This is a genomic window from Escherichia sp. MOD1-EC6475, from assembly GCF_003046645.1.
Lineage (GTDB): Bacteria > Pseudomonadota > Gammaproteobacteria > Enterobacterales > Enterobacteriaceae > Escherichia > Escherichia ruysiae.
Window position 1 is genome coordinate 1 of the sequence record NZ_PZKQ01000046.1, and the last position, 45,021, is coordinate 45,021.

The 45,021-nt window shown below is 51.3% G+C and carries 43 protein-coding genes and 3 pseudogenes; 24 read left to right on the forward strand and 22 right to left on the reverse strand.

Annotated features, from left to right (window positions below; all coding sequences use genetic code 11):
• Nucleotides 1-59: 59 nt before the first annotated feature.
• The 12 genes and pseudogenes from A7589_RS15030 to acuI form a co-directional block, all read right to left on the reverse strand.
• Nucleotides 60-239: a DUF2556 family protein gene (locus tag A7589_RS15030; protein WP_000620010.1), complete on the reverse strand. Its 180-nt coding sequence runs from the start codon at nucleotides 237-239 to the stop codon at nucleotides 60-62.
• Between the two features lie 83 nt (nucleotides 240-322).
• Entirely contained in the window at nucleotides 323-1,207 is an 885-nt protein-coding gene (gene yhdJ, locus A7589_RS15035; protein ID WP_001258932.1) for an adenine-specific DNA-methyltransferase, read from the reverse strand.
• Nucleotides 1,208-1,292: 85 nt separating this feature from the next.
• Nucleotides 1,293-1,589, reverse strand: coding sequence for a DNA-binding transcriptional regulator Fis (gene fis, locus A7589_RS15040; RefSeq protein ID WP_000462905.1), 297 nt, complete (start codon nucleotides 1,587-1,589; stop codon nucleotides 1,293-1,295).
• 25 nt (nucleotides 1,590-1,614) lie between these two features.
• The gene (gene dusB, locus A7589_RS15045; RefSeq protein WP_001219652.1) at nucleotides 1,615-2,580 is read right to left on the reverse strand and encodes a tRNA dihydrouridine synthase DusB; all 966 of its coding nucleotides are present in this window, start codon (nucleotides 2,578-2,580) and stop codon (nucleotides 1,615-1,617) included.
• A 328-nt stretch (nucleotides 2,581-2,908) separates the two neighbouring features.
• Entirely contained in the window at nucleotides 2,909-3,790 is an 882-nt protein-coding gene (prmA, locus tag A7589_RS15050) for a 50S ribosomal protein L11 methyltransferase (protein ID WP_001145841.1), read from the reverse strand.
• Between the two features lie 11 nt (nucleotides 3,791-3,801).
• A pseudogene (gene panF / locus A7589_RS15055) lies at nucleotides 3,802-5,252 on the reverse strand (sodium/pantothenate symporter).
• Entirely contained in the window at nucleotides 5,242-5,484 is a 243-nt protein-coding gene (locus tag A7589_RS15060; RefSeq protein WP_000381170.1) for a YhdT family protein, read from the reverse strand. Before A7589_RS15060 ends, panF begins: the two are co-directional and overlap by 11 nt.
• Nucleotides 5,485-5,592: 108 nt before the next feature.
• Entirely contained in the window at nucleotides 5,593-6,942 is a 1,350-nt protein-coding gene (gene accC / locus A7589_RS15065) for an acetyl-CoA carboxylase biotin carboxylase subunit (protein WP_000884623.1), read from the reverse strand.
• Nucleotides 6,943-6,952: 10 nt separating this feature from the next.
• Complete coding sequence (accB, locus tag A7589_RS15070; RefSeq protein WP_000354618.1) at nucleotides 6,953-7,423, reverse strand: acetyl-CoA carboxylase biotin carboxyl carrier protein; 471 nt, start codon at nucleotides 7,421-7,423, stop codon at nucleotides 6,953-6,955.
• A gap of 395 nt (nucleotides 7,424-7,818) precedes the next feature.
• Nucleotides 7,819-8,418, reverse strand: a complete 600-nt coding sequence (gene msrQ, locus A7589_RS15075; protein ID WP_001240071.1) for a protein-methionine-sulfoxide reductase heme-binding subunit MsrQ — start codon at nucleotides 8,416-8,418, stop codon at nucleotides 7,819-7,821.
• Nucleotides 8,419-9,423 carry a protein-methionine-sulfoxide reductase catalytic subunit MsrP gene (msrP, locus tag A7589_RS15080; RefSeq protein WP_000723881.1) on the reverse strand — a complete coding sequence of 335 codons (1,005 nt, stop codon included), beginning with the start codon at nucleotides 9,421-9,423 and terminating at the stop codon, nucleotides 8,419-8,421. It abuts the gene before it with no gap.
• Nucleotides 9,424-9,520: 97 nt separating this feature from the next.
• Nucleotides 9,521-10,495 carry an acrylyl-CoA reductase (NADPH) gene (acuI, locus tag A7589_RS15085; RefSeq protein WP_016159496.1) on the reverse strand — a complete coding sequence of 325 codons (975 nt, stop codon included), beginning with the start codon at nucleotides 10,493-10,495 and terminating at the stop codon, nucleotides 9,521-9,523.
• A gap of 151 nt (nucleotides 10,496-10,646) precedes the next feature.
• Here acuI and csrD point away from each other — a divergent pair, with 151 nt between their 5' ends.
• Nucleotides 10,647-12,587: an RNase E specificity factor CsrD gene (gene csrD, locus A7589_RS15090; protein ID WP_001241426.1), complete on the forward strand. Its 1,941-nt coding sequence runs from the start codon at nucleotides 10,647-10,649 to the stop codon at nucleotides 12,585-12,587.
• Here the strand turns inward: csrD and A7589_RS15095 are convergent.
• Nucleotides 12,584-12,733, reverse strand: a complete 150-nt coding sequence (locus tag A7589_RS15095) for a hypothetical protein (protein ID WP_016159494.1) — start codon at nucleotides 12,731-12,733, stop codon at nucleotides 12,584-12,586. The genes csrD and A7589_RS15095 overlap by 4 nt on opposite strands.
• Before the next feature lie 159 nt (nucleotides 12,734-12,892).
• Here A7589_RS15095 and mreB point away from each other — a divergent pair, with 159 nt between their 5' ends.
• The 7 genes from mreB (at nucleotide 12,893) to tldD (ending at nucleotide 23,274) form a co-directional block, all read left to right on the forward strand.
• Nucleotides 12,893-13,936, forward strand: a complete 1,044-nt coding sequence (gene mreB, locus A7589_RS15105) for a rod shape-determining protein MreB (protein WP_000913396.1) — start codon at nucleotides 12,893-12,895, stop codon at nucleotides 13,934-13,936.
• 65 nt (nucleotides 13,937-14,001) lie between these two features.
• Nucleotides 14,002-15,072 (forward strand): rod shape-determining protein MreC, encoded by a 1,071-nt coding sequence (gene mreC, locus A7589_RS15110; protein ID WP_000802527.1) that lies wholly within the window; start codon nucleotides 14,002-14,004, stop codon nucleotides 15,070-15,072.
• On the forward strand, nucleotides 15,072-15,560 hold the full coding sequence (gene mreD / locus A7589_RS15115; protein ID WP_000135265.1) for a rod shape-determining protein MreD: 489 nt from the start codon (nucleotides 15,072-15,074) through the stop codon (nucleotides 15,558-15,560). The genes mreC and mreD overlap by 1 nt, the downstream gene beginning before the upstream one ends.
• An 8-nt stretch (nucleotides 15,561-15,568) precedes the next feature.
• Entirely contained in the window at nucleotides 15,569-16,162 is a 594-nt protein-coding gene (gene yhdE, locus A7589_RS15120; RefSeq protein WP_000203083.1) for a nucleoside triphosphate pyrophosphatase YhdE, read from the forward strand.
• Nucleotides 16,152-17,621 (forward strand): ribonuclease G, encoded by a 1,470-nt coding sequence (gene rng / locus A7589_RS15125; protein ID WP_000123197.1) that lies wholly within the window; start codon nucleotides 16,152-16,154, stop codon nucleotides 17,619-17,621. Before yhdE ends, rng begins: the two co-directional genes overlap by 11 nt.
• A gap of 67 nt (nucleotides 17,622-17,688) precedes the next feature.
• On the forward strand, nucleotides 17,689-21,489 hold the full coding sequence (gene yhdP / locus A7589_RS15130; protein ID WP_108188906.1) for an AsmA2 domain-containing protein YhdP: 3,801 nt from the start codon (nucleotides 17,689-17,691) through the stop codon (nucleotides 21,487-21,489).
• Between the two features lie 339 nt (nucleotides 21,490-21,828).
• A complete protein-coding gene (gene tldD, locus A7589_RS15135) occupies nucleotides 21,829-23,274 on the forward strand; it encodes a metalloprotease TldD (RefSeq protein WP_000055925.1) in 1,446 nt (481 codons plus the stop codon).
• 133 nt (nucleotides 23,275-23,407) lie between these two features.
• On the opposite strand, the gene aaeR is transcribed toward tldD, so the two are convergent.
• A complete protein-coding gene (gene aaeR / locus A7589_RS15140) occupies nucleotides 23,408-24,337 on the reverse strand; it encodes an HTH-type transcriptional activator AaeR (RefSeq protein WP_000440317.1) in 930 nt (309 codons plus the stop codon).
• A 182-nt stretch (nucleotides 24,338-24,519) separates the two neighbouring features.
• On the opposite strand from aaeR, the gene aaeX reads away from it, so the two are divergent.
• The 4 genes from aaeX (at nucleotide 24,520) to A7589_RS15160 (ending at nucleotide 28,000) form a co-directional block, all read left to right on the forward strand.
• Nucleotides 24,520-24,723 carry a p-hydroxybenzoic acid efflux pump operon protein AaeX gene (aaeX, locus tag A7589_RS15145; protein ID WP_000051841.1) on the forward strand — a complete coding sequence of 68 codons (204 nt, stop codon included), beginning with the start codon at nucleotides 24,520-24,522 and terminating at the stop codon, nucleotides 24,721-24,723.
• Nucleotides 24,724-24,730: 7 nt separating this feature from the next.
• Nucleotides 24,731-25,663, forward strand: a complete 933-nt coding sequence (gene aaeA, locus A7589_RS15150; RefSeq protein ID WP_000854026.1) for a p-hydroxybenzoic acid efflux pump subunit AaeA — start codon at nucleotides 24,731-24,733, stop codon at nucleotides 25,661-25,663.
• 5 nt (nucleotides 25,664-25,668) lie between these two features.
• Nucleotides 25,669-27,636, forward strand: a complete 1,968-nt coding sequence (aaeB, locus tag A7589_RS15155) for a p-hydroxybenzoic acid efflux pump subunit AaeB (protein ID WP_000510936.1) — start codon at nucleotides 25,669-25,671, stop codon at nucleotides 27,634-27,636.
• Nucleotides 27,637-27,727: 91 nt separating this feature from the next.
• Nucleotides 27,728-28,000, forward strand: coding sequence for a barstar family protein (locus A7589_RS15160; RefSeq protein WP_001029013.1), 273 nt, complete (start codon nucleotides 27,728-27,730; stop codon nucleotides 27,998-28,000).
• Nucleotides 28,001-28,055: 55 nt separating this feature from the next.
• On the opposite strand, the gene yhcN is transcribed toward A7589_RS15160, so the two are convergent.
• Together yhcN and argR are read right to left on the reverse strand one after the other, a co-directional pair.
• Nucleotides 28,056-28,319: a peroxide/acid stress response protein YhcN gene (gene yhcN, locus A7589_RS15165; protein WP_016159490.1), complete on the reverse strand. Its 264-nt coding sequence runs from the start codon at nucleotides 28,317-28,319 to the stop codon at nucleotides 28,056-28,058.
• 365 nt (nucleotides 28,320-28,684) lie between these two features.
• A complete protein-coding gene (argR, locus tag A7589_RS15170; RefSeq protein WP_001257843.1) occupies nucleotides 28,685-29,155 on the reverse strand; it encodes a transcriptional regulator ArgR in 471 nt (156 codons plus the stop codon).
• Nucleotides 29,156-29,589: 434 nt separating this feature from the next.
• On the opposite strand from argR, the gene mdh reads away from it, so the two are divergent.
• Complete coding sequence (gene mdh, locus A7589_RS15175; RefSeq protein ID WP_001295272.1) at nucleotides 29,590-30,528, forward strand: malate dehydrogenase; 939 nt, start codon at nucleotides 29,590-29,592, stop codon at nucleotides 30,526-30,528.
• Between the two features lie 64 nt (nucleotides 30,529-30,592).
• Here mdh and degS read toward each other — a convergent pair whose 3' ends face one another.
• The 3 genes from degS to zapG form a co-directional block, all read right to left on the reverse strand.
• Nucleotides 30,593-31,660, reverse strand: a complete 1,068-nt coding sequence (gene degS, locus A7589_RS15180; RefSeq protein ID WP_000497717.1) for an outer membrane-stress sensor serine endopeptidase DegS — start codon at nucleotides 31,658-31,660, stop codon at nucleotides 30,593-30,595.
• Nucleotides 31,661-31,749: 89 nt separating this feature from the next.
• Complete coding sequence (gene degQ, locus A7589_RS15185) at nucleotides 31,750-33,117, reverse strand: serine endoprotease DegQ (RefSeq protein ID WP_000745038.1); 1,368 nt, start codon at nucleotides 33,115-33,117, stop codon at nucleotides 31,750-31,752.
• 155 nt (nucleotides 33,118-33,272) lie between these two features.
• Nucleotides 33,273-33,671 carry a Z-ring associated protein ZapG gene (gene zapG, locus A7589_RS15190; protein ID WP_010345273.1) on the reverse strand — a complete coding sequence of 133 codons (399 nt, stop codon included), beginning with the start codon at nucleotides 33,669-33,671 and terminating at the stop codon, nucleotides 33,273-33,275.
• A 193-nt stretch (nucleotides 33,672-33,864) separates the two neighbouring features.
• On the opposite strand from zapG, the gene zapE reads away from it, so the two are divergent.
• The 11 genes from zapE to nanQ all read left to right on the forward strand — a co-directional run bounded on the left by zapE (nucleotide 33,865) and on the right by nanQ (nucleotide 43,166).
• Nucleotides 33,865-34,992, forward strand: a complete 1,128-nt coding sequence (gene zapE / locus A7589_RS15195; RefSeq protein WP_001192360.1) for a cell division protein ZapE — start codon at nucleotides 33,865-33,867, stop codon at nucleotides 34,990-34,992.
• Nucleotides 34,993-35,210: 218 nt separating this feature from the next.
• On the forward strand, nucleotides 35,211-35,639 hold the full coding sequence (gene rplM / locus A7589_RS15200; protein WP_001517180.1) for a 50S ribosomal protein L13: 429 nt from the start codon (nucleotides 35,211-35,213) through the stop codon (nucleotides 35,637-35,639).
• Between the two features lie 15 nt (nucleotides 35,640-35,654).
• On the forward strand, nucleotides 35,655-36,047 hold the full coding sequence (gene rpsI / locus A7589_RS15205; protein WP_000829818.1) for a 30S ribosomal protein S9: 393 nt from the start codon (nucleotides 35,655-35,657) through the stop codon (nucleotides 36,045-36,047).
• A gap of 392 nt (nucleotides 36,048-36,439) precedes the next feature.
• Nucleotides 36,440-37,078 (forward strand): stringent starvation protein SspA, encoded by a 639-nt coding sequence (gene sspA / locus A7589_RS15215; protein ID WP_000257293.1) that lies wholly within the window; start codon nucleotides 36,440-36,442, stop codon nucleotides 37,076-37,078.
• Between the two features lie 5 nt (nucleotides 37,079-37,083).
• Entirely contained in the window at nucleotides 37,084-37,581 is a 498-nt protein-coding gene (gene sspB, locus A7589_RS15220; RefSeq protein WP_000366125.1) for a ClpXP protease specificity-enhancing factor, read from the forward strand.
• Between the two features lie 117 nt (nucleotides 37,582-37,698).
• Entirely contained in the window at nucleotides 37,699-38,481 is a 783-nt protein-coding gene (gene nanR, locus A7589_RS15225) for a transcriptional regulator NanR (protein ID WP_000990910.1), read from the forward strand.
• A gap of 123 nt (nucleotides 38,482-38,604) precedes the next feature.
• Nucleotides 38,605-39,498, forward strand: coding sequence for an N-acetylneuraminate lyase (gene nanA / locus A7589_RS15230; protein ID WP_000224706.1), 894 nt, complete (start codon nucleotides 38,605-38,607; stop codon nucleotides 39,496-39,498).
• Between the two features lie 107 nt (nucleotides 39,499-39,605).
• Nucleotides 39,606-41,096 carry a sialic acid transporter NanT gene (nanT, locus tag A7589_RS15235; protein WP_000108483.1) on the forward strand — a complete coding sequence of 497 codons (1,491 nt, stop codon included), beginning with the start codon at nucleotides 39,606-39,608 and terminating at the stop codon, nucleotides 41,094-41,096.
• A gap of 47 nt (nucleotides 41,097-41,143) precedes the next feature.
• Entirely contained in the window at nucleotides 41,144-41,833 is a 690-nt protein-coding gene (locus A7589_RS15240) for an N-acetylmannosamine-6-phosphate 2-epimerase (RefSeq protein WP_000054233.1), read from the forward strand.
• Entirely contained in the window at nucleotides 41,830-42,705 is an 876-nt protein-coding gene (nanK, locus tag A7589_RS15245) for an N-acetylmannosamine kinase (RefSeq protein ID WP_000209047.1), read from the forward strand. Before A7589_RS15240 ends, nanK begins: the two co-directional genes overlap by 4 nt.
• Nucleotides 42,702-43,166, forward strand: a complete 465-nt coding sequence (nanQ, locus tag A7589_RS15250) for an N-acetylneuraminate anomerase (protein ID WP_000979865.1) — start codon at nucleotides 42,702-42,704, stop codon at nucleotides 43,164-43,166. Before nanK ends, nanQ begins: the two co-directional genes overlap by 4 nt.
• Nucleotides 43,167-43,309: 143 nt before the next feature.
• Here the strand turns inward: nanQ and A7589_RS15255 are convergent.
• From A7589_RS15255 to A7589_RS15265, 3 genes and pseudogenes are all read right to left on the reverse strand, one after another.
• Nucleotides 43,310-43,615, reverse strand: a pseudogene (locus A7589_RS15255) (DUF1016 N-terminal domain-containing protein); the annotation flags it as partial.
• A 182-nt stretch (nucleotides 43,616-43,797) separates the two neighbouring features.
• The gene (locus tag A7589_RS15260; RefSeq protein ID WP_108188907.1) at nucleotides 43,798-44,514 is read right to left on the reverse strand and encodes a DUF1120 domain-containing protein; all 717 of its coding nucleotides are present in this window, start codon (nucleotides 44,512-44,514) and stop codon (nucleotides 43,798-43,800) included.
• Nucleotides 44,511-45,002 (reverse strand): annotated as a pseudogene (locus A7589_RS15265) (YhcE family protein); the annotation flags it as partial. The gene A7589_RS15260 and the pseudogene A7589_RS15265, both read right to left, overlap by 4 nt.
• Nucleotides 45,003-45,021 lie beyond the last annotated feature (19 nt).

Below are 45,021 nucleotides of genomic sequence, written 5' to 3' on the forward strand. Positions count from 1 at the left end.
AGTTGGCAGCATCACCCGAAATTAATTCATCAAACAAATGAATTAAGTGTCATGTAAATTTACATTCTGTCCTGAAAATTCAGCTCATCACAGTTAACCAGTTTAAGTGGATTAACCGAGTTCATATTGCGGCATTTGTCTGTTTCTGTTGCCAGCAGTTCAATCCATTGCATCAGTAAAGCATCAAACAGAAAAACGGAGATAGCGAAAACGACGAGCCACCAATACTTGCGAATCATTACCTGAACCTGTGCATGTTTAACCTGGTCTGGCAGGAAATATACACGAAATGAATAATCTGAAAACCAGGCTTACACTTCCTTTACTTTGCAATGGGATCGGGGTCAACTTCGCTTAACCGGCTTCGTTTTGACAGGTTGCAGGTCTTTCTTTTTTTCACTTTCGCCAGATCTTCCACGGAGTAATGTGACGCGACATCCAGCCGTCGAAGCCCCATTTTGATGTACTCGCTGTTAATCTCAATACCAATGAATTTTCGCCCGCTGGCGACGGCTACGGCACCGGTAGTAAAGCTACCGGCAAACGGGTCGAGAACGACATCGCCAGGGTTGGAAGAGGCGAGAATAATGCGCTTCAGTAATGCTTCCGGTTTTTGCGTCGGATGGTTTTCATATTCATCCATCAAATAACGCACGCGTGGAAAATCCCAGACATTACCCGGTACTTTTTGATGATTGTAAGGCTGTGGAGGATTTTTACGGTAATCGATCAACGCGCGCTGCGATCCGGTTTTAGCTTCTACCAGAATAGCATCACCGTTGAACGTGTAGTTCTTTGCATCTTTCACCATCATCAGGATGGGTTCGTACATGGAGCCGTAGTGTTTCTTTGCCTGCACCCCAGAACTGTCATATGACCAGACGATGCGACTTTTGATGGTAAAGAACTTGCGGCACTGGATATCGATAAAGGGCATGTTTTCCGTGCTGTTCATGATGTACATGCTGCCCTGCTTTTTCAGAACGCGGTGGCACTCTGCAATCACTTCAAACAGCCAGTCGATAAACAGTTCTTCTTTCCAGGCTTCGATCAGACCATCAAAATTTTTACCGATGTTATAAGGTGGGTCGGCAAAGATCAGATCGACGCTTTCGGTGGGTAGTTTTTTAAGCTCGGCAAGTGCATCACCGTGAATAATAGTCTTAGCTTCATTACCAAACCGGGTCGGTTCACATCCTGTTCTCATGGTCACTCCCTTTGTGACACCTATAAAAAAGGCGCTTCCCCATGCCGAGTAGCGCCTTTTTAATCAAGCATTTAGCTAACCTGAATTAGTTCATGCCGTACTTTTTCAATTTTTTACGCAGCGTACCACGGTTGATGCCCATCATCAGCGCAGCACGGGTCTGGTTACCACGGGTGTATTGCATCACCATGTCCAACAGGGGCTGTTCTACTTCAGCCAGTACCAGCTCATAGAGGTCATTCACATCCTGACCATTCAGTTGAGCAAAATAGTTCTTCAGTGCCTGTTTAACCGAGTCACGCAGGGGTTTTTGGGTTACCTGATCCTGAGAGTTAACGGTAGAAACGGTCAGTACGTCAGAATTTACGCGTTGTTCGAACATAGTTCTGTCAGCTCTTTATTTCTGTTTACGCAAAATTTTCGAAGTATGCCTCCAACGCCTCCAGCTGTTCGCTGGCATCCTCAATGGCGTTGAATGTGCGCCGAAACTGGTCATTTGGAGCGTGTTCCTGGAGATACCAGGAAACGTGTTTACGTGCAATTCGGTATCCTTTTGCCGGACCATAAAAGTCATGCAGTTCCCGAACGTGCGCGCAAAGCAAGCGCTTAACCTCTGCCAAAGGCAGCGGGGGCAGCAACTCCCCAGTGTCCAGATAATGCTGGATTTCCCGAAAGATCCAGGGTCTTCCCTGAGCTGCACGGCCTATCATCAGAGCATCCGCCCCTGTATAGTCGAGCACAGCTCTGGCTTTAAGCGGGTCAGTAATGTCGCCATTCGCGATAACCGGAATGGAAACTTTCTGCTTAACTGCCCGAATACTGTCGTACTCAGCTTCTCCATTGAACAAACAGGCGCGTGTACGGCCATGAATGGTCAGAGCCTGAATGCCACAGTCTTCAGCCAGTTGGGCAATCTCTTCACAGTTACGGTGTTCTGGCGCCCAGCCGGTGCGAATCTTCAGGGTAACAGGAACGTCCACTGCATTGACGACCTCGGTAAGGATCGATTTAACGACATCCGGGTACTGCAAGAGGGCTGAACCTGCGAGCTTGCGATTCACTTTTTTAGCCGGGCAACCCATATTGATATCAATAATCTGGGCACCGCTTTCCACGTTAATACGTGCTGCATCTGCCATTTCTTTCGGATCGCTACCAGCAATTTGCACGGTGCGAATACCGGGTTCATCAATGTGCACCATCCGTAAACGAGATTTGTCGCTTTCCCAAACCTGAGGGTTAGAAGACATCATCTCGGATACTGTCAATCCGGCTCCCATCTCGTAGCACAACGTCCGAAAAGGTCTGTCTGTAATGCCAGCCATGGGCGCTGCGATCAGGCGATTTCTGAGCTGATATTGTCCGATGCGCATGAGTTAAGAAATGACCATACTGTGACTGCAAGGCGGCGTATATTACGCATTTTTTGCACGAGATGAAAGGCCAAACTTTGACCAATCCTCTGAGATGGATCAAAGAATTGCATTTAAAATGAGCGTAGCGCGATAATTAATCATAAAAATCATCATATTAGAAAATAGTGACTAAAATTTACACTCAAAGAAATTTGAGTAAGTTCTCAATTTTTCTTTATGAATGAAAATTTTGGCACGCAAAATTGCGTAAATAATCAGCAAATTTACGTGCCTTTTGTGACCTTGCTCGCACTTCGCCCTGCATCACCATGTGGTTATGCGAAGGTTAATTCTTACGACCAGTAATGCGACACCACTCTTCTTTTTCCACAACCGGGTCGAGCGTGAAGTTATCAGCATAAGCTTCACAAACGCTCTCTGCCTGGCTTGCCAGAATACCGGAAAGGCCCAGCAAACCGCCTGAAACCGGCAGGACGCTGATTAACGGTGCCAGTTCACGTAATGGGCCTGCGAGGATATTAGCGACCACCACGTCGGCTTTCATTTCTTCTGGCTGATCTTTCGGGAGATAGAGTTCCAGACGCTCGGAAACGCCATTGCGTTCAGCGTTGTCACGGCTTGCCTGAATAGCCTGCGGGTCGATATCAATACCAATAGCTTTTGCTGCACCAAGTTTCAGCGCCGCTATAGCCAGAATGCCGGAGCCACAACCAAAGTCGATGACCGTTTTACCGGTTAAATCGAGGCTGTCGAGCCATTGCAGGCACAGAGAGGTGGTTGGATGAGTCCCTGTACCAAACGCCAGGCCTGGGTCTAACATTACGTTGACAGCGTTTTCGTCCGGCACATCACGCCAGCTTGGGCAGATCCACAGACGTTCACCAAAGCGCATTGGGTGGAAATTATCCATCCATTCGCGCTCCCAGTCTTTATCTTCCAGTTGTTCGATTTTATGCGCGAAGCCCGCGCCGAGCAGCGGATGGTTTTCCAGAATCGCCACAACTTCATTCATGTCAGTTTCAGCGTCGAACAGACCTATCACATCGGTATCGCCCCACAGGCGAGTTTCGCCAGGCAGCGGCTCAAACACCGGTGTATCGTGGGTGTCCTGAAAAGTGATAGAAACGGCACCCGCTTCCATCAGCGCATCGCTAAGATCTTCTGCGTTCGCGCCGGTGGTGTTCAGTTTCAGTTGGATCCAAGGCATGGTAAAACTCTTTATTTATCAGTAGTCAAACGGTAGCTTGCGGGACGGATGTACCGAAACGGTTTCCGACCAGGAAAGCCAGCAAACTTAGCAGTAACGAGGGCACGATAGGGTGGAAGCCCAGGTACTGAATATTCAGCGTCGCAAGTACGGCATACAGCACGCCGCCGACGATCATGGCACTTAGCGCGCCTTTGGCGTTGGCGCGTTCCCAGTAAAGACCCAGCACCAGCGGCCACAGGAAAACGGCTTCCAGCCCTCCGAAGGCCAGCAAATTCAGCCAGATGATCATTTCTGGCGGCTTCCAGGCGGCAAGCAGCAGCAACGCGCCGAGCACTAACGTAATTACTGCCGACATCCGCTTCAGACGCGTCTCATTTTGCATTTGATCCGGACGGATATTCAGATAGAGATCTTTAATGATCGTAGCGGAACTTTGCAGCAATTGGGCGTTGATTGTCGACATGATCGCAGCCATTGGTGCAGCAAGGAAGATCCCGGCAGCAAATGGCGGCAGCACTTTTACCATCAACGTTGGGATCACCAGATCCGGTACGGTGAGATCGGGGATCACTGCCCGACCTAACGCTCCGGCAAGGTGCATACCAAACATCAGGATCGCCACCACAACCGTACCAATGATGATCCCACGATGTACTGCTTTACTGTCTTTATAAGAGATGCAGCGCACAGCGGTATGCGGCAGACCAATCACGCCAAAACACACCAGCACCCAGAACGACGTCATAAAGGCTGGCGACAGAATATCGTCAGCACCTTGCGGCGTAACCAGCTGCGGATCGATGGTTTGCAGCGTCTCTACTGCGTTGCTTAATCCGCCAGCAGCATGGACCACGCCGACCAGCAGCACAATGGTGCCAATCAACATCACCAGCCCTTGCATAGTGTCGTTCAGCACGCTGGCGCGAAAGCCGCCAAAGGCGGTATACAACGCAATGCTGATACCGAAAATCAGCAGGCCGGTTTCATAAGGAATACCCGCAGCGGTTTCCAGCAGGCGCGCACCGCCGATAAACTGCACGGTCATCGCACCAACGAACGCAACCAGCAAACTCAAACTTGCCAGCCACACCAGAAGACGGCTCTGGTAACGGGCAAACAGCATATCGTTCAGCGTTACTGCATTGTAACGGCGCGCGAGAATCGCGAACTTTTTGCCGAGAATACCGAGCGAAAGCCAGACTGCCGGTAGCTGGATCATCGCCAGTAATACCCAGCCCAGCCCGTATTTATAAGCAGCACCAGGCCCGCCGATAAACGAACTGGCGCTGATATAGGTTGCGGTGAGCGTCATCGCCAGCACAATACCGCCCATAGAACGGCTGCCGAGGAAATACTCATTAAGGAACGTGCCCGCGCTCCGTTTACGCATCGCGTAGACAGAGATCCCGAACACAACCACCAGATAGGCGACCAGCGGTAGAATTACTTCAAGCTGCATCGTCATCCTCCAGCGGGATATCGCGATAGATAAATTTCACCATCGCCCAGCACAGTCCAATAAACAGCAGCGGCGTCAGGATGCAGGCCATCTCAAACCAGCGTGGAAAGCCGGTAAAACCGGGGGCAACGCCAGGTAAGTAAGCGGCTACTAACCATACAGCCAGATACAAAAGGGTCAGCCCCAGCGCCCAGCGCGCCTCTTTATGGGCCTGAACAAAACGAGTGTCCATTTTTTGTCCCTGATGGGTGAAGAAAGCGGGGATTGTACCTTATGGGGCTTGTCGATCCCCAGAAATAAAAAAGGCCGGAAAATCCGGCCTTTTGACGTTTTTGCAGTCTTATTTTTCCTGAAGACCGAGTTTTTTCTCCAGATAGTGGATGTTAGTGCCACCATGCTGGAAGTTCTCGTCGTTCATGATGCGGATCTGCAGATCAACGTTGGTTTTGATACCGTCGATGATTAGCTCCTGCAGCGCATTCTTCATACGTGCAATTGCCACGTCACGGTTTTCACCGTAGCAAATCAGTTTGCCGATCATTGAGTCATAGTACGGCGGCACGGTGTAGCCAGCGTAGATATGAGACTCCCAACGCACGCCAAAACCGCCAGGTGCGTGGAAACGGGTGATTTTGCCCGGGCTTGGCAGGAAGGTGTTCGGATCTTCGGCGTTGATACGGCATTCCACCGCATGGCCGCGAACGTGAACTTCTTCTTGCTTGATCGACAGCGGTTGACCTGCCGCGATACGCAGCTGTTCTTTGATCAGGTCAACGCCGGTGATCATTTCAGTAACCGGGTGTTCTACCTGAATACGGGTGTTCATTTCGATGAAATAGAACTCGCCGTTTTCGAACAGGAACTCGAAAGTACCTGCACCGCGATAGCCGATATCAACACACGCTTTAGCGCAACGTTCGCCGATGTAACGACGCAGTTCCGGGGTAATGCCCGGTGCTGGCGCTTCTTCGACGACTTTCTGGTGACGACGCTGCATGGAGCAGTCACGTTCTGCCAGATAGATTGCGTTGCCCTGACCGTCCGCTAGTACCTGGATCTCGACGTGGCGAGGATTTTCCAGGTATTTCTCCATATACACCATATCATTGCTAAAAGCAGCTTTCGCTTCCGCACGGGTCATGGAGATAGACTGCGCCAGTTCAGCGTCGCTGCGCACAACGCGCATACCGCGACCGCCGCCGCCGCCGGAGGCTTTGATAATCACCGGATAACCAATGCGTTTTGCAATGGCGCGGTTTTTATCCATATCATCGCCCAGCGGGCCGTCAGAACCCGGAACGCAAGGAACGCCAGCTTTTTTCATCGCTGCAATTGCAGACACTTTGTCGCCCATCAGGCGAATAGTGTCTGCTTTCGGGCCGATGAAGATAAAGCCAGAGCGTTCAACCTGCTCGGCAAAATTAGCGTTTTCGGAAAGGAAGCCGTAACCCGGATGGATTGCTACTGCGCCGGTGATTTCAGCGGCGCTGATGATAGCCGGGATGTTCAGATAACTTTTTACTGACGGAGCCGGGCCAATACAGACCGTTTCATCTGCCAGTAATACGTGTTTTAAATCGCGATCCGCGCTGGAGTGCACAGCGACAGTCTTAATGCCCAGTTCTTTACAGGCACGAAGAATACGCAATGCAATCTCGCCACGGTTGGCAATAACAATTTTATCCAGCATGTTCGCCTCGTTACTCGATGACGACCAGCGGCTCGTCAAATTCTACCGGTTGTCCACTTTCGACCAGAATTGCTTTCACAGTACCGGATTTGTCTGCTTCGATCTGGTTCATCATTTTCATGGCTTCAACGATGCACAGGGTATCGCCCACGTTCACTTTCTGACCCACTTCGATGAACGCTTTCGCGTCCGGGCTTGGGGTGCGATAGAAAGTACCAACCATTGGGGAACGTACGATGTGACCACTGATTTCCGCTGCTGCTGGCGCTTCCATGGAAGGAACGGTCGCCGGAGCGGCTGCGTTAGATTGAGCTGGCTGCTGCATCATCGGTGCAGCGTAAGCTTGTTGCATCATCGGGAAACTAGCGGCAGGTGCTGCACGGCTGATGCGTACTGACTCTTCGCCTTCAGAAATTTCCAGTTCAGAGATGCCTGATTCTTCAACCAGCTCGATCAGTTTTTTAATCTTACGAATATCCATGAGTGGGTTCCGTACTCTTTGTTTAGTGTGATTGTGACAGGCGTTTCAGCGCCGTCTGTAAAGCGTATGCCCCGACAGCTGTATGCATAGCGATAAATTCCAGCTGACCGGGACGCCGGTCTATTTTGCCCCAGAGCGTCAATGTGAGACTTGACGGACATTGTGCAGCGATCTGCTGCTATCCTCCGGCAAAAAACAAAATATACCTTCGTTGCGCCATTGTCACCTTTTCCGCAGCTTAAAAACCGCGTTAGGGAGAACGAAGTCGCACATTATAACGATTTCGTAGCAATTGGCAGCTAAATACTGGTCTTATCAGGGAAGATAATCAACAGCTAACATGTAAATAACTTTCAACGCCGTGCATTTTGCAACAAGCCGCACAGTTCATGAAATTAGCGCCACCATTGACGGAACTTCTTAAAACGTAAGGCTAAAAGCAGTAAAGCCAGCCCGGCGTAGATAACCGGCTGTGGTGAGATAATCTTCACTGACCACAGATAATGTATGGGAGCCAGGATCGCGACCAGATAGACGAAGTTATGCAACTGTTGCCAGCGTTTACCTAAGTTTCGCTGCATCGCCTGCGTGGAAGTGAATGCTAAAGCCAGTAAAATCAGCCAACTGACAATGCCGAGCGTTAAATAAGGTCTGGTGATTAATTCCTGACCGAATAACGTCAGGTTATTCACGCCCAGTTCCAGTAAGGCATAACTGGTTAAGTGCAGCGTTGCCCAGGCGAAACACCATAAACCTAGCAGGCGGCGGGTGCGTATCAATAAGGGCTGTTTAGCATAGCGCGCTAGTGGCGTAATTAATAAGGTCGCCAGCAAGAATTTCAGCGCAGTCCGACCAGTAAAATGCTGAATATCTTTCACCGGATCGGCGCTTAATCCGCCATGATTGATTGCCCATACCAGCCAGACAAACGGTAAAAATCCGGCAAGATGCAGGCAAACTTTCAGCCATGTCACTTGTTTTGCTGTCAGTCGCACTTAAAAATTCTCCCGTAAATCCAGGCCACGATAAAGCGACGCTACTTGATCGGCGTATCCGTTAAACAGCAGCGTAGGCTGGCGTTGTACATCCAGAATGCCGCCTGAACCAATAAAACGTTCGGTGGCCTGCGACCAACGGGGATGATCAACATGCGGATTGACGTTGGCGTAAAAGCCATATTCATTGGGCGCAGCCAGATTCCAGGTGGTTGGCGGACGTTCGCGGGTCAGCTTAATGCTGACAATCGATTTAATCCCTTTAAAGCCATATTTCCACGGCACAATCAGCCGCACCGGTGCGCCATTTTGTGGTGGTAGCGCCTTGCCATAGACACCGACGGTCATCAGCGTGAGTGGATGCATCGCTTCGTCGAGACGTAATCCTTCTATATAAGGATATTTCAGGCCGCCGCCAATAAACCGGTCCTGCTGGCCTGGCATCTGTTCCGGCGCATAAATGGTTTCGAAGGCGACGTATTTTGCGTTACTGGTTGGTTCCGCCAGTGCCAGTAATTTGTGCAGCGGGAAACCAATCCACGGTACGACCATCGACCATGCTTCCACGCAGCGCATACGGTAAATCCGCTCTTCCAGCGGGAAACGACGGGTTAAGGCTTCGTGGTCGAGCGTTAACGGTTTGGCGACTTCACCACTGATTTTCAACGTCCACGGATCGGTTTTCAGGCTGCCGGCATTTGCCGCTGGGTCCGCTTTATCCAGCCCGAACTCATAGTAGTTGTTATAGCCGGAAACTTTATCTTCCGGCGTGAGCGGCAGATTATTTTGCCAGGCGGCAGGTTTACTAAACTCCAGCGGCTTCCCGGCAGGTGCGGGCGGGCGATCGTTGCCCTTAAACCAGTTAAGCAGGTCGGCATGTGTAGTGGTTGGCAGAGAAAGTGCAGCTGCGCTGATGCCTAATGTTTTCAGAATCTGCCGACGTTGCATAAAAAAAGCCGATTCGGCAGTGACATCGGCTTCTGTAAATTGACGAATTTTTTTCATAACAGACTCCCGGTATGCTCCTGATTACTATGGCAGGGAGAATGTCAAAGTGCTGCTAAAATTCGTTAGTTATATGTAAATTATTTTGTACGAAATCTTAACTTATTTTTACCAGTGTGCGCCCCTGCACCTGGTTATTAATAATGGCTTCGGCAAACTTCGGTGCCTCTGTCAGTGAGATTTCTTTTGCTGCCTGTGAATAGAATGATTCCGGTAGATCAGCGACCAGACGCTGCCAGGCCTGCGCCCGACGAGCTGGTGGCGTCATGACTGAATCCACTCCTTGCAGACGGACGTTGCGCAGAATAAACGGCATTACCGTGGTTGGCAGAGCAAAGCCACCCGCCAGACCACAAGCCGCCACGCAGCCGCCGTAGTTCATTTGTGCCAGTACTTTCGCCAGTACTTTGTCACCAACGGTGTCAATTGCGCCTGCCCAGAGTTGTTTTTCCAGCGGACGGGATTCAGCAAACTCATCGCGCGGCAGAATACGGCTGGCGCCTAAACTTTTCAGATACTCATGGGTACTTTCGCGACCAGATACAGCAACGACCTGATAACCTAACTTATGCAACAGCGCCACGGCTGTACTGCCGACGCCGCCGCTGGCACCCGTCACCACAATCTCGCCATCCTGCGGACGAATACCGGCATCTTCCAGTGCCATTACGCACAGCATGGCGGTAAACCCGGCAGTACCGATAATCATCGCTTTACGCGCGTCCAGACCTTGCGGCATCGCAACAAGCCAGTCACCTTTTACGCGCGCCTGTTGTGCCAGCCCGCCCCAGTGGTTTTCACCGACGCCCCAACCCGTCAGTAACACTTCCTGACCGGCATGAAAACGAGGATCTTCACTGGCGCGTACCGTTCCGGCGAAGTCAATGCCAGGAATCATCGGAAAATTACGGATGATTTTTCCTTTACCAGTAATCGCCAGTGCATCTTTATAATTCAGACTCGACCACTGGACATCGACCGTCACATCGCCTTCCGGCAGGCGACTTGCGTCCAGAGTCTGTACAGATGCGAGGGTTTTACCGTCCTGCTGTTCTAAAAGTAACGCCTGCATAAGAGATCCTCATGTGCATGATGGATTGGAAAATAATTTCTGAAGACTATACTCGCTAATGGAAAAGCAAAGCCGATGAAGCGCAATAAATTGCGAGATAAATCTGATTTGCTAGTATGCCCGCGTCCTCACTATCGGAGTTAACACAAGGATGAGATTAACGACGAAATTTTCGGCCTTTGTCACGCTGCTCACCGGGTTAACAATTTTTGTGACTCTGCTGGGCTGCTCGCTTAGTTTCTACAACGCCATTCAGTATAAGTTTAGTCATCGTGTTCAGGCAGTGGCGACGGCGATCGATACCCACCTTGTGTCGAATGACTTCAGCACATTGAGGCCACAAATCAGCGAACTGATGATGTCTGCAGATATCGTTCGCGTGGATCTTTTGCACGATAAAAAACAGGTTTATACCCAGTCCCGCAATGGTAGTTACCGTCCGGTGGGAACCAGCGATCTGTTTCGCGAACTGACTGTACCGTTGATTAAACATCCGGGGATGTCGCTGCGTTTGGTTTATCAGGACCCGATGGGCAACTATTTCCACTCGTTGATGACCACCGCACCGCTCACCAGTGCGATTGGATTTATCATTATTATGCTCTTCCTGGCAGTACGCTGGTTACAGCGGCAACTTGCCGGGCAAGAACTGCTGGAAACCCGCGCCACACGTATTTTAAATGGCGAGCGAGGCTCGAATGTGTTGGGAACCATCTATGAATGGCCGCCCAGAACCAGCAGTGCGCTGGATACGCTGCTTTGTGAAATTCAGAACGCACGCGAACAGCACAGTCGTCTTGATACACTGATTCGCTCCTATGCTGCTCAGGACATCAAAACCGGCCTTAATAACCGACTCTTTTTCGATAATCAGTTAGCAACGTTACTGGAAGATCAGGAGAAAGTGGGGACTCACGGGATCGTGATGATGATCCGCCTGCCGGATTTCAATATGTTGAGCGATACCTGGGGGCACAGCCAGGTTGAAGAACAGCTCTTTACCCTGACAAATCTGTTATCGACATTTATGATGCGTTATCCGGGGGCGCTATTGGCGCGTTATCACCGTAGCGATTTCGCCGTGCTGTTGCCACACCGGACATTAAAAGAGGCGGAGAGTATTGCCGGGCAATTGATCAAGGCGGTCGATACCTTACCGACGAATAAAATGCTGGATCGTGATGATATGATTCACATCGGCATCTGTGCCTGGCGTAGCGGGCAGGATACCGAACAGGTGATGGAACATGCGGAATCCGCCACGCGCAATGCAGGATTACAGGGCGGCAATAGCTGGGCTATTTACGATGACTCGTTACCTGAAAAAGGGCGCGGTAACGTTCGTTGGCGTACGCTCATCGAGCAAATGCTGAGTCGCGGCGGCCCGCGTCTTTATCAGAAACCGGCGGTTACCCGTGAAGGGCAGGTTCATCACCGCGAACTGATGTGTCGTATCTTTGATGGTAACGAAGAGGTCAGTTCGGCGGAATATATGCCGATGGTGTTGCAGTTTGGCTTATCGGAAGAGTATGACCGTCTGCAAGTCAGTCGCCTCATCCCGCTGTTACGCTATTGGCCGCAAGAAAATCTGGCGATTCAGGTCACCGTTGAGTCGTTGATTCGCCCGCGTTTCCAGCGTTGGCTACGCGATACACTGATGCAGTGTGAAAAATCACAGCGAAAACGCATAATTATTGAACTTGCAGAGGCTGATGTTGGTCAACATATCGGTCGCTTGCAACCTGTCATTCGTTTGGTGAATGCTTTAGGAGTTCGGGTCGCCGTCAACCAGGCTGGTTTGACGCTGGTAAGTACCCGTTGGATCAAAGAACTTAATGTCGAATTACTCAAGCTCCATCCGGGGCTGGTAAGAAACATTGAGAAGCGAACAGAGAATCAATTGTTGGTTCAGAGCATGGTAGAAGCGTGTTCCGGGACCAACACCCAGGTTTACGCTACTGGCGTACGTTCGCGAAGCGAGTGGCAGACCCTGATTCAGCGTGGGGTTTTGGGTGGGCAGGGGGATTTTTTTGCGTCCTCACAGCCACTTGATACTAACGTGAAAAAATATTCACAAAGATACTCGGTTTAACCTGCCGTTTGATCCGTTTTCACGTAGAATAACGCGCGCTGCGTTTCACGGGAGCGTGCTTGTCTGTTCGCCAGATTGTTGCAGCACATATGCAGATTAATGACCTTACGCAGTTGCAAACAGGCGAGGAATGCATGCTGATGCATTTAGCCTCTCTGGACTCAGGTAGAGATTTGTAACAAAGGAAACAAACTGCACTAATTTTCACCGTAGCAGATGATTTTTGCGCCTTGTCGCTGCTGCGTGTGGTTGGTAAAGTAAGCGGATTTTCTTTTCCGCCCCAGCTTTCAGGATTATCCCTTAGTATGTTGAAAAAATTTCGTGGCATGTTTTCCAATGACTTGTCCATTGACCTGGGTACTGCGAATACCCTCATTTATGTAAAAGGACAAGGCATCGTATTGAATGAGCCTTCTGTGGTGGCTATTCGTCAGGATCGTGCCGGTTCACCGAAAAGCGTAGCTGCAGTAGGTCATGACGCGAAGCAGATGCTGGGCCGTACGCCGGGCAATATTGCTGCCATTCGCCCAATGAAAGATGGCGTTATCGCTGATTTCTTCGTGACTGAAAAGATGCTCCAGCACTTTATCAAACAAGTGCACAGCAACAGCTTTATGCGTCCAAGCCCGCGAGTTCTGGTTTGTGTGCCGGTTGGCGCTACCCAGGTTGAGCGCCGTGCTATTCGTGAATCCGCGCAGGGCGCAGGCGCCCGCGAAGTATTCCTGATTGAAGAGCCGATGGCCGCAGCAATCGGCGCCGGCTTGCCGGTATCTGAAGCAACCGGTTCCATGGTGGTTGATATCGGTGGTGGTACTACTGAAGTTGCCGTTATCTCCCTGAACGGTGTGGTTTACTCCTCTTCTGTACGTATCGGCGGTGACCGCTTCGACGAAGCGATCATCAACTACGTTCGTCGTAACTACGGTTCTCTGATCGGTGAAGCGACTGCAGAACGTATCAAACACGAAATCGGTTCTGCTTATCCGGGCGATGAAGTCCGTGAAATTGAAGTTCGTGGCCGTAACCTGGCAGAAGGCGTGCCACGCGGCTTTACATTGAATTCCAACGAAATCCTCGAAGCGCTGCAAGAGCCGCTGACCGGCATCGTTAGCGCGGTGATGGTTGCGCTGGAGCAGTGCCCGCCGGAACTCGCTTCCGACATTTCCGAGCGCGGAATGGTGCTCACTGGCGGTGGTGCGCTGCTGCGTAACCTTGACCGTTTGTTAATGGAAGAAACCGGCATTCCTGTTGTTGTTGCTGAAGACCCGCTGACCTGTGTGGCGCGCGGTGGCGGCAAAGCACTGGAAATGATCGACATGCACGGCGGCGACCTGTTCAGCGAAGAGTAATCGGATGCAGGCAGGGGAAGCATCTGTTTGCCCTGCCTGGTCTGATACGAGAATACGCATAACTTATGAAGCCAATTTTTAGCCGTGGCCCGTCGCTACAGATTCGCCTTATTCTGGCGGTGCTGGTGGCGCTCGGCGTTATTATTGCCGACAGTCGCCTGGGGATGTTTAGTCAAATCCGTACCTATATGGATACCGCCGTCAGTCCTTTCTACTTTGTTTCCAATGCTCCTCGAGAATTGCTGGATGGCGTATCGCAGACGCTGGCCTCGCGTGATCAACTAGAACTTGAAAACCGGGCGTTACGTCAGGAATTGCTGTTGAAAAACAGCGAACTGCTGATGCTTGGACAATACAAACAGGAGAACGCGCGCCTGCGCGAGCTGCTGGGTTCTCCGTTGCGCCAGGATGAGCAGAAGATGGTGACCCAGGTTATCTCTACGGTTAACGATCCGTACAGCGATCAAGTCGTTATCGACAAAGGCAGCGTTAACGGAGTTTATGAAGGCCAGCCGGTCATCAGCGACAAAGGTGTTGTTGGCCAGGTGGTGGCGGTCGCCAAACTGACCAGCCGCGTGCTGCTGATTTGCGACGCGACCCATGCACTGCCAATTCAGGTACTCCGTAATGATATCCGCGTAATTGCTGCGGGTAACGGTTGTACTGATGATTTACAACTTGAGCACCTGCCAGCGAATACTGATATTCGTGTTGGTGATGTATTGGTGACATCTGGTCTTGGTGGACGCTTCCCGGAAGGTTATCCGGTGGCGGTCGTCTCTTCTGTGAAACTCGATACCCAGCGCGCTTATACCGTGATCCAGGCGCGTCCGACTGCGGGGCTGCAACGTTTGCGTTATCTGCTGCTGCTGTGGGGCGCAGATCGTAACGGTGCTAATCCCATGACGCCGGAAGAGGTGCATCGCGTCGCTAATGAACGCCTGATGCAGATGATGCCGCAGGTATTGCCTTCGCCAGACGCAATGGGACCAAAACTTCCGGAACCGGCAACGGGAATTACCCAGCCAGACCCGCAGCAACCTGCAACAGGTACTGCCACTAACCGCTCTCCACAAAGGGCTACGCCGCCGCAAAGTGGTGCTCAACCGCCTGCACGTGCGCCGGGAGGGCAATAGTGGCGAGATATCGTAGCCAGGGGCGCTGGGTTATCTGGCTCTCTTTCCTCATCGCCTTGTTACTACAAATTATGCCCTGGCCGGATAATCTCATCGTTTTCCGGCCAAACTGGGTATTGCTCATCTTATTGTATTGGATCCTGGCCTTGCCTCATCGCGTAAATGTGGGCACAGGTTTTGTGATGGGTGCCATACTGGATCTGATCAGTGGCTCTACGCTCGGTGTCCGGGCGTTGTCGATGAGTATCATTGCTTATCTGGTAGCACTGAAATTCCAGCTTTTCCGCAACCTGGCATTATGGCAGCAGGCGCTGGTCGTCATGTTGCTTTCGCTGGTAGTGGATATTATTGTTTTCTGGGCAGAGTTTTTAGTGATCAACGTCTCTTTCAGACCCGAAGTGTTCTGGAGTAGTGTAGTCAATGGTGTGCTCTGGCCGTGGATTTTCTTGCTGATGCGCAAAATCCGTCAGCAGTTTGCAGTGCAATAAAGGTTTCTATGACTTCTCTGTATTTAGCTTCCGGTTCTCCGCGTCGTCAGGAGTTACTTGCGCAACTTGGCGTGACCTTTGAACGTATTGTTACGGGCATTGAGGAACAGCGTCATCCGCAGGAGAGCGCGCAGCAGTATGTTATGCGTCTGGCGCGTGAGAAAGCGCAAGCAGGTGTTGCTCATACTGCGCAGGATCTCCCGGTGCTGGGAGCGGATACCATCGTTGTCCTGAATGGGGAAGTGTTAGAGAAACCGCGCGATGCAGAACATGCGGCGCAGATGTTGCGCAAATTATCGGGACAGACTCATCAGGTAATGACGGCGGTGGCGCTGGCAGACAGCCAGTACATTCTCGATTGTCTGGTGGTCACCGATGTGACGTTCAGAACGTTAACAGACGAAGACATTGCGGGCTATGTTGCCAGCGGTGAACCGTTAGATAAAGCAGGTGCATACGGTATTCAGGGGCTGGGTGGTTGTTTTGTCAGGAAGATAAATGGCAGCTATCACGCCGTAGTCGGCTTACCGCTGGTTGAAACGTATGAATTATTAAGTAATTTTAACGCACTGCGTGACAAAAGGGATAAACATGACGGCTGAATTGTTGGTAAACGTAACGCCTTCGGAAACACGAGTGGCGTATATTGATGGCGGTATTCTGCAGGAAATTCATATTGAACGTGAGGCGCGACGCGGAATAGTAGGCAATATCTACAAGGGTCGTGTAAGTCGTGTACTTCCGGGTATGCAGGCGGCTTTTGTAGATATTGGGCTGGATAAAGCCGCGTTTCTTCATGCATCCGACATCATGCCGCACACCGAATGTGTGGCGGGTGAAGAACAAAAGCAGTTCACGGTGCGCGATATTTCAGAGCTGGTGCGTCAGGGACAAGATCTGATGGTGCAGGTGGTGAAAGACCCGCTTGGCACTAAAGGTGCGCGCCTGACCACAGATATCACGCTGCCATCTCGCTATCTGGTGTTTATGCCGGGTGCATCTCACGTTGGGGTTTCCCAACGCATTGAAAGTGAATCTGAACGTGAACGCCTGAAAAAAGTGGTCGCAGAGTATTGCGACGAGCAGGGCGGATTTATCATCCGTACTGCGGCGGAAGGGGTTGGCGAAGCGGAGCTGGCCTCTGATGCTGCCTACCTGAAACGTGTCTGGACCAAAGTGATGGAGCGTAAAAAGCGTCCACAGACCCGTTATCAACTGTACGGCGAACTGGCGCTGGCGCAGCGTGTTCTGCGTGATTTCGCCGACGCTGAGCTGGATCGTATTCGCGTTGACTCGCGCCTGACTTACGAAGCATTGCTTGAGTTCACCTCGGAATATATTCCTGAGATGACCAGCAAGCTGGAGCATTACACCGGACGCCAGCCAATTTTCGATCTCTTTGATGTCGAAAACGAAATCCAGCGGGCGCTGGAACGCAAAGTAGAACTGAAATCCGGCGGCTATCTGATTATCGACCAGACCGAAGCGATGACCACTGTGGACATCAATACCGGGGCGTTTGTCGGTCATCGCAATCTGGACGACACCATCTTCAATACCAATATTGAAGCGACGCAGGCTATCGCTCGCCAGTTACGGTTGCGTAACCTGGGCGGGATTATCATTATTGATTTCATCGACATGAATAATGAAGATCACCGTCGCCGCGTATTGCATTCGCTGGAACAGGCGTTGAGTAAAGACCGGGTGAAAACCAGCGTTAACGGTTTTTCTGCTCTGGGGTTGGTGGAAATGACGCGTAAACGCACCCGCGAAAGCATTGAGCACGTACTGTGTAATGAATGCCCTACCTGCCACGGTCGCGGAACGGTAAAAACCGTGGAAACGGTATGCTATGAAATCATGCGCGAGATCGTTCGCGTGCACCATGCTTACGACTCTGACCGTTTCCTGGTCTATGCTTCTCCGGCAGTAGCGGAAGCCTTGAAAGGCGAAGAATCTCACTCGCTGGCGGAAGTGGAAATTTTCGTAGGCAAGCAGGTTAAAGTACAAATCGAACCGCTCTACAACCAGGAGCAGTTTGACGTCGTAATGATGTAAACAGATGCTGGGCCGCCATCCGGCAAAGGGTTTTTGAGTCACATTTTTAGCAGACAAGGAGTGACGGGTGAGGCGATTGCCGGGGATTTTACTGCTTACTGGAGCCGCGCTCGTTGTGATCGCTGCGCTGCTGGTCAGCGGCCTGCGTATTGCTTTACCGCACCTCGACGCCTGGCGCCCGGAAATCCTTAACAAAATTGAATCCGCGACGGGTATGCCGGTGGCAGCCAGTCAGCTCTCCGCCAGTTGGCAAAATTTTGGCCCAACACTTGAAGCACACGACATCCGCGCTGAGTTGAAAGATGGCGGTGAGTTTTCGGTTAAACGTGTCACCCTGGCGCTGGATGTCTGGCAGAGCCTGCTGCATATGCGCTGGCAGTTTCGCGACCTCACTTTCTGGCAACTGCGCTTTCGCACCAATACTCCCATCACCAGTGGTGGTAGTAATGATAGCCTGGAAGCCAGCCACATCAGCGATCTGTTTCTTCGTCAGTTCGATCACTTCGATCTCCGCGATAGCGAAATCAGCTTCCTGACACCATCCGGTCAGCGCGCTGAACTGGCGATCCCGCAACTCACCTGGCTTAACGATCCACGTAGACACCGCGCGGAAGGTCAGGTAAGTCTCTCCAGTCTGACCGGACAACACGGCGTGATGCAGGTGCGCATGGATCTGCGTGATGACGAGGGACTGTTAAGCAATGGTCGCGTCTGGCTCCAGGCTAATGACATTGACCTGAAGCCGTGGCTCGGTAAATGGATGCAGGACAATATTGCGCTGGAAACGGCACAGTTCTCCCTTGAAGGCTGGATGACGATCGACAAAGGCGATGTGATCGGCGGCGATGTCTGGCTGAAACAGGGTGGTGCAAGCTGGCTGGGCGAGAAAAAAACACATTCGCTGTCGGTGGATAATCTGACCGCGCACATAACGCGCGAACATTCGGGCTGGCAGTTTTCCATTCCTGATACGCGGATCACCATGGACGGCAAACCCTGGCCGAGTGGAGCTTTGACGCTGGCCTGGATACCGGAACAGGACGTTGGCGGCAAAAACAATAAACGCAGTGACGAACTACGGATTCGCGCCAGCAATCTGGAGCTGGCGGGGCTGGAAGGCATACGCCCATTAGCAGCGAAACTTTCACCTGCGCTGGGTGATATCTGGCGTTCAACCCAGCCGAGCGGCAAGATCAACACGCTGGCGCTGGATATCCCGCTTCAGGCGGCAGAGAAGACCCGCTTTCAGGCATCGTGGAGCGATCTGGCCTGGAAACAATGGAAATTATTGCCAGGCGCGGAACATTTCTCCGGGACGCTTTCAGGAAGCGTAGAAAATGGTTTGCTGACGGCTTCCATGAAGCAGGCGAAAATGCCTTACGAAACGGTATTTCGCGCACCGCTGGAAATTGCCGACGGTCAGGCAACTATAAGCTGGTTGAATAATGACAAAGGTTTCCAGCTGGATGGTCGTAACATCGACGTCAAAGCTAAAGCCGTCCATGCGCGCGGCGGTTTTCGTTACCTGCAACCTGCTAACGATGAACCCTGGCTGGGGATTCTGGCTGGCATTAGTACCGATGATGGTTCACAAGCCTGGCGCTATTTCCCGGAAAACCTGATGGGGAAAGAGTTAGTCGATTATCTAAGTGGCGCAATTCAGGGCGGTGAAGCGGATAACGCGACCCTGGTTTATGGCGGCAATCCACATCTTTTCCCTTACAAACACAACGAAGGTCAGTTTGAAGTGCTGGTGCCGCTGCGTAACGCGAAGTTTGCTTTCCAGCCAGATTGGCCAGCGTTGACTAATCTCGATATTGAACTGGACTTTATTAACGACGGTTTATGGATGAAAACCGATGGTGTTAATCTGGGCGGTGTGCGCGCCAGTAACCTCACTGCGGTGATCCCTGACTACTCGAAAGAAAAGTTGCTGATTGACGCTGACATTAAAGGTCCGGGTAAAGCCGTTGGTCCTTACTTTGATGAGACGCCGCTGAAGGATTCGCTGGGAGCGACCCTGCAAGAACTCCAGCTCGACGGCGATGTGAATGCTCGCTTACATCTCGATATCCCGCTGAACGGCGAACTGGTTACAGCGAAAGGTGAAGTGACGCTGCGCAACAACAGTCTGTTTATCAAACCCCTCGACAGCACTCTGAAAAATTTGAGCGGAAAATTCAGCTTTATCAATGGTGATCTGCAAAGTGAACCACTGACAGCAAGCTGGTTTAACCAGCCACTGAACGTGGATTTTTCCACCAAAGAAGGGGCGAAAGCCTACCAGGTTGCGGTGAATCTCAACGGCAACTGGCAACCGGCGAAAACCGGCGTTCTGCCTGAAGCGGTGAACGAAGCGTTAAGCGGCAGCGTGGCGTGGGATGGAAAAGTGGGTATTGAGCTGCCTTATCATGCTGGCGCGACCTATAACGTAGAGCTGAACGGCGATCTGAAGAATGTGAGTAGTCACTTACCCTCACCGTTAGCCAAACCTGCGGGCGAACCGCTACCGGTTAACATTAAGGTTGATGGCAATCTCAACAGCTTTGAATTAACCGGGCAGGCTGGCACGAAGAACCATTTCAATAGCCGCTGGTTGCTCGGTCAAAAGTTGACGCTTGAGCGCGCTATCTGGGCGGCAGACAGCAAAACGCTTCCCCCGTTACCGGAACAGAGTGGTGTTGAGTTAAATATGCCGCCAATGGACGGCGCCGAGTGGCTGGCGCTATTCCAGAAAGGCGCGACGGAAAAAGTTGGCAGCGCGGCGAGTTTCCCTCAGCACATTACGTTACGTACACCGGCGTTGTCATTGGGGAATCAGCAGTGGAATAACCTGAGCATCGTCTCGCAACCGATGGCAAACGGTACGCAGGTTGAGGCGCAAGGGCGTGAAATCAACGCTACGCTGGCGATGCGTAATAACGCGCCGTGGCTGGCGAATATTAAATATCTCTATTACAACCCGAACGTAGCAAAAACCGGTGGTAAATCAACGAGTTCATCACCTTTCCCGACCACGGAGCGCATCAGCTTCCGTGGCTGGTCGGACGCGCAAATACGTTGCGCAGAGTGCTGGTTCTGGGGGCAAAAATTCGGTCGCATCGACAGCGATATCACCATTTCCGGCGATACGTTAACGCTGACCAATGGACTGATTGATACCGGTTTCTCGCGACTCACTGCCGATGGTGAATGGGTTAACAATCCGGGGAATGAACGCACCTCGCTGAAAGGAAAACTGCGCGGACAGAAAATTGATGCCGCCGCAGAATTTTTTGGTGTCACGACGCCAATACGCCAGTCGTCATTTAATGTGGATTACGATTTACACTGGCGTAAAGCACCGTGGCAGCCAGATGAAGCGACATTGAATGGCATCATTCATACTCAACTGGGCAAAGGCGAAATTACCGAAATTAGCACCGGACATACCGGGCAATTGCTGCGCTTATTGAGCGTTGATGCCCTGATGCGTAAGCTGCGTTTTGATTTCAGGGATACCTTTGGCGAAGGGTTCTATTTTGACTCCATTCGCAGCACCGCGTGGATTAAAGACGGCGTTATGCACACTGACGATACGCTGGTGGATGGCCTGGAAGCGGATATCGCCATGAAAGGGTCGGTAAATCTGGTACGTCGCGATCTGAATATGGAAGCGGTTGTCGCACCAGAGATTTCTGCGACGGTGGGCGTGGCTGCAGCTTTTGCGGTTAACCCCATTGTCGGCGCGGCAGTGTTTGCCGCCAGTAAAGTGCTGGGGCCGCTGTGGAGCAAAGTTTCCATTTTGCGCTATCACATTTCGGGTCCGCTGGACGATCCGCAAATCAACGAAGTGTTGCGCCAACCGCGTAAAGAAAAAGCGCAATGATTTGACGAGGGCGCGTAATTGCCCCAATCTCATAAGATAATCGTTGCCATAAGGCCAACGAGCCGGAACATAACCGTAGGCCGGATAAGGCGTTCACGCCACAATCGGCAGCCGTTGCCTGATGCGACGCAGTGCGTCTTATCAGGCCTACAAACCGGAATATAACCGTAGGCCGGATAAGGCGTTCACGCCGCATCCGGCAGCCGTTGCCTGATGCGATGCAGTGCGTCTTATCAGGCCTACAAACCGGAAATAACCGTAGGTCGGATAAGGTGTTCACGCCGCGTCCGGCAGCCGTAAAAAATCCTCTACCGCAGTAATTAACGAGTAGCAAAAACGATGAGTCTGAACCTGGTAAGTGAACAATTGCTAGCGGCGAACGGCCTGAAACATCAGGACTTGTTCGCGATCCTCGGTCAACTGACCGAACGTCGCCTTGATTATGGCGATCTCTATTTTCAGTCGAGCTATCACGAATCCTGGGTTTTAGAAGACCGCATTATTAAAGATGGTTCTTACAACATCGATCAGGGCGTTGGCGTGCGTGCAATCAGCGGTGAAAAAACCGGATTTGCTTACGCTGACCAAATCAGCCTGCTGGCGCTGGAACAGAGTGCGCAAGCGGCGCGTACCATTGTGCGTGACAACGGCGATGGCAAAGTACAGACGCTGGGCGCGGTAGAGCATAGCCCGCTATATACCTCGGTCGATCCGCTGCAAAGCATGAGCCGTGAAGAGAAGCTGGATATCCTGCGTCGTGTCGATAAGGTTGCTCGCGAAGCGGACAAACGCGTACAGGAAGTGACTGCCAGCCTCAGTGGCGTCTATGAATTAATTCTGGTTGCGGCAACTGACGGCACGCTGGCGGCAGATGTGCGCCCTCTGGTGCGTCTTTCTGTGAGCGTTCTGGTCGAAGAAGATGGTAAACGCGAACGCGGCGCCAGTGGCGGCGGCGGTCGTTTTGGTTATGAGTTCTTCCTTGCCGATCTCGACGGCGAAGTCCGTGCGGATGCATGGGCAAAAGAAGCCGTGCGTATGGCGCTGGTCAATCTTTCTGCTGTTGCCGCACCTGCGGGCACCATGCCGGTGGTTCTCGGCGCTGGCTGGCCTGGCGTGCTGTTGCATGAAGCGGTCGGTCATGGCCTGGAAGGCGACTTCAACCGCCGTGGTACTTCGGTCTTTAGTGGACAGGTCGGGGAGCTGGTGGCTTCTGAACTGTGTACAGTTGTTGATGACGGCACGATGGTTGATCGCCGTGGTTCGGTGGCGATTGATGACGAAGGTACGCCAGGACAGTACAACGTGCTGATTGAGAACGGCATCCTGAAAGGTTACATGCAGGATAAACTCAACGCGCGCTTAATGGGCATGAAGCCGACCGGCAATGGTCGCCGTGAATCCTACGCTCACCTGCCAATGCCGCGTATGACTAATACCTACATGCTGCCGGGTAAATCTACCCCGCAGGAAATTATTGAATCCGTTGAGTATGGCATCTATGCGCCGAACTTCGGTGGCGGTCAGGTAGATATCACCTCCGGTAAATTTGTCTTCTCCACCTCAGAAGCGTATCTGATTGAAAACGGTAAAGTAACGAAGCCGGTGAAAGGCGCAACGTTGATTGGTTCCGGAATCGAAACCATGCAGCAGATTTCGATGGTGGGCAACGACCTGAAACTGGATAACGGCGTGGGTGTCTGCGGTAAAGAAGGGCAGAGTTTGCCGGTTGGCGTGGGTCAGCCGACGCTTAAAGTCGATAATCTGACCGTTGGCGGTACAGCGTAATAATCCCAGTATTTTCAGAAGGATAACTAATCCTTCCACGTGCACGAACGGTTCCCTCGCCCTTTTGAGGAGAGGGTTAGGGTGAGGGGAACCCGTTGGCACAGGTTTGAACAACGTGACAGTACAATATAAATTACTTCTCTTTCCCGCGCCCGTGCATCTCCTGAAATAGCTTACCGACCTCAACAAAATAATCCGTCAGTGAGTTGATCACGACCTGCACCTTCAGTGGCAGCTTATCTTTTTCGGTATACAACGCATAAACCGGGCGTGGATCTGACTGGTAACGCGGCAGCAAGATCTCCAGTTCCCCGCGATTGATCTCGTTGATCACCCACATCAGCGGCACGTAGGCGATGCCGGCGCCTGCCGTCAGCCAGCGCACCAGCGTCATTGGATCATTTGTGACAAATCGCCCTTGAGGGATCAGCCGTGTCGAGATCCCTTCCGGGGCGATCAGTTCAAATTCATTATCCGGGCGCACGCTGTATTCCAGCCATGAATGGCTACTTAAATCGGCGGGTTTTTCCGGTATGCCGTATTGTGTGAGATAGCTTTTAGCGGCGCACACCACCATTGGCATCGCGCCCAGACGGCGGGAAAACAGGCTGGAATCCTGCAAAGCGCCGACGCGGATCACCACATCCAGACCATCAGCGATCAGGTCGGGCGCAGGTATACCTGTGACCAGATTCACGCTCAGACCTGGGTACTCTTTCAGCATTTTTGCTGTCAGCCCGGCGAGAACATTTTGTGCCATAGTTGAAGAACAGCCAATGCGCAGCGTCCCGATGGGGGTGTTATTGAAGGCATACAGTTGTTCATGGACATCCTGCACTTCATGGAGCATCCGACGGCAGCCCTGGTAGTAAATTCTACCGGCCTCGGTCAGCCCAATGCTGCGTGTGCTGCGGTTTAGCAGCTTTACCTGCAACTCATCTTCCAGTTTTGACACCGTCTGACTGATGGACGAAACGCTCATCTGTAGCTGTCTGGCGGCGGCGGTAAAAGAGCCAAATTCAACTACTTTGGCAAACACCGACATGCGTTTTAGTCGTTCCATTATTCACTCTGACTTAAAAGTGATTTAGATCACATAATATAGATAACAGCATAACAGTTACGTTAATATATTAAATATCAATCTACAGCAATGTTGCTCTCGCCCGGCTTTCCATGCCCTTCTCTGCGGCGACAGATGCTGAAAATAATAACGCCTGCTCTCTCTATACAACCAAGGTCAACATGAGTCTGTTTCCCGTTATCGTGGTGTTTGGGCTGTCCTTCCCACCGATATTTTTCGAATTGCTTTTGTCACTGGCGATTTTCTGGCTGGTGCGCCGGGTACTTGTGCCAACAGGTATCTACGACTTTGTCTGGCATCCGGCGTTGTTCAACACTGCGCTCTATTGCTGCTTGTTTTATTTGATATCGCGACTGTTCGTTTGAGGTTGAAGTGAAAACACTAATAAGAAAATTCTCCCGTACGGCCATCACGGTCGTATTAGTCATTCTGGCCTTCATCGCAATTTTTAATGCCTGGGTCTATTACACCGAATCCCCGTGGACGCGTGACGCACGCTTTAGCGCCGACGTCGTTGCGATCGCGCCGGACGTATCCGGACTCATTACTCAGGTGAATGTTCATGATAACCAGCTGGTGAAAAAAGGACAGGTACTGTTCACCATCGACCAGCCGCGCTATCAAAAGGCGCTCGAGGAAGCGCAAGCCGATGTTGCTTATTATCAGGTGCTGGCACAGGAAAAACGCCAGGAGGCCGGACGTCGTAACCGTCTCGGCATACAGGCGATGTCCCGCGAAGAGATAGACCAGGCCAACAACGTACTACAAACGGTTCTGCATCAATTAGCGAAAGCGCAGGCGACCCGCGATCTGGCAAAACTGGATCTTGAACGCACGGTGATCCGCGCGCCAGCAGATGGTTGGGTGACCAATCTCAACGTCTATACCGGTGAGTTTATTACCCGTGGCTCAACGGCGGTTGCGCTGGTGAAACAGAACTCCTTCTATGTGCTGGCCTATATGGAAGAAACCAAGCTGGAAGGCGTACGCCCTGGGTATCGTGCAGAGATCACGCCGCTTGGCAGCAACAAAGTTCTGAAAGGTACGGTTGATAGCGTCGCTGCCGGGGTCACCAACGCCAGCAGTACGCGCGATGACAAAGGAATGGCGACTATCGACTCTAACCTGGAGTGGGTGCGTCTGGCGCAACGTGTTCCGGTACGTATTCGTCTCGACAACCAGCAAGAGAACATCTGGCCTGCGGGCACCACCGCTACGGTGGTGGTCACTGGCAAACAGGATCGTGACGAAAGCCAGGATTCGTTCTTCCGTAAAATGGCTCATCGCCTGCGTGAGTTTGGTTAATCACGATGGGTATTTTCTCCATTGCTAACCAACATATTCGCTTCGCGGTAAAACTGGCGACCGCCATTGTGCTGGCGCTGTTTGTTGGCTTTCACTTTCAGCTGGAAACGCCACGTTGGGCGGTACTGACAGCGGCGATTGTTGCCGCCGGCCCGGCCTTTGCTGCCGGTGGCGAACCGTATTCTGGCGCTATTCGCTATCGTGGCTTTTTACGCATCATCGGCACATTTATTGGCTGTATTGCCGGACTGGTGATCATTATTGCGATGATCCGCGCCCCCTTGCTGATGATTCTGGTGTGCTGTATCTGGGCTGGTTTTTGTACCTGGATTTCTTCACTGGTACGAATAGAAAACTCCTATGCGTGGGGACTGGCTGGTTATACCGCGCTGATCATTGTGATCACTATTCAGCCGGAACCGCTGCTTACGCCGCAGTTTGCCGTCGAACGTTGTAGTGAGATCGTTATTGGTATTGTGTGTGCGATTATGGCGGATCTGCTCTTTTCTCCGCGATCGATCAAACAAGAAGTGGATCGAGAGCTGGAAAGTTTGCTGGTCGCGCAATATCAATTAATGCAACTCTGTATCAAGCATGGCGATGGTGAAGTTGTCGATAAAGCCTGGGGCGACCTGGTTCGACGCACCACGGCGCTACAAGGTATGCGCAGCAACCTGAATATGGAATCTTCCCGCTGGGCGCGAGCCAATCGACGTTTAAAAGCGATCAATACGCTATCGCTGACACTGATTACCCAGTCCTGCGAAACCTATTTGATTCAGAATTCGCGCCCGGAATTGATCACTGATACTTTCCGCGAATTTTTTGACACGCCGGTAGAAACCGCGCAGGACGTTCACAAGCAGTTAAAACGCCTGCGGAGAGTTATTGCCTGGACCGGGGAACGTGAAACACCTGTCACCATTTATAGCTGGGTCGCGGCAGCAACGCGTTATCAATTGCTCAAACGCGGCGTTATCAGTAACACAAAAATCAACACGACCGAAGAAGAGATCCTGCAAGGCGAGCCGGAAGTAAAAGTAGAGTCAGCCGAACGTCATCATGCGATGGTAAACTTCTGGCGAACCACACTTTCCTGCATTCTGGGCACGCTTTTCTGGCTGTGGACGGGCTGGACTTCCGGCAGTGGCGCAATGGTGATGATTGCGGTAGTGACGTCACTGGCAATGCGTTTGCCGAATCCACGTATGGTGGCGATCGACTTTATCTACGGGACGCTGGCGGCGCTGCCGTTAGGGCTGCTCTACTTTTTGGTGATTATCCCTAATACCCAACAGAGTATGTTGCTGCTGTGTATTAGCCTTGCAGTGCTGGGATTCTTCCTCGGCATTGAGGTACAGAAACGGCGACTAGGCTCAATGGGGGCGCTGGCCAGCACCATCAATATTATCGTGCTGGATAACCCGATGACGTTCCATTTCAGCCAGTTTCTCGACAGCGCATTAGGGCAAATCGTCGGCTGTGTGCTCGCGTTCATCGTTATTTTGCTGGTGCGGGATAAATCGCGCGACAGAACCGGACGCGTATTGCTTAATCAATTTGTTTCTGCTGCCGTTTCCGCGATGACCACCAATGTCGCGCGACGTAAAGAGAACCATCTTCCGGCACTTTATCAGCAGTTGTTTTTGCTGATGAATAAATTTCCCGGAGATTTGCCGAAATTTCGCCTGGCGCTGACGATGATTATCGCACACCAGCGCCTGCGTGATGCGCCGATCCCGGTTAACGAGGATTTATCGGCGTTTCACCGACAAATGCGCCGCACAGCAGACCATGTGATATCTGCCCGTAGCGATGATAAACGTCGTCGGTACTTTGGGCAGTTGCTGGAAGAACTGGAAATCTATCAGGAAAAGCTACGCATCTGGCAAGCGCCACCGCAGGTGACGGAACCGGTGCATCGGCTTACCGGTATGCTGCATAAGTATCAACATGCGCTGACCGATAGTTAAGTTAAAACCGACGCCAAAAGCGTCGGTTTTTTCATGTCTATACTTAGCGATGAACGGCAGAACTCGCCGCGAAACGTGACGGTGGCAACAGATGAATATCTATACCTTTGATTTTGATGAGATTGAGAGTCAGGAGGATTTTTATCGCGACTTTAGCCAAACCTTTGGCCTGGCGAAAGATAAGGTACGCGATCTCGACTCTTTATGGGATGTGTTAATGAACGATGTCCTGCCGCTACCGCTGGAGATCGAATTTGTTCATCTGGGAGAGAAAACGCGTCGCCGTTTTGGCGCGTTAATATTGCTGTTTGATGAGGCAGAGGAAGAGCTGGAAGGGCATTTGCGTTTTAATGTTCGTCATTAGCGCAAAAAAAAGCCCCCGAACCGGGGGCAATATCGTCGGACAAGACGATGAGGGTTTATTTGTACAGTTCAGCCGTAGCGTGCCAGGTGTCACCGCTACGAGCTTCAGTAATCTGGTAGGCCGTTGCGCCTTTTTCTTCCGCTTTTTTATTCAGCATTTCACGCATATCCATCGGTGAAGACGCCACCCCACTGACGGATACTGTACCGATAGCTTCACGGTTTTGCGCTTGTGCAGCATTAATGGAATCGGCAGCGAACGCACCGAAAGAGAGAACAGAAAGTACGCTTAATGCAGCAACAGTGGTTTTGATTTTCATGATTTTTACCTCGACATAATCTTTTAACTGGGTCTTTGTTTCGTGACCCATATCACAAAATCAAGTATACACTAATTATCTGACTAATTAATACCACGCTAACCGTTTGTGTTGGGTTTAAAGTGTTAAAAATATTAATTTTTATAACAAAGTGGAATTAAAAACATAGCGCACCATGATAAATATCATTAATTTCAATATGATATAGTGTTTTGCATAATGTGCGATTATTACCCTATGCATTCAAGATGTGAATGTTTTGTCGCAGCAAAGCGCACTATTCGTTAAGTAGATGGCAGGGGAAAGCAGGGAGATGAGAGGAGAACGCAGCATTTTTCCCGCCGCCAGAAGCGGCGGGGTAGAGATTAAAGCTCCTGGTCGAACAGCTCTAAAATCGCTTCGTACAGGTCTTTGACGGTAAAACCTTTGGCAGGGGTGGTAAAGATGGTGTCATCACCGGCAATAGTGCCAAGAATACCTTCTGCTTTGCCCAGAGAGTCCAGCAGACGCGCAATTAATTGTGCCGCGCCAGGGCTGGTATGAATCACCACAACAGCATCGTTGTAGTCGATATCCAGCACCAGATTTTTCAGCGGACTGGAGGTGGTTGGTACGCCCAGTTCAGCTGGCAGGCAGTAAACCATTTCCATCTTGGCATTGCGGGTTCGCACAGCCCCAAACTTGGTTAACATCCGCGAGACTTTAGACTGGTTAATATTGTCAAAGCCTTGCTCCTGCAATGCGGCGACGATTTCGCCCTGGGAGCTAAATTTCTCTTCTTTAAGTAACGCTTTAAACGCTTTAACTAATTCTTCTTGCTTAGCCGAGCTTCGCATAAGTCACCCAATATGGTGGTTGATACAACATTATTGTGCATACAGATGAATTTTTATGCAAACAGTCTGCCCTGGAGAAGGCTGAAATAATGTTATGAAAGAGCGGGATTTTATCAAATTTCGTTATTGAGAAACATGCCTGCGTCACGGCATGTAAATTTCGCTTAAAAGTAAATTAATTGTTATCAAAATGATGTTGTTTTGGCTGAACGGTAGGGTATATTGTCACCACCTGTTGGAATGTTGCTCTAACGCATAAGCGACTGTTAATTACGTAAGTTAGCTCCCTGATTACGTCAATTAAATGCATAAACGCCAAATTTGCGTGACTACACATTCTTGAGAAGTGGTCATTGTAAACAGGGAATTTGTGGATTAAGGTCGCGGCAGCGGAGCAACATATCTTAGTTTATCAATATAATAAGGAGTTTAGGATGAAAGTCGCAGTCCTCGGCGCTGCTGGTGGTATCGGCCAGGCGCTTGCACTACTGTTAAAAACCCAACTGCCTTCAGGTTCAGAACTCTCCCTGTATGATATCGCTCCAGTCACTCCCGGTGTGGCCGTCGACCTGAGCCATATCCCTACTGCTGTGAAAATCAAAGGTTTTTCTGGTGAAGATGCGACCCCTGCTCTGGAAGGCGCAGATGTCGTTCTTATTTCTGCAGGTGTTGCGCGTAAACCGGGTATGGATCGTTCCGACCTGTTTAACGTTAACGCCGGTATCGTGAAAAACCTGGTACAGCAAGTTGCGAAAACCTGCCCGAAAGCGTGCATTGGTATTATCACTAACCCAGTGAACACCACTGTGGCTATCGCTGCAGAAGTGCTGAAAAAAGCCGGTGTTTATGACAAAAACAAACTGTTCGGCGTTACCACGCTGGATATCATTCGTTCCAACACCTTTGTTGCGGAACTGAAAGGCAAACAGCCGGGCGAAGTTGAAGTGCCGGTTATTGGCGGTCACTCTGGTGTTACCATTCTGCCGTTGCTGTCTCAGGTCCCTGGCGTCAGCTTCACCGAACAAGAAGTGGCTGATTTGACCAAACGTATCCAGAATGCGGGTACTGAAGTGGTTGAAGCGAAAGCCGGTGGCGGGTCTGCAACCTTGTCTATGGGTCAGGCAGCTGCACGTTTTGGTCTGTCTCTGGTTCGCGCACTGCAGGGTGAACAAGGCGTTGTAGAATGTGCCTACGTTGAAGGCGACGGTCAGTACGCACGTTTCTTCTCTCAACCGCTGCTGCTGGGTAAAAATGGTGTGGAAGAGCGTAAATCTATCGGCACCCTGAGCGCATTTGAACAGAACGCGCTGGAAGGTATGCTGGATACGCTGAAGAAAGATATCGCCCTGGGCGAAGAGTTCGTTAATAAGTAATTGATTAGCGGATAATAAAAAAAACCGGAGCAACGTCTCCGGTTTTTTGTCTTTCACGCTGGCCTTAATTGGTCGCCGGATATTCCTGAATGGTGACCTGCAACGTTAACTGTTTATCATCACGCATCACTACAACCGGGATCACCGAGCCTGGTCGGATTTCCGCCACCTGATCCATCGTCTCCAGAGCAGAGATGGCCGGTTTGTTATCCACCGAAATAATCAAATCGTTGACCTGAATACCCGCATTCGCCGCCGGGCCGTCAGGTGACACTTCATTAACCACGATCCCTTGCAGTTGATCGATGCCGCCGCCCTGCGCGTGCAAAGGTGCGATCTCTCGTCCACCAATGCCAATGTAGCCACGGATCACGCGACCATCGCGGATCAGCTTATCCATAATTTTGGTTGCTAACTGGAAAGGAATCGCAAAGCCGATACCTTCCGGCGTTTCGCCATCGTTACTCTTATCAAACGACAGCGTGTTAATGCCCATAAGCTCACCTAGCGAGTTAACCAGCGCGCCACCAGAGTTACCATGGTTAATGGAAGCATCGGTTTGCAGGAAGTTTTGCCGCCCGGTCGGGTTCAGGCCGATTCGACCCGTGGCACTGATAATGCCCTGGGTAATGGTCTGCCCGAGGTTGTACGGGTTACCGATCGCCAGCACCACATCGCCAATGTGCGGTACGCGTCGTGAATTGATTGGAATAGTGGGTAAACCGCCAGTGGCATTAATTTTAAGCACCGCCAGATCGGTTAGAGAGTCAGATCCCACCAGTAATGCTTCAAAAACACGACCATCCTGTAAGGCGACGATGATCTGATCGGCGTCGTTGATCACGTGTTTATTGGTGATGATATAACCGCGTTGATCCATGATCACGCCAGATCCCAGCGTACGGATCTCAAGCTGGTTGTGTGAGGAGGTGTTCAAACCACGGTTATAAACGTTGACTACCGCTGGCGCGGCGCGGCGAACCGCCAGATTATAGCTGGCAGGCGTCTCATCGGTACTGTCGAATTGCGGTGTGGAAAGCGGGTTAATGCTGCGCAGCGAAGGCATGGCAACCAGCAGAATAGCGCCGACAATTAATCCAATCGCAACGGAACGTAAGAGCTTCACAAACATGATGGAGGCGTCATTAAAAAAGGGAACGGCAGCAGCATACCACGAGTTAACCGGACATCACACGTCAGCCTGATGCCCGGTTTACGACATTAACGCATTAGCAGGTAAATGCTCTCATTGCCACGTACGATCTGCAGGGCGATGATGGACGGTTTTGTCGCCAGCACTTTGCGCATTTCAGCGATCGAATTCACCCGATCGCGGTTGACGCCAATGATCACATCGTCTTTTTGCAAGCCAGCCTGAGCGGCGGGGCTTCCTTTGACAACCTCATCGATCTTAATACCTTTGCCGCCATCTTTTAGCTGACCATCGCTCAACGTCGCGCCTTCCAGCGCAGGTGTGATCATCTCGGCACTGGCTGACGATGAGGTGCTGGTATCGAGTGTCACTTCTACTTCCAGTGGTTTGCCGTTACGCAGCAGGCCAAGTTTCACTTTCGTGCCCGGCTCGGTGGTCGCGATACGAGAACGCAACTCAGCAAAGCTATTGAGTGGTTTACCGTTGAGACTGGTAATAATATCGCCCGCTTTCACGCCTGCTTTCGCCGAGCCAGAACCTGGCAGCACTTCGCTGACAAACGCGCCGCGCTGAACGTCCAAATTAAATGCTTTGGCGATATCGGCACTCATTTCGGTGCCTTTAATGCCTAACAGGCCGCGTTTGATTTCACCAAAATCAATAAGTTGCTGCGCCAGAGTTCGCGCCATATTACTCGGAATGGCAAAACCAATCCCTACGCTACCGCCGCCCGGGGCAAGGATTGCGGTGTTGATGCCAATTAATTCACCGTTAAGGTTTAACAGCGCACCGCCGGAGTTACCACGGTTAATAGAGGCATCGGTCTGAATAAAGTTTTCCAGACCTTCGAGATTTAACCCACTGCGGCCTAATGCGGAAACAATCCCGGAGGTGGCGGTTTGCCCAAGACCAAACGGGTTGCCGACAGCGACGGCAAAATCACCGACGCGCAGTTTATCGGAGTCGGCAATGGCAATTTGCGTTAATTTGCCTGGATTCTGAATTTGCAACAGGGCGATATCGCTCTGGTCATCACCGCCAATCAGCTTTGCATCAAACTCACGCCCGTCATTGAGTTGAATACTGATTTTCTGTGCCTGATTAATGACGTGATTGTTGGTCAGCACATAACCTTTATTGGCATTGATTATGACGCCGGAACCTAAACCTTCGAAAGGTTGCGCAGGCTGATCCGGTAAATCATCACCAAAAAACTTTTTGAATTCTTCCGGAATTTTCTGCTCCTGGCTGGCGGTTCCTTCGACTCGAACACTGACCACTGCGGGAAGCACTTTTTCCAGCATCGGCGCCAGACTGGGCAGAGGCGCTTGACCGGCAACCTGGCCGGGAATCGATGCGATGGCCTGAAACGGCGCCGAGAGAGTTAACCCGACACTTAACGCTAATGCACTCAACAGCTGGGTTTGCTTTTTCATTATTCCTGCTCTCGTACCTGAATGATAAGAAAAAGAGATTCAAAACAGTTTGATGTTATTGAATTTTCAGATGGCAAACAATGAGACACCAGATTAAATGATAGTCGGGGGAAGAAGAGAAGAGGAGGGCGCAATGGCTGCGCCCGAAAAATAAATTAGTCGCGCTTCGCGCCGGTACGTAACAGGCCGGATGCGCCTTCAGAATAGTCACGCGGCATCTGCACCGGAGCCTGATCGTTGCTGGCTTCAGATTCTGCCAGACGATTGCGGAACGGGTTGGCTTCAGCAGACAGTTCCGGCAGCAGGCTGCTGGAGCTTTTCGCCATGTGTTGATACAGCTGGCGATAGTCGTGCGCCATGGTATCCAGTAATTCCGCGCTGCGGGCAAAGTGGTTAACCAGCTCTTCGCGATACTCGTCCAGTTCAGCTTTATTTTTTTCAAGTTCGTACTGCAACGCCTGTTGCTGGCGCAGTTTACGATTACCAAAACGCATGGCCACAGCACCAATAATGATGCCGACGACTAACCCAATTAGCGCATATTCCCAGGTCATGAACATCTCCCGTTGTCTTTTGTTTCCGTAGGGTGTTGGCTTCAGGCTCCATGCCTGCGGCTGATTATGCCACTATAACCGTTAATTCCACAGAAGTGGAATCCCGACTGCATATCGCGTAGTGTAGAACGGCCTTTTTTTCGTCAACCGTGAACAACGGCACACCGATTATTCAAGGAATAACAAGAACATCATGCAAAGCGTTACCCCGACATCGCAATACCTGAAGGCGCTCAATGAAGGTAGCCATCAACCCGACGACGTACAAAAAGAGGCCGTCAGTCGGCTGGAGATTATCTACCAGGAATTAATCAACAGCACGCCGCCAGTCCCCAGGGCTAGCGGGCTAATGGCACGGGTCGGGAAACTGTGGGGGAAGCGCGAAGATACAAGCAACGCGCCGGTGCGTGGCTTATATATGTGGGGCGGTGTAGGGCGCGGGAAAACCTGGCTGATGGATCTTTTCTATCAAAGTTTGCCGGGAGAGCGAAAACAGCGGCTGCATTTTCACCGTTTTATGCTGCGGGTGCATGAAGAATTAACCGCATTGCAAGGGCAGAGCGATCCGCTGGAAATTATTGCCGATCGTTTCAAAGCCGAAACTGACGTGCTCTGTTTTGATGAATTTTTTGTTTCTGATATTACCGATGCCATGCTGCTGGGTGGCCTGATGAAAGCATTGTTTGCTCGCGGCATAACGCTGGTAGCAACGTCAAATATTCCGCCGGATGAGCTTTATCGAAATGGCCTGCAACGTGCGCGTTTTCTGCCTGCAATCGATGCCATTAAACAGCATTGTGATGTAATGAACGTGGACGCCGGTGTTGATTATCGGCTGCGTACCCTTACTCAGGCGCATCTGTGGCTGTCGCCGCTTAATGATGAAACGCATGAGCAGATGGATAAGCTGTGGCTGGCGCTGGCAGGTGCAAAACGAGAACAAGCCCCTACGCTGGAAATCAATCATCGACCGCTGGCGACAATGGGCGTAGAAAACCAGACGCTGGCGGTGTCATTTACCACGCTGTGCGTCGATGCCCGCAGCCAGCATGACTATATTGCGCTCTCACGTCTGTTTCACACGGTGATGTTGTTTGATGTTCCTGTCATGACGCGGTTGATGGAGAGTGAAGCGCGGCGTTTCATTGCGCTGGTGGATGAATTTTACGAGCGCCATGTCAAGCTAGTGGTGAGCGCGGAAGTACCTTTGTATGAAATTTATCAGGGCGAGCGGCTGAAGTTTGAGTTCCAGCGTTGCCTGTCACGTCTGCAAGAGATGCAAAGCGAAGAGTATTTGAAGCGCGAGCATTTGGCGGGTTAAAACCTGTCACAAATCACAAAAAGGGGTCGATCTTTGACCCCGACTTCTCTATAATCTTGCGACCCCACGTTACAAGAAAGTTTTTTTCCCAAAACTTTTTGTGTGCTGGCATAGGCTATTCGAAGGGGTAGGTTTGCCGGACTTTGTCGTGTGAACCTCAACAATTGAAGACGTTTGGGTGTTCACCAACGTGTAACTATTTATTGGGTAAGCTTTTAATGAAAACTTTTACAGCTAAACCAGAAACCGTAAAACGCGACTGGTATGTTGTTGACGCGACCGGTAAAACTCTGGGCCGTCTGGCTTCCGAACTGGCTCTGCGCCTGCGCGGTAAGCATAAAGCGGAATACACTCCGCACGTAGATACTGGTGATTACATCATCGTTCTGAACGCTGACAAAGTTGCTGTAACCGGCAACAAGCGTACTGACAAAGTGTACTATCATCACACCGGTCACATCGGTGGTATCAAACAAGCGACCTTTGAAGAGATGATTGCTCGCCGTCCTGAGCGTGTGATTGAAATCGCGGTTAAAGGCATGTTGCCAAAAGGCCCGCTGGGTCGTGCTATGTTCCGTAAACTGAAAGTTTACGCGGGTAACGAGCACAACCACGCGGCACAGCAACCGCAAGTTCTTGACATCTAATCGGGATTATAGGCAATGGCTGAAAATCAATACTACGGCACTGGTCGCCGCAAAAGTTCCGCAGCTCGCGTTTTCATCAAACCGGGCAACGGCAAAATCGTTATCAACCAACGTTCTCTGGAACAGTACTTCGGTCGTGAAACTGCCCGCATGGTAGTTCGTCAGCCGCTGGAACTGGTCGACATGGTTGAGAAACTGGATCTGTACATCACCGTTAAAGGTGGTGGTATCTCTGGTCAGGCTGGTGCGATCCGTCACGGTATCACCCGCGCTCTGATGGAGTACGACGAGTCCCTGCGTTCTGAACTGCGTAAAGCTGGCTTCGTTACTCGTGACGCTCGTCAGGTTGAACGTAAGAAAGTCGGTCTGCGTAAAGCACGTCGTCGTCCGCAGTTCTCCAAACGTTAATTGCTTTCTGCTCTGGCAGAATACAATTTGCGAAAAACCCGCTTCGGCGGGTTTTTTTATGGCTAAAATCTGAATCAGCGTAAGAATGGAAAGATGCTTTTTGCTACTGTCTGACAGGCAGGTAAAGCAAAAACAACATCGCCGATAAGGGATTAAGTCAACCATTTCAGACTAAAGCGCATCTCTTTTTCCCCATTTCCGGTATCGACTTACCACAAAGGTCGCAAAATCTGGTAAACTATCATCCAATTTTCTGCCCAAATGTCGGGTATTGCTCATTTTTTGTTTGATTTTCGAACAAAGAGAGTCGTTCCTTACTGGGTAACATAACTTCTGACTGGCCACCTGGTGGCTGGTAGCAGTAAAAATTCTGACTATACCTGGAGGTTTTCATGGCTGTCGCTGCCAACAAACGTTCGGTAATGACGCTGTTTTCCGGTCCTACTGACATCTATAGCCATCAGGTCCGCATTGTGCTGGCTGAGAAAGGTGTAAGTTTCGAGATCGAACACGTGGAAAAGGACAATCCGCCTCAGGATCTGATTGACCTCAACCCGAATCAGAGCGTTCCGACCCTGGTGGATCGTGAGCTGACCCTGTGGGAATCTCGCATCATTATGGAATATCTGGATGAGCGTTTCCCGCATCCGCCACTGATGCCTGTTTACCCAGTAGCTCGCGGTGAAAGCCGTCTGTACATGCACCGTATCGAAAAAGACTGGTACACGCTGATGAACACCATCATCAACGGTTCAGCCTCTGAAGCCGATGCCGCACGTAAGCAACTGCGCGAAGAACTGCTGGCGATTGCGCCGGTCTTCGGTCAGAAGCCGTACTTCCTGAGCGATGAGTTCAGCCTGGTTGATTGCTACCTTGCTCCATTGCTGTGGCGTCTGCCGCAACTGGGCATCGAGTTTAGCGGCCCGGGTGCGAAAGAGCTGAAAGGCTATATGACCCGCGTCTTTGAGCGTGACTCTTTCCTTGCTTCTTTAACTGAAGCAGAACGTGAAATGCGTCTGGGCCGGAGTTAATCTGTATGGATTTGTCACAGCTAACACCACGTCGTCCCTATCTGCTGCGTGCATTCTATGAGTGGTTGCTGGATAACCAGCTCACGCCGCACCTGGTGGTGGATGTGACGCTCCCGGGCGTGCAGGTTCCTATGGAATATGCGCGTGACGGGCAAATCGTACTCAACATTGCGCCGCGTGCGGTTGGCAATCTGGAACTGGCGAATGATGAAGTGCGTTTTAACGCGCGCTTTGGTGGCATTCCGCGTCAGGTTTCAGTACCGCTGGCTGCCGTGCTGGCTATCTACGCCCGCGAAAATGGCGCAGGAACAATGTTCGAGCCTGAAGCTGCCTACGACGAAGATGCCAGTATCATGAATGATGATCAAGCGTCGGCAGATAATGAAACCGTTATGTCGGTCATTGACGGCGATAAGCCCGATCACGATGATGACCATCATCCTGACGATGAACCGCCACAGCCTCCACGCGGTGGACGCCCGGCATTGCGGGTTGTGAAATAAATGATAAACAGGCCCATGTGGCCTGTTTTGCTATCTACCTTCTTTTCGCCTGATTTTAATACTGTGTTACGATAACTTCGCTATTATCCGTCAACGTATTTTCCCAGAAAGAGCTCTATGAACGCATTTGATCCGCAAGCAGAAGATTCTCCGGCTACTATCGGTCGTAACTTGCGTCGTCGTCCACTGGCGCGCAAAAAACTCTCCGAAATGGTGGAGGAAGAGCTGGAGCAGATGATCCGCCGTCGTGAATTTGGCGAAGGTGAGCAACTGCCGTCTGAACGCGAACTTATGGCGTTCTTTAACGTTGGGCGTCCTTCGGTACGTGAGGCGTTGGCGGCGTTAAAGCGCAAAGGTCTGGTACAAATTAATAATGGTGAACGCGCTCGTGTCTCGCGTCCTTCTGCGGACACCATCATCGGCGAGCTTTCCGGCATGGCAAAAGATTTTCTTTCCCATCCTGGCGGGATAGCCCATTTCGAACAGTTACGCCTGTTCTTTGAGTCCAGCCTGGTGCGCTATGCGGCTGAACATGCTACTGATGAGCAAATTGATTTGCTGGCAAAAGCTCTGGAAATCAACAGTCAGTCGCTGGATAACAACGCCGCGTTTATTCGTTCAGACGTTGATTTCCACCGTGTGCTGGCAGAGATCCCTGGGAACCCGATCTTTATGGCGATCCACGTTGCTCTGCTCGACTGGCTGATCGCCGCCCGTCCGACAGTCGCCGATCAGGCGCTGCACGAGCATAACAACGTTAGTTATCAGCAGCATATTGCGATCGTTGATGCGATCCGTCGTCACGATCCCGATGAAGCCGATCGCGCATTGCAATCGCATCTCAACAGCGTTTCTGCCACCTGGCACGCCTTCGGTCAGACCACCAACAAAAAGAAATAATGCCACTTTAGTGAAGCAGATCGCATTATAAGCGTTCTGTATGATGTGTTGCTTATTTGATCTGGTATAACAGGTATAAAGGTATATCGTTTCTAACAGGCAAGCATCACTTCAGAGGTATTTATGGCAACAAATTTACGTGGCGTAATGGCCGCACTCCTGACTCCTTTTGACCAACAACAAGCACTGGATAAAGCGAGTCTGCGCCGCCTGGTTCAGTTCAATATTCAGCAGGGCATCGACGGCTTATACGTAGGTGGTTCAACCGGTGAAGCCTTTGTACAGAGCCTTTCCGAGCGTGAACAGGTACTGGAAATCGTCGCCGAAGAGGCGAAAGGTAAGATTAAATTAATCGCTCACGTAGGTTGCGTCAGCACTGCTGAAAGCCAACAACTTGCGGCATCCGCTAAACGTTATGGCTTCGATGCCGTCTCTGCCGTTACGCCGTTCTACTATCCTTTCAGCTTTGAAGAACACTGCGATCACTACCGGGCAATCATTGATTCAGCGGATGGTTTACCGATGGTGGTGTACAACATTCCGGCGTTAAGCGGCGTTAAACTGAGCCTGGATCAGATCAACACTCTGGTTACGTTGCCAGGTGTCGGCGCGCTGAAACAGACCTCTGGTGATCTCTATCAGATGGAGCAGATCCGTCGTGAACATCCGGATCTGGTGCTCTACAACGGTTACGACGAAATCTTTGCTTCCGGCCTGCTGGCGGGCGCTGATGGTGGTATCGGTAGTACCTACAACATCATGGGCTGGCGTTATCAGGGCATCGTTAAGGCGTTAAAAGAAGGTGATATCCAGACCGCGCAGAAACTGCAAACCGAGTGCAACAAAGTCATTGATTTGCTGATTAAAACTGGCGTATTCCGTGGCCTGAAAACAGTTCTGCACTATATGGATGTGGTGTCCGTTCCGCTGTGCCGCAAACCGTTTGGTCCGGTAGATGAAAAATATCTGCCAGAACTGAAGGCGCTGGCTCAGCAGTTGATGCAAGAGCGCGGGTGAGTTTTTCCCCTCACTCGCCCCTACCGGGTGAGGGGAAATAAACGCATCTGTACCCTACAACTTTCATACCAAAGCGTGTGGGCAACGCCCATCGCGGGAGACTCACAATGAGTACTACAACCCAGAATATCCCGTGGTATCGCCATCTCAACCGCGCACAATGGCGAGCATTTTCCGCTGCCTGGTTGGGATATCTACTTGATGGTTTTGATTTCGTTTTAATTGCCCTGGTACTCACCGAAGTACAAGGTGAATTTGGGCTGACGACGGTGCAGGCGGCAAGTCTGATCTCCGCAGCCTTTATCTCACGCTGGTTCGGAGGCCTGATGCTTGGGGCTATGGGGGACCGTTACGGGCGTCGTCTGGCAATGGTCACCAGTATCGTTCTCTTCTCGGTCGGGACGCTGGCTTGTGGCTTCGCGCCAGGCTACATCACCATGTTTATCGCTCGTCTGGTGATCGGCATGGGGATGGCAGGAGAATACGGTTCCAGCGCCACCTATGTGATTGAAAGCTGGCCAAAACACCTGCGTAACAAAGCCAGTGGTTTTCTGATTTCCGGCTTCTCTGTGGGTGCCGTTGTTGCTGCTCAGGTTTACAGTCTGGTGGTTCCGATCTGGGGCTGGCGTGCGCTGTTCTTTATCGGCATCTTACCGATCATCTTTGCTCTCTGGCTGCGGAAAAACATCCCGGAAGCAGAAGACTGGAAAGAGAAACACGGAGGTAAAGCACCGGTACGTACAATGGTGGATATTCTTTACCGTGGTGAACATCGCATCGCCAATATCGTGATGACGCTGGCGGCAGCTACTGCGCTGTGGTTCTGCTTCGCCGGCAACCTGCAAAATGCCGCAATCGTCGCTGTTCTTGGGCTGTTATGCGCCGCAATCTTTATCAGCTTTATGGTGCAAAGCACGGGTAAACGCTGGCCAACGGGCGTAATGCTGATGGTGGTTGTGTTGTTTGCTTTCCTCTACTCATGGCCGATTCAGGCGCTGCTGCCGACGTATCTGAAAACTGAGCTGGCTTATAACCCACATACGGTCGCCAATGTGTTGTTCTTTAGTGGTTTTGGTGCGGCGGTGGGTTGCTGCGTCGGTGGCTTCCTCGGTGACTGGCTGGGAACGCGCAAAGCCTACGTTTGTAGCCTGTTAGCTTCACAATTGCTGATTATTCCGGTGTTTGCGATTGGCGGCGCAAACGTCTGGGTACTCGGTCTGTTACTGTTCTTCCAGCAAATGCTCGGTCAGGGCATCTCCGGGATCTTACCGAAACTGATCGGCGGTTATTTCGATACCGACCAGCGTGCGGCGGGGCTGGGCTTTACCTACAACGTCGGCGCACTTGGCGGCGCACTGGCTCCAATCCTCGGCGCGTTGATCGCTCAACGTCTGGATCTGGGCACTGCGCTGGGATCGCTCTCGTTCAGTCTGACGTTCGTGGTGATCCTGCTGATTGGTCTGGATATGCCATCCCGCGTTCAGCGTTGGCTGCGCCCGGAAGCGTTACGTACTCATGACGCTATCGACGGCAAACCATTTAGCGGTGCCGTGCCGTTTGGCAGCGCCAAAAACGATTTAGTCAAAACCAAAAGTTAATCCTGTAGCCCGGTCTCTGCACCGGGCCTTTCGCTAAGGGAAGAAGTATGTCGTTACTTGCACAACTGGATCAAAAAATCGCCGCTAACGGTGGCCTGATTGTCTCCTGCCAGCCGGTTCCGGACAGCCCGCTCGATAAACCCGAAATCGTTGCTGCCATGGCATTAGCGGCAGAGCAGGCGGGTGCGGTCGCTATTCGCATAGAGGGTGTGGCAAACCTGAAAGCCACGCGTGCGGTGGTGAGCGTGCCGATTATCGGGATTGTGAAACGCGATCTGGAGGATTCTCCGGTACGTATCACGGCCTATATTGAAGATGTTGATGCACTGGCGCAGGCAGGCGCGGATATTATCGCGATTGATGGCACCGATCGTCCGCGTCCGGTGCCTGTTGAAACGCTGCTTGCGCGTATTCACCACCACGGTTTACTGGCGATGACTGACTGCTCAACGCCGGAAGACGGTCTGGCTTGCCAAAAGCTGGGAGCCGAAATTATTGGTACTACGCTTTCTGGCTATACCACACCTGAAACGCCAGAAGAGCCCGATCTGGCGCTGGTGAAAACGTTGAGTGACGCAGGATGTCGGGTGATTGCCGAAGGGCGATACAACACGCCAGCGCAGGCGGCAGATGCGATGCGCCACGGCGCATGGGCAGTGACGGTCGGTTCTGCCATTACGCGTCTTGAACACATTTGCCAGTGGTACAACACAGCGATGAAAAAGGCGGTGCTATGACCACACTGGCGATTGATATCGGCGGTACTAAACTTGCCGCCGCGCTGATTGGCGCTGACGGACAGATCCGCGATCGCCGTGAACTTCCCACGCCAGCCAGCCAGACGCCGAAAGCATTGCGTGAAGCCTTAGCCGCGTTAGTCTCCCCGTTGCAAGCTCATGCGCAGCAGGTTGCCATCGCTTCAACCGGGATAATCCGCGACGGCAGCCTGCTGGCGCTGAATCCGCATAATCTCGGTGGATTACTACACTTTCCGTTAGTCAAAACTTTGGAACAACTTACCGATTTGCCGACCATTGCCATTAACGATGCGCAGGCCGCAGCGTGGGCGGAGTATCAGGCGCTGGAAGGCGATATAACCGATATGGTCTTTATCACCGTTTCCACCGGTGTTGGCGGCGGCGTGGTCAGTGGCGGCAAACTGCTTACCGGCCCTGGCGGTCTGGCGGGGCACATCGGGCATACGCTTGCCGATCCGCAGGGGCCTGTCTGTGGCTGTGGACGCACAGGTTGCGTGGAAGCGATTGCTTCTGGTCGCGGCATTGCAGCGGCAGCGCAGGATGAACTTATGGGCGCAGATGCGAAAACCATTTTCACGCGCGCCGGACAGGGCGACGAGCAGGCGCAGCAACTGATTCATCGCTCTGCACATGCGCTGGCAAGACTGATTGCCGATGTTAAAGCCACAACTGATTGCCAGTGTGTGGTGCTCGGCGGCAGTGTCGGGCTGGCGGAAGGGTATCTGGCGCTGGTGGAAACGTATCTGGCTAAGGAGCCAGCGGCATTTCATGTTGAGTTACTGGCGGCGCATTACCGCCATGATGCAGGTTTACTTGGGGCTGCGTTGCTGGCTCAGGGAGAAAAATTATGATGATGGGTGAAGTACAGTCGTTACCATCTGCCGGTTTACATCCAGCACTACTGGACGCGTTAACGCTGGCATTAGCCGCCAGGCCGCAGGAAAAAGCGCCGGGTCGTTACGAATTGCAGGGCGACAATATCTTTATGAATGTCATGACTTTTAACACTCAATCGCCCGTTGAGAAAAAAGCCGAATTGCACAAGCAATATATTGATATCCAGTTATTGTTAAGCGGCGAGGAGCGGATTCTGTTTGGTATGGCAGGCACTGCGCGTCAGTGTGAAGAGTTTCACCATGAGGATGATTACCAGCTTTGCAGCGCCATTGAGAACGAGCAAGCTATCATCCTGAAACCGGGAATGTTCGCCGTGTTTATGCCAGGAGAACCGCATAAACCGGGATGTGTTGTTAGCGAGCCAGGAGAGATTAAAAAGGTGGTAGTGAAGGTTAAGGCCGAGTTAATGGCTTAAAACTTGGTTCGTTTTAAAGATTCTGCAGACACCGTCTGCAGAATTCGAAACCGCTGAAATTAACAGCGTCTATAACCTTCCTCTGGCGCCGCCTGTGTTCGAACGAGTTCATCCGCGAGTCGTTTTTTATCAGGTAACAAGCATAATTTGGCAGACATTGTCTGCACGAATTTCAATTCGTTGAAAAAATATAAAAATTTTTAAACTGCCATAAATTCCTGGTGGAAAAACCACGCTTATACCTAAGACTTAAATCCTTTGATAGCCGCTTGATTAGCTGTGCGCCATACGCAGCCTTGTTCAAATTCGACAATTCGTCGGCCAATTATCCAGTATGTGGCGGTCATTAAGGCTACGTATCGTTTCCGTCGGGCACTATCGGCCAGGTGAATAATGCCGTCGTGGATTTGCTGATAGCCTGCTGTGGTTCTCTCTGAGAGAGATTCCATTATCTGTGCCTTTATACGGCGCTGTGTTGAATAATGGAGTCAGCTATATGCCTGGGATGAGCACTGAACAATTAAGAACGGCGTATTACATTCACTTTCCCTAAGATAGGTGAACAGTTTCCAGCAATATTATCAGAGCGTATAAAACGAATGCCAGATAGTACTCCTGCCCGGCATTGTTATTACAAGTAAACCACGCTTATCACTGCTTGACCATCCAGTTCGATTTTCTCTGAACTGCCTAAATCATTCGCAATAGATGCGCTCACCTGTAGTGGTATAACGGCGTTAGTCACAGGAATGGGGGAATTTTCCCCTGCTTTTACAAAGGTGTAGTAATAACTTTGGTCGACAGCAAGCGGATAAGCGGTGAGCGTTTGCCATGCTCTTTTTTGCCCAGTTATGACCGCATCTGCACCTGCAACTGATGTCGCCAACGTCTGGCTACCATTGCTGGCGCTAATGTTTTGGCTATCAATTAACACAGCATAACTGCCGATATTCTTATTATCTTTTGTTTTTCCTAAGCCGAATAAGCGTGTTGCCTGGTTAATATAACCGCCGCCATTCACGGTATATTTTACACCGCTCTGACCTTCACCATCTTTTCCGGTGACCACGCTGTCCATCCGCGTATCCCGGGCAGTAATCGCGATTCCGGTTGCTGATTCACAAGTGATGGTCAGAGTAATATTACGTGTGCCAATCTGAGTGTAATGCTGCGTTGAAAGTGCATTGATTGAATGGCTGCCGAAGTTCACTACACCGCCGTTGCTTAACAGCGGTGTACAGGCTACAGCTTCCAAAGACACCTTGACGCCAATGGTGGCTCTGTCAGCGGCTTGTACTGACAAAGTAATAAAGGCGCTGGCGACAATCAGCAATTTTGTGTTGTTCATTTTGCCTCCACCAGGACAGTAAGATTGCCCGTAATATCCGTCATGTCGGTGAGCTCTCCTTCATCCTTAAAAGAAGGCGCCATGGTCAGTGTGAGGCTGATACTTTTACCGCTATCAATTACTGCTTCCTGACCATTTTGCATAAATACCAGCCAATTATTAGGCGAAGGGCTTACAGATGCTGTTCCTGCACTGCCTGCATTGTCACTTTTGCTGTTAGCTAACGCCAAATCAAAGCTGTCACTACCGGAAATTGCATCGCTGGCGACCAGATTTAATGCACCGTCCGGGCCAAAACCAAATCTGTTATTTGTAATATGCGTGGTACTTAACTGAACGCGGACATGACCAGTCTGGTCGCATTGAATAACCAGCGTGGTTGTTTTGTCCGCTAACTGCGTTGTCTTACCTCGGTCGGCCTGGCGCATAGCGGCACTGCGTTTGCCATAGTCGACATTTTGTGTGCTGCTGGTGAGATTACACTCTGCCTAGACTGGCCCCCTGAAC

What these genes read in the sequence shown, in the direction of transcription:
- A7589_RS15030 (WP_000620010.1), bottom strand. Translation starts at nt 239, where the DNA reads ATGATTCGCAAGTATTGGTGGCTCGTCGTTTTCGCTATCTCCGTTTTT.
- yhdJ (WP_001258932.1), bottom strand. Translation starts at nt 1,207, where the DNA reads ATGAGAACAGGATGTGAACCGACCCGGTTTGGTAATGAAGCTAAGACT.
- fis (WP_000462905.1), bottom strand. Translation starts at nt 1,589, where the DNA reads ATGTTCGAACAACGCGTAAATTCTGACGTACTGACCGTTTCTACCGTT.
- dusB (WP_001219652.1), bottom strand. Translation starts at nt 2,580, where the DNA reads ATGCGCATCGGACAATATCAGCTCAGAAATCGCCTGATCGCAGCGCCC.
- prmA (WP_001145841.1), bottom strand. Translation starts at nt 3,790, where the DNA reads ATGCCTTGGATCCAACTGAAACTGAACACCACCGGCGCGAACGCAGAA.
- A7589_RS15060 (WP_000381170.1), bottom strand. Translation starts at nt 5,484, where the DNA reads ATGGACACTCGTTTTGTTCAGGCCCATAAAGAGGCGCGCTGGGCGCTG.
- accC (WP_000884623.1), bottom strand. Translation starts at nt 6,942, where the DNA reads ATGCTGGATAAAATTGTTATTGCCAACCGTGGCGAGATTGCATTGCGT.
- accB (WP_000354618.1), bottom strand. Translation starts at nt 7,423, where the DNA reads ATGGATATTCGTAAGATTAAAAAACTGATCGAGCTGGTTGAAGAATCA.
- msrP (WP_000723881.1), bottom strand. Translation starts at nt 9,423, where the DNA reads ATGAAAAAAATTCGTCAATTTACAGAAGCCGATGTCACTGCCGAATCG.
- acuI (WP_016159496.1), bottom strand. Translation starts at nt 10,495, where the DNA reads ATGCAGGCGTTACTTTTAGAACAGCAGGACGGTAAAACCCTCGCATCT.
- csrD (WP_001241426.1), top strand. Translation starts at nt 10,647, where the DNA reads ATGAGATTAACGACGAAATTTTCGGCCTTTGTCACGCTGCTCACCGGG.
- A7589_RS15095 (WP_016159494.1), bottom strand. Translation starts at nt 12,733, where the DNA reads ATGCATCAGCATGCATTCCTCGCCTGTTTGCAACTGCGTAAGGTCATT.
- mreB (WP_000913396.1), top strand. Translation starts at nt 12,893, where the DNA reads ATGTTGAAAAAATTTCGTGGCATGTTTTCCAATGACTTGTCCATTGAC.
- mreC (WP_000802527.1), top strand. Translation starts at nt 14,002, where the DNA reads ATGAAGCCAATTTTTAGCCGTGGCCCGTCGCTACAGATTCGCCTTATT.
- yhdE (WP_000203083.1), top strand. Translation starts at nt 15,569, where the DNA reads ATGACTTCTCTGTATTTAGCTTCCGGTTCTCCGCGTCGTCAGGAGTTA.
- rng (WP_000123197.1), top strand. Translation starts at nt 16,152, where the DNA reads ATGACGGCTGAATTGTTGGTAAACGTAACGCCTTCGGAAACACGAGTG.
- tldD (WP_000055925.1), top strand. Translation starts at nt 21,829, where the DNA reads ATGAGTCTGAACCTGGTAAGTGAACAATTGCTAGCGGCGAACGGCCTG.
- aaeR (WP_000440317.1), bottom strand. Translation starts at nt 24,337, where the DNA reads ATGGAACGACTAAAACGCATGTCGGTGTTTGCCAAAGTAGTTGAATTT.
- aaeX (WP_000051841.1), top strand. Translation starts at nt 24,520, where the DNA reads ATGAGTCTGTTTCCCGTTATCGTGGTGTTTGGGCTGTCCTTCCCACCG.
- aaeB (WP_000510936.1), top strand. Translation starts at nt 25,669, where the DNA reads ATGGGTATTTTCTCCATTGCTAACCAACATATTCGCTTCGCGGTAAAA.
- A7589_RS15160 (WP_001029013.1), top strand. Translation starts at nt 27,728, where the DNA reads ATGAATATCTATACCTTTGATTTTGATGAGATTGAGAGTCAGGAGGAT.
- yhcN (WP_016159490.1), bottom strand. Translation starts at nt 28,319, where the DNA reads ATGAAAATCAAAACCACTGTTGCTGCATTAAGCGTACTTTCTGTTCTC.
- argR (WP_001257843.1), bottom strand. Translation starts at nt 29,155, where the DNA reads ATGCGAAGCTCGGCTAAGCAAGAAGAATTAGTTAAAGCGTTTAAAGCG.
- mdh (WP_001295272.1), top strand. Translation starts at nt 29,590, where the DNA reads ATGAAAGTCGCAGTCCTCGGCGCTGCTGGTGGTATCGGCCAGGCGCTT.
- degS (WP_000497717.1), bottom strand. Translation starts at nt 31,660, where the DNA reads ATGTTTGTGAAGCTCTTACGTTCCGTTGCGATTGGATTAATTGTCGGC.
- degQ (WP_000745038.1), bottom strand. Translation starts at nt 33,117, where the DNA reads ATGAAAAAGCAAACCCAGCTGTTGAGTGCATTAGCGTTAAGTGTCGGG.
- zapG (WP_010345273.1), bottom strand. Translation starts at nt 33,671, where the DNA reads ATGACCTGGGAATATGCGCTAATTGGGTTAGTCGTCGGCATCATTATT.
- zapE (WP_001192360.1), top strand. Translation starts at nt 33,865, where the DNA reads ATGCAAAGCGTTACCCCGACATCGCAATACCTGAAGGCGCTCAATGAA.
- rplM (WP_001517180.1), top strand. Translation starts at nt 35,211, where the DNA reads ATGAAAACTTTTACAGCTAAACCAGAAACCGTAAAACGCGACTGGTAT.
- rpsI (WP_000829818.1), top strand. Translation starts at nt 35,655, where the DNA reads ATGGCTGAAAATCAATACTACGGCACTGGTCGCCGCAAAAGTTCCGCA.
- sspA (WP_000257293.1), top strand. Translation starts at nt 36,440, where the DNA reads ATGGCTGTCGCTGCCAACAAACGTTCGGTAATGACGCTGTTTTCCGGT.
- sspB (WP_000366125.1), top strand. Translation starts at nt 37,084, where the DNA reads ATGGATTTGTCACAGCTAACACCACGTCGTCCCTATCTGCTGCGTGCA.
- nanR (WP_000990910.1), top strand. Translation starts at nt 37,699, where the DNA reads ATGAACGCATTTGATCCGCAAGCAGAAGATTCTCCGGCTACTATCGGT.
- nanA (WP_000224706.1), top strand. Translation starts at nt 38,605, where the DNA reads ATGGCAACAAATTTACGTGGCGTAATGGCCGCACTCCTGACTCCTTTT.
- nanT (WP_000108483.1), top strand. Translation starts at nt 39,606, where the DNA reads ATGAGTACTACAACCCAGAATATCCCGTGGTATCGCCATCTCAACCGC.
- A7589_RS15240 (WP_000054233.1), top strand. Translation starts at nt 41,144, where the DNA reads ATGTCGTTACTTGCACAACTGGATCAAAAAATCGCCGCTAACGGTGGC.
- nanK (WP_000209047.1), top strand. Translation starts at nt 41,830, where the DNA reads ATGACCACACTGGCGATTGATATCGGCGGTACTAAACTTGCCGCCGCG.
- nanQ (WP_000979865.1), top strand. Translation starts at nt 42,702, where the DNA reads ATGATGATGGGTGAAGTACAGTCGTTACCATCTGCCGGTTTACATCCA.
- A7589_RS15260 (WP_108188907.1), bottom strand. Translation starts at nt 44,514, where the DNA reads ATGAACAACACAAAATTGCTGATTGTCGCCAGCGCCTTTATTACTTTG.